49 protein-coding genes and 2 tRNA genes (2 of these 51 running past the window's edge) are annotated in these 57,671 nt (G+C 39.8%); 22 read left to right on the top strand and 29 right to left on the bottom strand.

Annotated features, from left to right (window positions below):
• On the bottom strand, positions 1-689 hold the 5' portion of the coding sequence (gene cfa, locus ACW6NC_RS06660) for a cyclopropane fatty acyl phospholipid synthase (protein ID WP_457864585.1). Its footprint begins 484 nt before the window's first position; 689 of the gene's 1,173 nt are visible here — the first part of the coding sequence; it begins with the start codon at positions 687-689; the stop codon falls past the left edge of the window.
• A 153-nt stretch (positions 690-842) separates the two neighbouring features.
• Between cfa and era the strand changes: the two genes are divergently transcribed.
• Both era and der read left to right on the top strand, forming a co-directional pair.
• Positions 843-1,724: a GTPase Era gene (era, locus tag ACW6NC_RS06655; RefSeq protein ID WP_457864584.1), complete on the top strand. Its 882-nt coding sequence runs from the start codon at positions 843-845 to the stop codon at positions 1,722-1,724.
• Between the two features lie 113 nt (positions 1,725-1,837).
• A complete protein-coding gene (gene der, locus ACW6NC_RS06650; RefSeq protein ID WP_457864582.1) occupies positions 1,838-3,145 on the top strand; it encodes a ribosome biogenesis GTPase Der in 1,308 nt (435 codons plus the stop codon).
• Between the two features lie 487 nt (positions 3,146-3,632).
• On the opposite strand, the gene ACW6NC_RS06645 is transcribed toward der, so the two are convergent.
• The 5 genes from ACW6NC_RS06645 to ACW6NC_RS06625 are packed head-to-tail and all read right to left on the bottom strand — an operon-like array spanning position 3,633 to position 6,777.
• Positions 3,633-4,427 (bottom strand): TPM domain-containing protein, encoded by a 795-nt coding sequence (locus ACW6NC_RS06645; protein WP_457864580.1) that lies wholly within the window; start codon positions 4,425-4,427, stop codon positions 3,633-3,635.
• On the bottom strand, positions 4,428-4,868 hold the full coding sequence (locus ACW6NC_RS06640) for a TPM domain-containing protein (protein ID WP_457864578.1): 441 nt from the start codon (positions 4,866-4,868) through the stop codon (positions 4,428-4,430).
• Positions 4,869-4,871: 3 nt separating this feature from the next.
• Positions 4,872-5,468, bottom strand: a complete 597-nt coding sequence (locus ACW6NC_RS06635) for a LemA family protein (RefSeq protein WP_457864576.1) — start codon at positions 5,466-5,468, stop codon at positions 4,872-4,874.
• Between the two features lie 2 nt (positions 5,469-5,470).
• Positions 5,471-5,800, bottom strand: coding sequence for a MerR family transcriptional regulator (locus ACW6NC_RS06630; protein WP_457864574.1), 330 nt, complete (start codon positions 5,798-5,800; stop codon positions 5,471-5,473).
• A complete protein-coding gene (locus tag ACW6NC_RS06625; RefSeq protein ID WP_457864572.1) occupies positions 5,800-6,777 on the bottom strand; it encodes a M23 family metallopeptidase in 978 nt (325 codons plus the stop codon). Before ACW6NC_RS06625 ends, ACW6NC_RS06630 begins: the two co-directional genes overlap by 1 nt.
• Positions 6,778-6,907: 130 nt before the next feature.
• On the opposite strand from ACW6NC_RS06625, the gene alaS reads away from it, so the two are divergent.
• The 3 genes from alaS (at position 6,908) to ACW6NC_RS06610 (ending at position 11,403) form a co-directional block, all read left to right on the top strand.
• On the top strand, positions 6,908-9,520 hold the full coding sequence (gene alaS / locus ACW6NC_RS06620; RefSeq protein WP_457864570.1) for an alanine--tRNA ligase: 2,613 nt from the start codon (positions 6,908-6,910) through the stop codon (positions 9,518-9,520).
• Positions 9,483-10,505, top strand: coding sequence for a GSCFA domain-containing protein (locus ACW6NC_RS06615; RefSeq protein WP_457864568.1), 1,023 nt, complete (start codon positions 9,483-9,485; stop codon positions 10,503-10,505). Before alaS ends, ACW6NC_RS06615 begins: the two co-directional genes overlap by 38 nt.
• 283 nt (positions 10,506-10,788) lie before the next feature.
• The gene (locus tag ACW6NC_RS06610) at positions 10,789-11,403 is read left to right on the top strand and encodes a DUF4230 domain-containing protein (protein ID WP_457864566.1); all 615 of its coding nucleotides are present in this window, start codon (positions 10,789-10,791) and stop codon (positions 11,401-11,403) included.
• A gap of 1 nt (position 11,404) precedes the next feature.
• Here ACW6NC_RS06610 and ACW6NC_RS06605 read toward each other — a convergent pair whose 3' ends face one another.
• The 4 genes from ACW6NC_RS06605 to ACW6NC_RS06590 all read right to left on the bottom strand — a co-directional run bounded on the left by ACW6NC_RS06605 (position 11,405) and on the right by ACW6NC_RS06590 (position 16,013).
• Positions 11,405-13,162, bottom strand: coding sequence for an aromatic amino acid hydroxylase (locus ACW6NC_RS06605; protein WP_457864564.1), 1,758 nt, complete (start codon positions 13,160-13,162; stop codon positions 11,405-11,407).
• Positions 13,163-13,288: 126 nt separating this feature from the next.
• On the bottom strand, positions 13,289-13,831 hold the full coding sequence (locus ACW6NC_RS06600; RefSeq protein ID WP_457864562.1) for a DUF4136 domain-containing protein: 543 nt from the start codon (positions 13,829-13,831) through the stop codon (positions 13,289-13,291).
• A 17-nt stretch (positions 13,832-13,848) separates the two neighbouring features.
• Positions 13,849-15,837: a urocanate hydratase gene (locus ACW6NC_RS06595; RefSeq protein ID WP_457864620.1), complete on the bottom strand. Its 1,989-nt coding sequence runs from the start codon at positions 15,835-15,837 to the stop codon at positions 13,849-13,851.
• Positions 15,838-15,845: 8 nt separating this feature from the next.
• Positions 15,846-16,013 (bottom strand): DUF5522 domain-containing protein, encoded by a 168-nt coding sequence (locus ACW6NC_RS06590; protein ID WP_457864560.1) that lies wholly within the window; start codon positions 16,011-16,013, stop codon positions 15,846-15,848.
• A gap of 32 nt (positions 16,014-16,045) precedes the next feature.
• On the opposite strand from ACW6NC_RS06590, the gene ACW6NC_RS06585 reads away from it, so the two are divergent.
• Genes ACW6NC_RS06585 through hemL form a run of 4 tightly spaced genes read left to right on the top strand, consistent with a single transcriptional unit; the run spans position 16,046 to position 19,472 of the window.
• A complete protein-coding gene (locus ACW6NC_RS06585; protein WP_457864558.1) occupies positions 16,046-16,372 on the top strand; it encodes a hypothetical protein in 327 nt (108 codons plus the stop codon).
• Between the two features lie 32 nt (positions 16,373-16,404).
• Positions 16,405-17,340, top strand: coding sequence for a 1-aminocyclopropane-1-carboxylate deaminase/D-cysteine desulfhydrase (locus ACW6NC_RS06580; RefSeq protein ID WP_457864556.1), 936 nt, complete (start codon positions 16,405-16,407; stop codon positions 17,338-17,340).
• Between the two features lie 4 nt (positions 17,341-17,344).
• Complete coding sequence (locus ACW6NC_RS06575; protein WP_457864554.1) at positions 17,345-18,175, top strand: glucosaminidase domain-containing protein; 831 nt, start codon at positions 17,345-17,347, stop codon at positions 18,173-18,175.
• Positions 18,176-18,179: 4 nt separating this feature from the next.
• Positions 18,180-19,472: a glutamate-1-semialdehyde 2,1-aminomutase gene (gene hemL, locus ACW6NC_RS06570; protein WP_457864552.1), complete on the top strand. Its 1,293-nt coding sequence runs from the start codon at positions 18,180-18,182 to the stop codon at positions 19,470-19,472.
• 79 nt (positions 19,473-19,551) lie between these two features.
• Here hemL and ACW6NC_RS06565 read toward each other — a convergent pair whose 3' ends face one another.
• Positions 19,552-21,069 (bottom strand): GH3 auxin-responsive promoter family protein, encoded by a 1,518-nt coding sequence (locus tag ACW6NC_RS06565; protein ID WP_457864551.1) that lies wholly within the window; start codon positions 21,067-21,069, stop codon positions 19,552-19,554.
• A 114-nt stretch (positions 21,070-21,183) separates the two neighbouring features.
• Here ACW6NC_RS06565 and ACW6NC_RS06560 point away from each other — a divergent pair, with 114 nt between their 5' ends.
• The gene (locus ACW6NC_RS06560) at positions 21,184-21,978 is read left to right on the top strand and encodes a DUF2797 domain-containing protein (RefSeq protein ID WP_457864549.1); all 795 of its coding nucleotides are present in this window, start codon (positions 21,184-21,186) and stop codon (positions 21,976-21,978) included.
• A gap of 81 nt (positions 21,979-22,059) precedes the next feature.
• Here the strand turns inward: ACW6NC_RS06560 and ACW6NC_RS06555 are convergent, their stop codons facing one another.
• Complete coding sequence (locus ACW6NC_RS06555) at positions 22,060-24,750, bottom strand: AsmA family protein (protein ID WP_457864547.1); 2,691 nt, start codon at positions 24,748-24,750, stop codon at positions 22,060-22,062.
• A 19-nt stretch (positions 24,751-24,769) separates the two neighbouring features.
• Entirely contained in the window at positions 24,770-25,474 is a 705-nt protein-coding gene (locus ACW6NC_RS06550; RefSeq protein WP_457864545.1) for a queuosine precursor transporter, read from the bottom strand.
• A gap of 107 nt (positions 25,475-25,581) precedes the next feature.
• On the opposite strand from ACW6NC_RS06550, the gene folK reads away from it, so the two are divergent.
• On the top strand, positions 25,582-26,709 hold the full coding sequence (gene folK, locus ACW6NC_RS06545) for a 2-amino-4-hydroxy-6-hydroxymethyldihydropteridine diphosphokinase (RefSeq protein WP_457864543.1): 1,128 nt from the start codon (positions 25,582-25,584) through the stop codon (positions 26,707-26,709).
• A 12-nt stretch (positions 26,710-26,721) separates the two neighbouring features.
• On the opposite strand, the gene ACW6NC_RS06540 is transcribed toward folK, so the two are convergent.
• Positions 26,722-27,264 (bottom strand): RNA methyltransferase, encoded by a 543-nt coding sequence (locus ACW6NC_RS06540; protein ID WP_457864541.1) that lies wholly within the window; start codon positions 27,262-27,264, stop codon positions 26,722-26,724.
• Positions 27,265-27,388: 124 nt separating this feature from the next.
• Here ACW6NC_RS06540 and ACW6NC_RS06535 point away from each other — a divergent pair, with 124 nt between their 5' ends.
• From ACW6NC_RS06535 to ACW6NC_RS06520, 4 genes are all read left to right on the top strand, one after another.
• Positions 27,389-27,535 (top strand): hypothetical protein, encoded by a 147-nt coding sequence (locus ACW6NC_RS06535; protein WP_457864539.1) that lies wholly within the window; start codon positions 27,389-27,391, stop codon positions 27,533-27,535.
• Between the two features lie 283 nt (positions 27,536-27,818).
• The gene (gene mutS / locus ACW6NC_RS06530) at positions 27,819-30,401 is read left to right on the top strand and encodes a DNA mismatch repair protein MutS (protein WP_457864537.1); all 2,583 of its coding nucleotides are present in this window, start codon (positions 27,819-27,821) and stop codon (positions 30,399-30,401) included.
• 162 nt (positions 30,402-30,563) lie between these two features.
• Positions 30,564-30,636: transfer RNA gene (locus ACW6NC_RS06525), tRNA-Gly, on the top strand.
• 52 nt (positions 30,637-30,688) lie between these two features.
• Positions 30,689-30,774 (top strand) — tRNA-Leu (locus tag ACW6NC_RS06520).
• Positions 30,775-30,921: 147 nt separating this feature from the next.
• Here the strand turns inward: ACW6NC_RS06520 and ACW6NC_RS06515 are convergent.
• Positions 30,922-31,839 (bottom strand): DMT family transporter, encoded by a 918-nt coding sequence (locus ACW6NC_RS06515; RefSeq protein ID WP_457864535.1) that lies wholly within the window; start codon positions 31,837-31,839, stop codon positions 30,922-30,924.
• A gap of 552 nt (positions 31,840-32,391) precedes the next feature.
• Here ACW6NC_RS06515 and ACW6NC_RS06510 point away from each other — a divergent pair.
• Positions 32,392-32,919 (top strand): sigma-70 family RNA polymerase sigma factor, encoded by a 528-nt coding sequence (locus tag ACW6NC_RS06510; protein WP_457864533.1) that lies wholly within the window; start codon positions 32,392-32,394, stop codon positions 32,917-32,919.
• A 184-nt stretch (positions 32,920-33,103) separates the two neighbouring features.
• Here ACW6NC_RS06510 and ACW6NC_RS06505 read toward each other — a convergent pair whose 3' ends face one another.
• Complete coding sequence (locus tag ACW6NC_RS06505; RefSeq protein WP_457864532.1) at positions 33,104-35,443, bottom strand: multicopper oxidase domain-containing protein; 2,340 nt, start codon at positions 35,441-35,443, stop codon at positions 33,104-33,106.
• Positions 35,444-36,179: 736 nt separating this feature from the next.
• On the opposite strand from ACW6NC_RS06505, the gene ACW6NC_RS06500 reads away from it, so the two are divergent.
• Both ACW6NC_RS06500 and ACW6NC_RS06495 read left to right on the top strand, forming a co-directional pair.
• Entirely contained in the window at positions 36,180-37,145 is a 966-nt protein-coding gene (locus ACW6NC_RS06500; protein ID WP_457864531.1) for an ion channel, read from the top strand.
• Between the two features lie 371 nt (positions 37,146-37,516).
• A complete protein-coding gene (locus tag ACW6NC_RS06495; RefSeq protein ID WP_457864530.1) occupies positions 37,517-38,263 on the top strand; it encodes a hypothetical protein in 747 nt (248 codons plus the stop codon).
• Between the two features lie 88 nt (positions 38,264-38,351).
• Here the strand turns inward: ACW6NC_RS06495 and ACW6NC_RS06490 are convergent, their stop codons facing one another.
• The 5 genes from ACW6NC_RS06490 to ACW6NC_RS06470 all read right to left on the bottom strand — a co-directional run bounded on the left by ACW6NC_RS06490 (position 38,352) and on the right by ACW6NC_RS06470 (position 42,743).
• Complete coding sequence (locus ACW6NC_RS06490) at positions 38,352-39,152, bottom strand: universal stress protein (protein WP_457864529.1); 801 nt, start codon at positions 39,150-39,152, stop codon at positions 38,352-38,354.
• Positions 39,153-39,460: 308 nt separating this feature from the next.
• A complete protein-coding gene (locus tag ACW6NC_RS06485) occupies positions 39,461-39,610 on the bottom strand; it encodes a hypothetical protein (protein WP_457864528.1) in 150 nt (49 codons plus the stop codon).
• Between the two features lie 86 nt (positions 39,611-39,696).
• Complete coding sequence (locus tag ACW6NC_RS06480; RefSeq protein WP_457864526.1) at positions 39,697-40,464, bottom strand: LytR/AlgR family response regulator transcription factor; 768 nt, start codon at positions 40,462-40,464, stop codon at positions 39,697-39,699.
• Positions 40,445-41,539 (bottom strand): sensor histidine kinase, encoded by a 1,095-nt coding sequence (locus ACW6NC_RS06475; RefSeq protein WP_457864525.1) that lies wholly within the window; start codon positions 41,537-41,539, stop codon positions 40,445-40,447. The genes ACW6NC_RS06480 and ACW6NC_RS06475 overlap by 20 nt, the downstream gene beginning before the upstream one ends.
• Before the next feature lies 1 nt (position 41,540).
• A complete protein-coding gene (locus ACW6NC_RS06470; protein ID WP_457864523.1) occupies positions 41,541-42,743 on the bottom strand; it encodes a sensor histidine kinase in 1,203 nt (400 codons plus the stop codon).
• Positions 42,744-42,939: 196 nt separating this feature from the next.
• Here ACW6NC_RS06470 and ACW6NC_RS06465 point away from each other — a divergent pair, with 196 nt between their 5' ends.
• The 4 genes from ACW6NC_RS06465 to ACW6NC_RS06450 all read left to right on the top strand — a co-directional run bounded on the left by ACW6NC_RS06465 (position 42,940) and on the right by ACW6NC_RS06450 (position 47,254).
• Positions 42,940-45,363 carry a TonB-dependent receptor domain-containing protein gene (locus ACW6NC_RS06465; protein ID WP_457864521.1) on the top strand — a complete coding sequence of 808 codons (2,424 nt, stop codon included), beginning with the start codon at positions 42,940-42,942 and terminating at the stop codon, positions 45,361-45,363.
• Between the two features lie 259 nt (positions 45,364-45,622).
• Positions 45,623-45,811, top strand: a complete 189-nt coding sequence (locus ACW6NC_RS06460; RefSeq protein ID WP_457864519.1) for a carboxypeptidase-like regulatory domain-containing protein — start codon at positions 45,623-45,625, stop codon at positions 45,809-45,811.
• A 357-nt stretch (positions 45,812-46,168) separates the two neighbouring features.
• On the top strand, positions 46,169-46,693 hold the full coding sequence (locus tag ACW6NC_RS06455; protein WP_457864517.1) for an HD domain-containing protein: 525 nt from the start codon (positions 46,169-46,171) through the stop codon (positions 46,691-46,693).
• A 72-nt stretch (positions 46,694-46,765) separates the two neighbouring features.
• Positions 46,766-47,254, top strand: coding sequence for a YqiA/YcfP family alpha/beta fold hydrolase (locus ACW6NC_RS06450; protein ID WP_457864515.1), 489 nt, complete (start codon positions 46,766-46,768; stop codon positions 47,252-47,254).
• A gap of 186 nt (positions 47,255-47,440) precedes the next feature.
• On the opposite strand, the gene ACW6NC_RS06445 is transcribed toward ACW6NC_RS06450, so the two are convergent.
• The 8 genes from ACW6NC_RS06445 to ACW6NC_RS06410 all read right to left on the bottom strand — a co-directional run.
• The gene (locus ACW6NC_RS06445) at positions 47,441-48,376 is read right to left on the bottom strand and encodes a c-type heme family protein (RefSeq protein ID WP_457864513.1); all 936 of its coding nucleotides are present in this window, start codon (positions 48,374-48,376) and stop codon (positions 47,441-47,443) included.
• A gap of 124 nt (positions 48,377-48,500) precedes the next feature.
• Positions 48,501-50,756 (bottom strand): catalase/peroxidase HPI, encoded by a 2,256-nt coding sequence (gene katG / locus ACW6NC_RS06440; RefSeq protein WP_457864511.1) that lies wholly within the window; start codon positions 50,754-50,756, stop codon positions 48,501-48,503.
• A gap of 273 nt (positions 50,757-51,029) precedes the next feature.
• Positions 51,030-51,275: an acyl carrier protein gene (locus ACW6NC_RS06435; protein ID WP_457864510.1), complete on the bottom strand. Its 246-nt coding sequence runs from the start codon at positions 51,273-51,275 to the stop codon at positions 51,030-51,032.
• Positions 51,272-52,498, bottom strand: coding sequence for a dihydrolipoamide acetyltransferase family protein (locus tag ACW6NC_RS06430; protein WP_457864509.1), 1,227 nt, complete (start codon positions 52,496-52,498; stop codon positions 51,272-51,274). The genes ACW6NC_RS06435 and ACW6NC_RS06430 overlap by 4 nt, the downstream gene beginning before the upstream one ends.
• Positions 52,495-53,481, bottom strand: coding sequence for an alpha-ketoacid dehydrogenase subunit beta (locus tag ACW6NC_RS06425; RefSeq protein ID WP_457864507.1), 987 nt, complete (start codon positions 53,479-53,481; stop codon positions 52,495-52,497). The genes ACW6NC_RS06430 and ACW6NC_RS06425 overlap by 4 nt, the downstream gene beginning before the upstream one ends.
• Positions 53,478-54,464 carry a pyruvate dehydrogenase (acetyl-transferring) E1 component subunit alpha gene (gene pdhA, locus ACW6NC_RS06420; protein ID WP_457864505.1) on the bottom strand — a complete coding sequence of 329 codons (987 nt, stop codon included), beginning with the start codon at positions 54,462-54,464 and terminating at the stop codon, positions 53,478-53,480. Before pdhA ends, ACW6NC_RS06425 begins: the two co-directional genes overlap by 4 nt.
• A gap of 2 nt (positions 54,465-54,466) precedes the next feature.
• Positions 54,467-56,200, bottom strand: coding sequence for an acetate--CoA ligase (gene acsA, locus ACW6NC_RS06415; protein ID WP_457864504.1), 1,734 nt, complete (start codon positions 56,198-56,200; stop codon positions 54,467-54,469).
• A 238-nt stretch (positions 56,201-56,438) separates the two neighbouring features.
• Positions 56,439-57,671 carry the 3' portion of a serine hydrolase gene (locus ACW6NC_RS06410; RefSeq protein WP_457864502.1) on the bottom strand. 336 nt of this gene lie beyond the right edge of the window, so 1,233 of the gene's 1,569 nt are visible here — the last part of the coding sequence; the start codon falls outside the window, past its right edge; it ends in the stop codon at positions 56,439-56,441.

The raw sequence follows: 57,671 nt of genomic DNA, 5'->3' as shown, positions 1-57,671 counted from the left end.
TGCTCCAGCATCCCGATCGAGACTATGCGATCGTATTTTTCATTGATATCCCTGTAATCCTGAAAAAGGATTTCAACGGGTAATCCCTTGCATCTCTGGGTAGCTAGTTTTTGCTGTTCTTTTGAAATGGTGATCCCGGTAACAGAAACCTTATAATTTTCTGCAGCAAATTTGGCAAAACCTCCCCAGCCACATCCTATATCAAGAACTTTTTGTCCTTTTTTTAATTTTAGTTTTCGGCAAATGAGTTCCAATTTATTTCGCTGGGCCTGGGCCAGATCTTTTGCATCTTGCCAATAACCGCAAGAATAGATCATCAGCGGATCCAGCATTTTACTATATAAACCATTTCCAATATTATAGTGAATTCCTATAGAGCTTTGAGCTCTGCTTTTGGTTTGTTGATTGAAGATCTTTGATTTTAACCATAGTAATTTTAGGCGGAAATTGGATTTGATCTTTTCCTCCAAATTAGCTTTAAAGAGACGATAAAACATCTTGTCCATCGCCTGGCACTCCCACCAGCCTTCCATATAGGATTCTCCAAAACCGAGAGAGCCACGGCTTAAGACACTTTGATAAAATTTTTCATTTTTTACCAGAATGTCCCAGGAATGACTACCGTTAATTTCTATTCCAGCTTCCTTTAATAAATTTTGTACAGCGATTTTGTAGTCTGTTTTTGCCATATGACGTTTGATTTTGGAGGTTTCGACCCTTAATTGCTGAGGTTCATTAACTTAAATTTAATCGATTTTGGGGATATTTTAAAATTAAAAGACATTTATAGTAAGGAGGTTGCTGTTTAACTTGTTATTTTTGCCAAAAGAAATTAAATTAAAATGGCACATAAAGCAGGATTTGTAAATATCATAGGAAACCCAAACGTGGGCAAATCTACACTGATGAATGCTTTTGTGGGCGAGAAACTCTCTATTATCACCTCCAAGGCTCAAACTACACGGCACCGTATCCTTGGTATTGTAAATGGAGAGGATTTTCAGATGATACTTAGCGATACTCCTGGAATTATAAAACCAGCTTATCAACTTCAGGAATCGATGATGAGTTTTGTGAAATCAGCCTTTGAAGATGCTGATGTGCTGATTTATATGGTTGAAATTGGTGAACAGGAACTAAAGGATGAAGCTTTTTTTAATAAGATTATCCAAGCCGACATTCCCGTGTTATTATTGCTCAATAAAATTGATAAATCTAATCAAACGGAACTTGAAACCCAAGTAGAATTATGGAAGGATAAAGTGCCAAACGCTGAGATATTTCCGGTTTCCGCTTTGGAAGGTTTTAATGTTGCTGAGGTTTTTAACCGCATTGTAGAATTGCTTCCTGAAGCACCTCCATTCTATCCTAAAGATACCCTTACTGATAAACCAGAGCGATTTTTCGTTAATGAAATAATTAGGGAGAAGATTCTAATGCATTATAAAAAGGAAATACCCTATTCTGTCGAGATTGATACTCAGGAATTCTTTGAGGAGGAAGATATTATCAGAATGCGCAGTGTTATAATGGTAGAACGAGACACCCAGAAAGGGATTATTATTGGTCATAAAGGTGCCGCTTTGAAGAGAGTGGGGGTGGAGGCTCGGAAAGACCTTGAAAAATTCTTTGGTAAGCAAGTTCATCTTGAACTGTATGTAAAGGTTAATAAGAACTGGCGTAGCGACCAGAGGCAGCTCAAACGTTTTGGTTATAATGAATAAACCGATCCAGGTTTATTTTATACGGTGTTTCGAAATTAAAGATATGCGGTTTAGACTTTTCAGTCAAACCCGATTTTTTACACTAATTTTGCATTTTAATAAAAGAATAAGCTATGGGCAATATTGTTGCTATCGTGGGTAGGCCAAATGTAGGAAAATCAACCTTTTTCAACCGACTCATTCAGCGTCGCGAAGCGATCGTTGATTCAGTAAGCGGGGTGACACGAGACCGTCATTACGGAAAATCCGACTGGAACGGAAGGAATTTTTCTCTTATCGATACCGGTGGATATGTTAAGGGCAGTGATGATATCTTTGAAGCTGAAATAGATAAGCAAGTCGAACTGGCCATAGATGAGGCGGATGCCATTATTTTTATGGTAGATGTTGAAAGTGGGGTTACTCCAATGGATGAGGAAGTAGCTAAATTACTCAGGAAAGTAGATAAACCTATATTCCTTGCTGTAAATAAAGTAGATAACAATAAGCGTCTTGAGAACGCTGTTGAATTTTATTCCCTGGGATTGGGGGAATATTTTCCAATTGCCAGTACCAATGGCAGTGGCACTGGAGACCTTTTGGATGCTTTAATAGAAGCGCTACCCGAACAGGAAGCTGATGAGGAGTCAGAACTCCCACGCTTTGCCGTGGTAGGGCGTCCCAATGCTGGAAAATCTTCATTTATAAATGCCCTTATTGGAGAAGAACGATATATCGTAACAGATGTCGCAGGTACCACTCGCGATGCAATGGACACAAAATACAATCGTTTTGGTTTTGAATTTAACTTAGTAGATACCGCTGGAATTCGACGGAAATCCAAGGTGAAGGAAAATCTTGAGTTTTACTCGGTAATGCGCTCTGTTCGTGCAATTGAAAACTGCGATGTTTGTTTGATCCTACTAGATGCGACTCGTGGATTTGACGGGCAGGTACAGAATATCTTCTGGTTGGCAGAAAGAAACCGTAAAGGAATCGTGATCCTTGTCAATAAATGGGACCTGATAGAAGACAAGGAAACAAATACGATGAAGGAATATGAGGCCAGGATCCGAAAAGAAATAGAGCCTTTTACCGACGTGCCGATCATATTTATGTCGGTCCTTACCAAACAGCGTATCTTTAAGGCTATAGAAACCGCGGTGAAGGTTTTTGAAAACCGAAACAAAAAAATAAAAACGCGTGAATTAAACGATGTGATGTTACCTATCTTGGAGCATACTCCGCCACCAGCCTATAAAGGTAAATATGTTAAGATTAAATTCTGTACACAATTGCCTACGCCTCAGCCTCAGTTTGCTTTTTTCTGTAATCTGCCTCAATATGTACGTGATCCTTATAAAAGGTTTGTGGAAAACAAATTGCGGCAAAACTTTGATTTTAATGGTGTTCCTGTTGCGGTTTATTTCAGAAAAAAATAGATAGCTATTAAAGCATGTAACAAATAGGAGGTCCAGAGCGCTAATTACAGTAAAAAAGAATACCTTGGAATTCAATGCAGCATCCTTCCCTACCAGGCCAGATGGAATATAAGCCTGGGATATCAGTTTTTTATAAAGATACTACCATAAAGGTGAAGGCATATGATACGCTGAATCAAAATATCGATACCAGGAAAATCCTTGGGAAGACTTTATTTAGGATGCAAGTAGTCGTCTTATCTTGCAGCGTTATATTATGCTTAGCTTCACTTCCAAGATCAGTAAACTTGGAGAGAAAGATCTCAACACCAATAAAAGAGGGTTTTAGAATTTAAACTTAAGGATAATTAAAAAATGATCTCTGGAATTGGCGGTTCATTTTTTTGAAAGCGGCAGCCTTATCTTAGAATACAATTTTTATTAAATCTGTCTTGCAAAAATCCCTGCCGTGAATTGCCTATGGACTTTTGGGAATTCATCGAAAAGATTACCAGCTACCACCAGCACCGCCGCCGCCAAAGCCACCGCCGCCAAAGCCACCACCGAAACCTCCGCCTCCGCCGAAGCCCCCACCTGAACTTCCGCCTCCAAAGGATCCACGCCCCATGGAGCTTAAAATAATTGCATCCAATAAAGTGCCTCCTGTACTTCTGCGTCCTCCATTGCGGCCACCTTTATTTTTGTTGCTCAGGGAGACAATGATAATGAGGAATATAATTCCCAGAATAAGTAATTGGATCGGTATCCCTTCACTGTTTTTTCCCGTCTGAGGAGTGCCCTGGAATGTGCCTTCCAATATCTGGAAAATCGCAGTGGTTCCTTTATCAAGACCTCCATAATAATCATTCTTTCGAAATTCAGGAAGAATGATCTGTTCAATCACTTGTTTGGTTCGTGCATCGGTTAAGTACTCCTCCAGGCCGTAACCGGTAGTAATCCAGATTTTCCTGTCATTCTCAGCCAATAGAATCAAAAGGCCATTGTCCTCCTTCGACTGGCCAATACCCCATTCCTCAGCCCAGTGGGCGGCATAGGTACCTTCATATTCGCCCTGTAATGATTCAATTGTCACGATAACAATCTGGGTAGTAGTGGTGTCAGAATAGTTTATTAATTTTTGTGTAAGACGTTTTTCTTCAGCGGTATTTAGGACATCGGCCTCATCATACACGCTGGTCTCTTGAGATGGTTTAGGAGGGATCTCCCGTTGGCTGTGCCCAGTTCCAGCCAGGACAAGTGAGAAAAAAACAGTGAAGATGAATTTGAAGTGGGCTTGTAGCATTTATTCCTTTGAAATTTTGTTGGAAAGTTCATTAGTGTTGTCAGGCGACCAGGGGAAATGTTCTTCCAATTGCTTTCCAGCTTTGAGGACCCCATCTATTAATCCCTGTTTGAATTTTCCTTCTTTAAACTGGTTTACGATAGCATCTTTGGTACTTTCCCAGAAATCAGGTGGCACCACGTCGTTGATACCACGATCTCCATAGATCACAAATTTATGATCATCTATGGCTACATAGATTAGCACTCCGTTTTCTTCTTTAGTATTGTCCATCTTCAATTGATGGAAAACCTCCATGGCCCGATCAAAGATATCCTTATTTCCACAGGATTTTTCAAGGTGTACCCTTATTTCACCCGAGGTGTGACCTTCGGCAATCCGAATAGCTTCAACTATTTCTTCTTCCTCCTTTTTGATTAAAAATTCCTCTACCTTGCTCATTGTCTAAAAATCAAATTCCACATCAGGAACGTTTTCTGCTCCTGCATCGGCCTGGAAGCGTTCCATTTTTTCAAAACCAAACATTCCAGCGAAAATATTGTTTGGGAATACTCTGATATAAGTATTGTAATCGGCCACGGCTTCATTATACCTGTCCCGGGCAACATTGATCCTATTCTCGGTGCCTTCTAACTGAGACTGTAACTGCAGGAAATTTTGATTAGCCTTGATGTCTGGATAACGCTCCACACTTACAAGTAACCTTGATAAGGCTGAACTCACTCCGCTTTGAGCTTGTTGAAATTGCTGAATCTGTGCTGCGCTGAGATTGTCAGCATCAACATTCACGGCAGTAGCACGGGAACGTGCTTCAATGACATCAGTAAGGGTTCCCCTTTCAAAATCGGCAGCACCCTGAACGGTTTGCACCAGGTTTCCAATAAGGTCATTTCGGCGTTGGTAAGAACTCTCTACATTAGCCCAGGCCATCTTGGCGTTTTCTTCTTTTTGTATGGCGGTATTATTTACCCCTGCGGTAAAACTATAAATAACAAAAATTACAATGGCAATAATTATTGCCGGTACAAGCCACTTTTTCATATTTACATTTGGTTTTTAAGGTCGGTTAGTTTTGCTTTTATACCTTCCAACTTACGGATTATTTCAAAATTGTTAAGGATTTTATGCCTTTCTTCCTTTAGGTGGGTTTTGGCTCCTTCCAGGGTAAAACCTCTTTCCTTGACAAGATGGTAAATAAGTTCCAGGTTCTTTATATCCTCAGGGGTAAACTTTCGGTTTCCCTTGGCATTTTTTTTCGGCTGGATGACATCGAATTCCTTTTCCCAAAAACGAATTAGCGAAGTATTTACCTTAAATGCGGAGGCTACTTCGCCAATACTGTAATATCTTTTTTCGGGTAGGTTCAGATGCATTAATCCAGAGATTGGTTTTCCTGTTGTGCCTTTTTAAGTACTTTGTCAAATTCTTCCGGAGACAGATGCCCATAGTAAAAATTAATGGGGTTTATTCTTCTGTCATCTTTAAAAATCTCATAATGCAGGTGTGGTGCCTGGGATCGACCTGTGCTACCAACATAGCCGATGATATCCCCACGTAATACGCGTTGACCCACTCGAACATTGTATTTGTGAAGATGAGCATATAGGCTGGTGTACCCATACCCGTGATCTATCCTTATGTGATTTCCGTAACCGGTTGATCGATTGTCTGCGCGCGTTATACGTCCGTTTCCAGTTGCGTATATGGGCGTCCCTCTTGGGGCGGTAAAATCCATTCCATAATGGAATTTTCTGACCTTGGTAAAGGGGTCTGTCCGCCAACCATAACCCGAAGCAATTCTACTGAGGTCTTCATTTTTTACAGGTTGGATTGCAGGTACGGCAGAAAGAAGTTCCTCTTTTTCTTTGGCAAGATTTGCGATTTCATCCAAAGATTTAGACTGAACCACAATTTGCTTGGTGAGGATATCCATTCTTTTGTTGGTCTCAATGATCAACTTTGAATTATCGAAGCCTTCCAGGTGGCGATAGCGGTTAATTCCTCCAAAGCCTGCTCGTCGTTGTTCTTCGGGAATTGGATTGGCCTCAAAATACATTCGATAGATATTGTTATCGCGATCCTCCACATTGGCTAGCACATCCTGGATCTGATCCATTTTCTTGTTTAGAAGACTATATTGCAATTGCATATTCTGAAGTTCCCTTTTTAAGGCTTTTTCCTTTGGGGTTTCAATCTGGGGAATATTTAGGTATAACACTAAAAGTAGAAAACCGGCGAGAAAAGAACCCAAAATACTAAGAAATATAATGCCTAAGCGCCGGCCTTTTCGGCGTTCGATTTTTTTATAGGAAAGCGTCTCGCTATCGTAATAATATTTAACCTTCGACATGAGTCAAATTTATGCTATTTTTGCCTTCACAATGAGCAATTACCGTGCAAACTGTAAAGGCTTAACGAGCAAATATAAAAATTGTTTCAACGCCGTCACAATTTAATAAACTTTAGATTAGAACGTTTTGATGAAATCTCAGGAAATACGCAACCAATTCTTACAATTTTTTAGGTCGAAATCTCACCAGATAGTGCCCTCGGCGCCCATGGTGATAAAAGACGACCCTACCCTTATGTTTACCAATGCTGGGATGAACCAGTTTAAGGAATACTTCCTAGGCAATACCGTCCCGAAACATACCCGGGTTACCGATACCCAAAAATGCCTTCGTGTAAGCGGAAAGCATAATGACCTGGAAGAGGTCGGGATGGATACTTACCACCATACTATGTTTGAAATGCTGGGAAACTGGAGTTTTGGTGATTATTTCAAGGAAGAGGCCATTAATTGGGCTTGGGAACTCCTAACTGAAGTATTCAGAATCAATAAGGATAACCTGTATATTTCGATTTTTGAAGGAAGTGAGAAGGACGGTCTGGGCCTTGATGTAGAAGCCCTGGAAATATGGAAGAAGATCGTTCCGGAAGAGCGAATTATCTACGGAGATAAAAAAGATAATTTCTGGGAGATGGGGGACCAGGGACCCTGCGGACCATGTTCAGAAATTCATATAGACATCCGATCTGATGCTGATAAAGCTAAGCAATCTGGCCGTGAACTGGTCAATGAAGATCATCCTCAGGTCGTAGAAATCTGGAACCTGGTTTTTATGCAGTATAACCGAAAGGCCGATGGCTCTCTTGAAGAACTGCCTGCAAAACATATTGATACCGGGATGGGTTTTGAACGACTTTCTATGGTGCTCCAGGGAAAACAATCGAACTATGATACCGATGTTTTTACTCCCCTTATCAGCGAGATAGAAAAAATAACCGATAGTTCGTATGGAATTTCTGAAGAATCTGATATCGCCATCCGTGTGATCTCCGATCACGTTAGGGCGGTCGCTTTTTCTATTGCAGATGGTCAGCTACCCTCGAATACAGGAGCCGGGTATGTAATACGCCGAATCTTAAGAAGAGCAATCCGTTACGGTTTCACCTTTCTTAAGACCAAAGAACCTTTTATTTTTAAATTAGTACCAACCCTAAGCAAACAGATGGGGGAGGCTTTTCCTGAGCTTATTTCGCAAAAGAATCTTATTGAAAATGTAATAAGGGAAGAGGAGCAGTCCTTCCTGCGAACTCTTGACCAGGGCTTGGTTCGCCTCGAAAATATAATTGCAGAAACCAAAGATAAAAATGTTTCAGGGAAAAAAGCTTTTGAACTCTATGATACCTTTGGGTTCCCTATAGACCTTACCGCACTTATTTTAAGAGAACGTGGTTATAATCTCGATGAAAAGGAATTTGAAGCTGAACTCCAGCAACAAAAGGATCGTTCCCGCGCAGCAGGGCAAATAACTGCTGGTGATTGGCAGGAATTAAAGCCTGTGGCCGAGGAAGCTTTTATTGGTTATGATACCCTTGAGGCCGATGTTCAGTTGGCCCGATACCGCAAAGTGAAAACAAAAAAACAGGGCGAGGTCTATCAGCTGGTATTAACACAAACACCATTCTATCCTGAAGGTGGAGGACAGGTTGGTGATAAAGGTTACCTGGAAGAAGCCGATGGAAATAGAATATCGATATTCGACACAAAGAAAGAAAATAATCTTATCGTTCATTTCACTAAAGAGCTGCCAAAAGACCTGTATGGAAGTTTAATAGGGGTAGTAAGTAAAACCCAGCGTGAGGCTACTGCTGCAAATCATTCTGCTACTCACCTGTTACATCAGGCCTTGCGCTATGTTTTGGGAAGTCATGTAGCACAGAAAGGATCTCTGGTCAAGAGCGATTATTTGCGCTTTGATTTTTCTCATTTCGGTAAGGTGAGTAAAGAGGAACTGGAGCAGGTGGAGGATTTTGTAAATACAAGGATCGCTGAAAGGATCGCAGTGAATGAGCAGCGAAATATTTCCTATCAGGAAGCATTGGACCAGGGTGCTATAGCACTTTTTGGAGAAAAATATGGTGATTCCGTTCGTGCAATAGGTTTTGGAGAGTCAATGGAACTCTGTGGTGGAACTCATGTTAAAAATACTGGAGAAATCTGGCATTTTAAGATCATATCTGAAGCCGCTGTGGCCAGTGGGATAAGAAGAATTGAAGCGATAACTGGCGATGCTGTACGCGAGTATTTTACAGCACAGACCCATCTCCTTGAGCAGGTAAAAAACGAGTTGAAGAATGCTACTGATCCAGTTAAAGCGGTAAAAGTATTACAGGAGGAGAATACGACCTTAAAAAGACAATTAGAGGCCTTGCTCAAGGATAAGGCTAAAAACCTCAAAACTGATTTAAAAACTGAAATCGAATTGATCAATGGGGTGAATTTCCTTGCCAAAATAGTGGACCTTGATGCCGGTGGGCTAAAAGATCTGGCCTTTCAGTTGGCAGAAGAGAATGATGATTTGTTCCTGTTATTTGGTTCCGAGCGCAATGGAAAAGCGCTTCTAAGCTGTTATATCTCTAAAAACCTAGTGAAGGAGAAGGGCCTGAATGCTGGAGAGATTGTTAGAGAGTTAGGAAGATATATCCAGGGAGGTGGTGGTGGCCAGCCGTTTTTTGCAACGGCCGGCGGTAAAAAGCCTTCCGGACTTAATGAAGCGCTTCAAAAGGCAAAATCCTACATCGAATAAACTTATTTCTGGAATTATAGAAATTCAGGAAGCCCTATGGAAAAAGACTATGGAATTTAGAACCCAAATCCAGATTAAGGGAGAACAGCCAAAGATCGACTACGATTCTAAAATAATGCTGTTGGGATCATGTTTTGTCGAAAATATAGGTGCAAAACTGGCGTACTACAAGATAAGGACACTGCAGAATCCCTTTGGGATCTTTTTCCATCCCCAGGCGATAGCAACTTTTCTTGAACGTGTGGATTCGGGCTATCAGTATTCCAGGAAGGATATTTTCTTCCATAATGAACGCTGGCATTGTTTTGAGGCGCACTCCTCACTGAGTTTTCCGGATAAGGAAGGAATTCTTGACGCTTTAAATTCTAAAATTCAGCAAACCCATGCATTTTTAAAGGAAGCAAGCCATGTGGTGATTACTCTCGGTTCCTCGTGGAATTACCTCCTTCGGGATACAGGGAAGGCCGTGGCCAATTGCCATAAATTTCCACAAAAGAACTTCCGAAAGGAATTATCACCCGTAGTCAGTGTCATTGAGAACCTGGAAAGGATTACTGGTTATATCGAGAAACTTAATTCCAAAGCAGAGATAATCCTTACCATCTCTCCGATCAGACATCTTCGGGATGGCTTTATTGGGAATCAGCGAAGCAAATCCAATCTTATTGCCGCTGTTCATGCTACTGAAAAAGGTGTTTATTTTCCCTCCTATGAAATCATGATGGATGATCTAAGAGATTACCGTTTTTACGGTGATGATATGTTACATCTATCTTCCCTGGCAGTTGATTATATCTGGAAAAAATTTACGGAAACCTGGTTTTCAAAGGAAGCGATGATAACCCTTACGGAGGTTGAAAAATTACAGAAAGGTTTAGCTCATCGGCCTTTTGATCCGGATTCCGAAGGTCATAAGGATTTTCTCAAAACTTTGAAGAGGCACAAAGAAAACCTTAGAAAGAAGCATCCTCATTTAAAATTTTAATAGTTTCTTGGCATTTTTTAAACTTTAAAATCATCTTAAAATCTTTTAGGTGTAAAATTATTTTGTACTTTTATATATGATTTTAAACTTCAGCACTTTAGACCAGTTTAGGTTTAAGGACTGGAAATTAAAATTCGTTTTCTAAAATTTGTTGGGGTAGATTTTAGAAGTTTTAACTTATGGACGGGTGGGGCCGTCCATAAGTATTTTATAAAACCACCTAAATTTTAAAACTTGTGCTTTCCTGCGAAAACAGTCCCTTTTTCCTTCTAATTTAGACTTTATGAGAAATTTTTTAATCGGTGCTGTCACCGTCCTCCTTGTCGTAATTGGAATGAGATATTGTGAAAATCGCGATGGTGAACTAGGCAGGCTCGAAGAAGAAAATAAATTGCTACAGGAGCAGATAAAAAACGTAGGTAAATTGGTGGTGACCGAAGGCACTTTTTCGCAGGTATATTCTTATAAGGATTCACGGAAATTCTATCTTGATATTTTTTCGGCAAGAAAAAAAGCTTTGATCGTAGTTAATGCCAGGGCCCAGGTGGCCTATGATCTTAGCCAATTAAAGACCGATATCGATAGGGAAAATAAGATCGTGCGAATCTTGGATATTCCGAAAGAGGAGGTCACCATACACCCAGAGATAAAGTATTACGACATTACACAGGATTATTTGAATCAGTTTAATGCGGAAGATCATAATAGGATCAGAAACAGGATAAAAGCCTCAATCCAGGAAAAAGTGGACAGTTCCACCCTGAAATCCAATGCACAGAACCGATTGATCAGTGAGCTTCAAAAGATTTACATTCTAACCAGTTCTTTGGGTTGGACCCTGGAATATAAAAACCAGCGCTTTTCCAACTCTGAAGACCTGGAAGAATTGAAAATATGACTTAGCTGGAAATTTGGTTTTGATCGATAAGTTCAAGGCCTCCATCAATAAGGTGGCTTATATCAGGACGTCTTATTTTAACTTTCTCCAGGTTTTGTAAAGTTTCTTTGGCCATATTCTCGTCTTTCCCGGCTACAAGTTCAAAAATTTCCACACTGAGTAACCAGTCGTTTGGATGGTGTTCAATCAATAAATCCAGAACAGCCTGCAGCGAGAATTTTGCGTTTTTTCCTTCCCGGATGTTCCTGACCGAGTCATAAAGTTCTTCTAGTTCCTGGCGTTCTGGAGTTTTGTTGCTCTTTATTGTAGTGCTTGAGGGAGAATGGGTAATTAAATCAAAGGATTCCGGATCGGCTGGGCCGGCAAAGGCTGAGACTATTTCTTTTCCTACTGCCATATCAAATTTTCCCCACTCCGGTTTGAACAGTATTTCTTCTTCATTTGTGACCGTGCAATCTCTAAAACTGATAAGGATGATCTTTCCCTGAAGATTACGAGTTCCAGTGATGATTTCGCCAGAAACTTTAATTCCTCCCTCGAACTCGAGCTCTATTTTCTTTCCTTCGTAAATATCATAAGCTCTAAGATCTCTGGGGCTCATATCTTCAATGGCCAAGTTGATTCCTTTAAGGCTGCCAATGGGGGAGCCAAAACCATCGGAGTGATTGCTTGTGCCGTGGCCCACTAATTCTTTTTCTCTATGCGAGAGGGCGGTTTGCCCTGTTGTCTGAATGTATACAGGTTTGCCTTCAAATTCGATGACCCGTGAGAAATCCCCGGAAATCTGAAGCCCAGTACTGAGTTCTACAGTGCCCAGGTTTTTGGATTCAATTAATTTCTGTACTCCTGAAAGGCCCCCACTTCTCAGAGCCATTTTATTAGCAAACTCTTCAAGGACCGAACTTAAATGTGCAAAATCGGGTGTAACATATAGTTGTGGCTGAGGTTTGGTGATATCGAAATCCTGTTTGCTGGCCTCAATAGTGTAAGGGATCTTTTTGACCTTATCGGTCATACACCAGGTGCTCTCTCCTATAGAGGATAGCAATCCAGCTCCATAGATCTTGGGGTTTTCAGGAGTTCCTATTAGCCCGTATTCTACGGTCCACCAATGCAGATTTCTTATCTGTGCCATTTCACTGGGCTTCCCCATATTATTCTGAAGTCTATCAACTTTATTTTCGGCTTCCTCAATTTCTTCCGCCGGAGTATTTTCAGCTTCTTTGATTATAGATAAATGTCGAATTGCCTCATACATCTCATAATCTTTTGCACTTGATATAGCTTTGCAACCAATTTCCCCGAAGCGTCTAAGGTACTCTGCATATTCTGGATTGGCTATTATAGGGGCGTGCCCAGCACCCTCGTGAATAATATCTGGTGCAGGTGTATATTCTATATGCTCTAACTGTCGAATGTCGCTGGCAATGACCAGTACATTGTATGCCTGAAATTCCATAAATGCAGCTGGTGGAATAAATCCGTCTACGGCTACCGCGGCCCAGCCTATTTCCTTTAATATCCGGTTCATCCCGTACATATTAGGAATGCTGTCGATTGAAATTCCAGTTTGGCGAAGGCCCTCCAGGTAAGATTCGTGGGCAACTTTACTCAGATAGTCTACGTTTTTCCGCATAACATAACGCCAAACCGCCTGATTAATAGGAGTGTAATCCTCATAATTCTGGGGTTTGATATATTGCTGAAGATGGGCTGGGAGCCTGTCCAGAATTTCATTGGATTCAATTCGATCTAACATAATTGCAAGCCTTTATTTTGATCTAAATATAAAGAATTATGCCTGAAATTTAGAATAAGTCAATGAAAACCCCTTTAAATTAAAAATGCCTCTACTAAGAGGCATTAATGGATTATTTCGGGTTCTTTAGCGGTCTGAGCCCGGAGGATATTTTTCCAGGATCTTCTGTACGATCTCATTTATCCTTTCTTGTTTTTTATTGACTTCACGAGCAAGCGCAGCAGTACCCATTCCCTGCCAAACTAGTTCTTTGTTTTCAGCATCAATTAGGTCTATATAAAGTGTGCCTTCACTGGTGCGATTTACAGTGTTGTATCCTGATCCCCAGTACCATGGATGCCATCCCCAGCCGTATCCCCAGCCCATCATATTGTTCTGGTAGATGTTAATGTTTTCGTTGGTTTTGGTGAAAATGCTTACAAGCATATCAGGATTATCAGATTTGGTAAACCCTTTCGCTTGCATTTCTGATTCAATTGCTCTTAAAATACGTTTTTTGTCTAGGTCTGAAATTTCAGCTTTATCGATTCCGGGTTTAAAAAAGGCATAGGTTTGGTAAGAATTGAAATCGACTTCACGATCGTAATCTGAAGCAACCCTTACGCTGCTACAAGAGGTAAGAAAAACTGCAAGTAGCAGAATAACCGGAGTAATTTTTAAGAATCTCATAGGTGTAGTTTTTTAAGTTAGTCTAATAAGCGTGAGTCTACCATATTCGGGATGCTGAGTTTTAACCGGGAATCCCTTTCCATGGCGCGTTTTGCAGTAAAAACCGCGCCTTCATTTCTGGCCCAGCTTCGTCGTGCAATTCCGTTATTCACATCCCAGAAAAGCATAGATTTTAAACGCTCCTCCGACGCATTATTACCTTCAAGAATCATACCAAACCCTCCATTAATAACCTCGCCCCAACCAACACCACCTCCATTATGAATGCTCACCCAGGTGGCGCCCCTAAAGCTATCTCCAATCACATTTTGTATGGCCATATCGGCCGTAAATTGGGAGCCGTCATAAATATTGGAGGTTTCTCGGTAAGGTGAGTCCGTTCCCGACACATCGTGATGGTCTCGTCCTAGAATTACAGGTCCTATTTCCCCACGGGCTATCGCATCGTTAAAGGCTTTAGCTATTTGTATTCTCCCTTCGGCATCGGCATACAAGATCCTTGCCTGAGAACCCACCACTAATTTGTTAGCCCTGGCTCCTTTAATCCATTTTATATTATCGGCCATCTGCTGTTGAATCTCTCTGGGAGATTTTTCTTTTAATTCCTCCAGCACTTTTGCGGCTATGGCATCTGTTTTTTCCAGATCCTTGAAATTCCCGCTAGCACATACCCATCGAAAGGGGCCGAAGCCGAAATCGAAACACATGGGTCCCATGATGTCCTGTACATAACTGGGATATTTAAAGTCCTTGCCGTTTTCAGCAAAAATATCAGCTCCGGCACGTCCTGCCTCAAGTAGAAAAGCATTGCCATAATCGAAAAAATAGGTGCCTTTTCCGGTGTGAGCATTGATGGCCTTAACTTGTCTTCGCAGGCTTTCCTGAACCTTAAGCTTAAAATTCTCGGGTTCCTCCGCCATCATTTTATTAGCTTCTTCAAGGCTCAGGCCTGCCGGGTAATAACCTCCAGCCCAGGGATTGTGCAAAGAAGTTTGGTCACTTCCCAGATCAATATGAATATTTTTTTTGTCAAAATGTTCCCAAACCTCCACAATATTACCCTGATAGGCAATAGAAACGATTTCTTTGTCTTTTTTTGCCCTCTCTACCCTTTTGGAAAGTTCCTCAATATCATGAATCACTTCATCTACCCAACCTTGACTATACCTGACTTGCGTTGCCTTGGGGTTTATTTCTGCGCAGACCGTTATACAACCAGCTATGTTTCCCGCCTTGGGTTGCGCCCCACTCATCCCTCCAAGTCCCGAGGTGACAAATAACTTCCCATCAAGGCCTTCCTTTTCTTTGGCTATTTTCCGGCCTGCATTCAAAACTGTGATGGTGGTACCATGAACTATACCCTGGGGCCCTATATACATATAACTTCCCGCAGTCATCTGTCCGTATTGGGTAACGCCTAGTGCATTGAATTTTTCCCAATCATCCGGTTTGGAATAGTTGGGAATCATCATACCATTGGTAACGATGACTCTCGGCGCTTTTTTATGGGAAGGGAATAGCCCCATCGGATGACCGCTGTACATGGCCAAAGTCTGTTCTTCATCCATCTGAGCAAGGTACTGCATGGTTAGCAGGTATTGGGCCCAATTCTGAAAAACAGCTCCGTTTCCGCCGTAAGTGATTAGTTCATCCGGGTGTTGAGCTACTTTGGGATCTAAATTGTTTTGAATCATTAACATGATGCCTTGGGCTTGAGGAGTTTTACCGGGATATTCCTCAATAGGACGAGCGTAAATTTCATAATCCGGTTTAAACCGGTACATATATATACGCCCGAATTCTTCCAGTTCATTCTTAAATTCGGGTAACAACTCTTTATGGTGTCTGGGTTTAAAATACCGGAGCGCATTTTTAAGAGCTAGCTTCTTTTCCTCCTCAGTAAGGATCTCCTTGCGTCTTGGCGCATGGTTGACCTTTTTATTATAGGGTTTTTTTGCGGGTAGGGATTCTGGTATACCCCGTAATATTTGCTCTTTGAAATTCAGTGTTGCCATTATTGGGTGTTGGTTTTTTTATTATACCCATAAGGACAATGGCGACAACCACTTTCACAACAATAACCACGTTTAAGATGATATTGTTCTGTAAAACAACGGTAACCTTCAGGGGTAAGATAGTAATCGCCTTCCTCCAGGGGAATTCTTTTCTTTAAAAAACTCATGACACAAAAATACAATTTCTTATCTTGAATGCGTGATTTTGATCGTCAACAAATATCTGCTCGCCAAGCATTTTAAAGGGGTAAGTATCTGGCCTTTCGTGATCCTTAAAAACAGGGATCTTAAAGATGATAATTATTTTATTAATCACGAAAAGATCCACCTCAGGCAACAAATTGAACTACTGGTTTTACCTTTTTATATATGGTATTTCGTTGAATATTTATTCAGGCTTTTGCAATATAGAGATGCTTTCCTGGCTTATAAAAATTTAAGTTTTGAGCGTGAGGCCTATAGCCAGGAGATGAAACAAGACTATCTTTCTGAACGGAAATTTTGGGCATTTTTACAGTTTTTATAGCCTGGCTAAATTAGATTTGAGATATTTGCAAAATGCCGGAATTTTTAAATTTTTCTAGGGAATATTATGCTGAAAATCAATTTCTTGGTGAGTTCTATAATGGAATTAAGGTGTTTTTGAAACGAGAGGATCTAATTCATCCTGAGGTTTCAGGAAACAAATTTAGAAAAATAAAATATAATATTGAGGAGGCTTTTCGGCAGGATAAAAGAACCATTCTCACTTTCGGTGGAGCCTATTCAAATCATATTACAGCAACAGCGGCTGCTGGGGAAATTGCCGGAATTAAAACTATTGGGGTTATTCGCGGAGAGGAGCTTGGTGTAAATCTGGTTAAAACTTTGCACGAGAACCCAAGCCTTAATTTTGCGTATTCTCGTGGGATGCAGCTCCATTTTGTAAACCGGCAGCAATATCGTGAGAAGACGACAGAAGGTTTTCTGAAAGAAATAGAAGAAAAGTTTGGTGATTTTTATTTGCTACCTGAAGGAGGAACAAATGAACTTGCGGTTAAAGGCTGTAAGGAAATTCTAGGTACCGGCGACCAAGCATTCAACTATATCTGTTGTTCAGTTGGCACGGGGGGGACGATTGCTGGTATAATCAATGCTTCTGGGAAAGATCAGCGGATTTTAGGTTTCCCGGCCCTAAAGGGTGATTTTCTTTCTGACCAAATACGAAAATACAGCAATAAAAACAATTGGGAACTGATACTAAATTATCATTTTGGTGGTTATGCTAAGGTGAATTCGGATTTGATAAATTTTATTAATAAATTCAAAAAAAAATATCAAATTCCACTTGATCCTATATACACAGGAAAATTAGTTTTTGGTATTTTTGACCGCATAAAAAGGGGTGAATTCCCTTCAGGGTCTAGAATTCTGATAATTCATACAGGCGGACTCCAGGGGATTGACGGTATTAATAATGTCTTAAGAAAAAAGAATCTGCCTTTAATCAACTAAGGATATGAGGATAAAGTACATACTTTTACTGATTTTTGCAACGGGTTTTGCTGTCTCCTGCGGGAGCAAGAAAAAAGTGGTAACTAGAAAGAAAAACGACACGGGACCCCAAATAGAGCTTCCGGCGCCTCGCGAAAATACAAATAGAGAATTTCCTGATCAAAAGATTGAAACTCTGGAGCCCTCACCTCGTCGTTATAGTGTAGAAGATTATATTAAGGATTTTTCGGAACTGGCCCAGGAGGAAATGCGATTGTATAATATACCTGCCAGTATAACTTTAGCTCAGGGAATTTTAGAATCCGGAGCAGGGCAGGGCGATCTCTCACGTAGAGCTAATAATCACTTTGGAATAAAATGTCATGACTGGGATGGCCCCAGGGTTTATCACGATGATGATGCACGCGGGGAGTGTTTCAGAAAGTATAAGGATCCAAAATACTCTTATCGGGACCACTCTCTATTTTTAACCGAGAGAGCACGTTATGCACCACTTTTTGATTTAAGTGCCGATGATTATAAAGCCTGGGCTCGTGGTCTAAGAAAAGCCGGATATGCTACCGACAGGAAATATCCTGAAAAACTTATCGGTATTATAGAGCGCTACGAACTTTATCGTTACGATGCAGATGTTCTAAAGAGACCATCTCCCAGTTACACCCATAATCCTGAACCATCAGAATTAACCTACCGTGTGGAAAAGGGAGACACCCTTTATGGTATTGCAAAAAGATACAATGTTTCAGTACAAGACCTGCAGCGCTATAACGATCTTAAAGACGCTAACCTAGCCGTTGGTCAAATCCTTTATATAATTTCACCTTCAGAATTTTAAAAATATGAATTATAGAAGAAGCAGCGAACTCTTTGTCGCGGCCCAAAAAGTAATCCCCGGTGGAGTTAACTCCCCTGTACGTGCTTTTAAAGCAGTAGGGGGAAATCCTATTTTCGTAAAAAAAGCAGAAGGAGCTTATCTCTTTGATGAAGACGGAAATAAACTTATTGATTATATTAATTCCTGGGGGCCACTAATTCTTGGTCACGCTTTTCAACCGGTGGTAGATGCTGTGACTGAAAAAGCTCAAAATGGAACTTCCTTTGGGACCCCTACTGAACTTGAAACCAAAATTGCAGAACTTGCTGTAAAAATGGTTCCCAATATTGATAAGATCAGGTTTGTGAATTCCGGCACCGAAGCAACTATGAGTGCTGTACGATTAGCCCGAGGTTATACCGGAAAGGAAAAGATTATCAAATTTGCCGGTTGTTATCATGGTCACAGTGACTCTTTTCTTATTCAGGCTGGCAGTGGTGCAGTAACTTTTGGAACCCCTAATAGTCCTGGGGTGACCCAGGGTACCGCCAAGGATACCTTACTAGCCAGATATAATGATCTGGAAAATGTCAAGGAGGTGATCGAAGCCAATAAGGATGAAATTGCTTGCCTTATCATTGAACCGGTTCCCGGTAACATGGGATGTATACCTCCAAAAAAAGGATTTTTGGAAGGATTAAGAAATTTATGTAATGCCAACGATATTTTACTGATCTTCGATGAAGTGATGAGTGGATTTCGGTTAGCAGCTGGTGGAGTGCAAGAACGACTTGGTGTGAATGCGGATATCCTTTGTTTTGGAAAAGTGATTGGTGGAGGACTGCCCGTAGGTGCTTTTGCTGCCCGGGATGAAATTATGAATTATCTGGCTCCCATAGGTCCTGTGTACCAGGCGGGAACTTTAAGTGGTAACCCTCTTGCTATGGCTGCAGGTCTTGCCATGCTTACCGAACTCGATCAAAAACCTGAAATTTTTCAAAGTATAGATAAGAAAACTGAATACCTGCATGAAGGAATGGAAAAAGTACTTCAGGCCAACCGGGTTGCTCATACTATTAACCGTGTAGGATCTATGATCTCAGTTCATTTTGGAGATGAACCTGTCTATGATTTTGAGTCAGCATCGAGGGCAGCATCAAACGGAGTCTTTAATAAATTTTTTCACGGCCTTCTTGAAAATGGAATATATATTGCCCCCAGTGCTTTTGAAACCTGGTTTATATGTGATGCTTTGACTTATGAAGATCTTGATAAGACCATAGAGGCAGTGGATAAGGTTTCCAAAAATTTAAAATAGGAAACAGAGATAGTTTTAAGGAATTTAAAACGCCCCTAGAAAGAAAGTTATTTTTGGGGGCATATTTTTGTTAAAACTTTTAATCGCTATTCATTTGTAATAATTCTTCTACATAATCCCTGGAGTTGGAGAGTCTGGGTATTTTATGCTGACCGCCAAGTTTGTCATTTTTCTTGAGCCAGTCATAAAAAAGTTTTTTACGAGCTTTGTGAATTCTTGGCATATTAAGAGTCATATTATTGTAACGCTTTGCTTCATAATCACTGTTAACGGTTTGCAGGGCCATATCGAGTTCTCGTTTAAATTGTTCAAAATCCCTAGGTTGGTTTTTGAATTCAATGATCCATTCATGAGCACCTTTTTCCCTGCCTTCCATAAAGATAGGAGCTACAGTGTAATCGACAATCTCACAATTGGTAACCAAAGACACTTTTTTTAAAGCTTCTTCGGCATTTTCGATGATCAGTTCTTCGCCGAAGACATTTATATGATGTTTGGTCCTGCCCGAAACTTTAATTCGATAAGGTCTTAACGAAGTAAAACGTACGGTATCTCCAATTTTATAACGCCATAGCCCGGCATTGGTAGTAATTAATACGGCATAGTTCTTTCCGGTTTCTACATCAGAAAGAGGGATTATTTTTTCGCTTTCGCTTCCATAGGTGTCCATGCTAATAAATTCAAAGAAAATACCGTAATCCAGCATTAGCAACAGTTCTTTGGAATCGTTGCGGTCCTGACAGGCGAAAAATCCTTCAGAAGCATTATAGATTTCATAGTACCTGAAATCCTCTCGGGGAAGAATCTTATTGTATTGAGGCCCGTAGGGTTCAAAACTAACGCCTCCATGGAAGTATACTTCCAGACTAGGCCATACTTCAAATAGGTTTTCTTTACCAGTAGCCTCCATAACATTATTGAGTAGAACAAGCATCCAGCTAGGTACTCCTGCAAGGCTGGTAACCCTTTCTTTTTTGGTTTCGTTTACTATGGCAGGCATCTTGACCTCCCAGTCATGTAGCAGAGATACATCGTTACTCGGGGTGCTACTGTATTCTGCCCAAAAGGGCATATTATCTATCAAGATAGCCGAAAGATCGCCATAAGAGGTACCGTTACTACGATAGATTTCCTTACTACCTCCAAGCCTTAGGCTTTTCCCGGTAAATAACTGGGATTCAGGATTATTGTTGAGGTATATGCAAAGCAGGTCCTTACCAGCATTATAATGGCAGAGTTCCAGGGAATCTTCACTTACTGGGATGAACTTGCTCTTGGCATTGGTTGTACCGCTGGATTTTGCAAACCATTTGATTGGGGTGGGCCAGAAGATATTATTTTCTCCCTTCCGGCTGCGCTCTATACAATCCTGATAATCTTCATACTGCTGAATAGGTACTCGGTTGGCAAATTCGGCATAGGTTTTTATACTATTGAAATCGTACTTTTTGCCAATCTCGGTGTTCTTAGCTTTTGAAATCAGGTTCCTAAGGAGTTCCTGCTGAACCTCGTTGGGGTATTTTATGAATAACTCCATTTGGTGTATTCGCTTCTTTAGAAACCAGGATGCAACGGAGTTTACTAATGGGATTGGCATTATTTCTTTATATCTTTATACGCTGAACAATGCATCAGCGGGAGTTGGCCGGTTAAAATTAGTTTAAACTTGGAAGCCTGCAAATCAACTTCGGTTAAAAATACAGAAAAATATATGAGATACGAAGGTGTGCTTACGAAAATGAGAACTGAGATTACAGATAAGGTGCAGTATTACCTCATTTTTGAAGACGATTTTATAAATATGAATCAGCTCCTTGGCAAATCTTTAGCCATTAATTTTCTTAGATACAAATGTCTTCATTGTGGGCTTGAAAAAAAGATCTTTCGACAGGGCTATTGTTATGATTGTTTTAAATCAATTCCCCAGGCAGGCGATTGGGTAATCAGCCCTGAACTTTCCAGGGCCCACCTCGATGAGGAGGATCGTGATCTGGATTTTGAGAAGGGCGTGCAATTGCAACCTCACGTAGTTTACCTGGCAAATTCAAGTGATGTGAAAGTAGGTGTGACCCGTAAGTCTCAAATTCCTACGCGATGGATCGACCAGGGCGCACATGAGGCCATTGAAATCGTTGAAGTTCCCAACAGGTATCTGGCCGGAATCACTGAGGTGGCGCTTAAAAGTCATGTTTCCGATAAAACCAACTGGCGAAAGATGCTAACTAATGACATTCTTGATCTTGATCTGGCAGAAATTCGTGAAAACCTGAAACAATATATCCCGGAAGAAGCAAAGGATTATTATCTGTCCAATAATAAGGAAACCGAAATAGAATTTCCAGTGTTGGAATTTCCTAAGAAAATTAAAACGCTGAACCTTGGTAAGATCCCGTTTTATGAAGGGGTGCTCAAAGGTATCAAAGGCCAGTATCTTCTTTTTGAGGATGGCACCGTTTTTAATATTCGAAGCCATGAAAGTTTTGTCATAGAGTTACAAGTAAAATAACTCAAAGAGTCCTGGCGTTGAACCAATAGGGTAGCTATAGAGGCTGCCCTGATTGATACCTTTTCTCTTATGTGTTTTCGGTTACTGCTGATCCTCTGTGGTATCCTTTTTCTTTTCGCTTTTCTTTAGAATCCCTCCAAGAATATTTCTTGCAGCTTCCTTCATTTTCTCCTCCTGCCTTACCGTGGTGTCCCTGGTTCTGGGGGGCTGAGTGGGAGTTGCTGTAGTATCTCCGGTAGCCGTGGTATCGGATGGTGGTTCCTCTCCGGTTTTACCACTAATTATGTCCCGTATTGCCTGTTCTCCACGCTCTCTGAGATTTTCCTTTTGCTTTTCAATTATGCGTTGGGTCAACTGACTAACGGCCTGTTCCATATTGATGTTGATCTGCGGATCCTGGAAAGTCCCCTGGAGTCCGATTGGCAGCGCTACCACCATATCGCGAAGTTCTTCTCCGCTTAAACTGCTGAGACTTTGGCTTATCTGTTTTCCAAGCAGGCGGGCGGGTATATCAAGATTGAGATTATAATTCATACGCATATCAAAACCGTGACTTCCATCAACCCGAACATTTATCCCTTTGATATCAAAATCGAACGGTTGTATTTCTACCATACCTTCCTTGAAGGTGAGGTATGTTTTCAGTTTACTCAGGTCGATATTGTCAAGGTCGATGAATTCCAGTTGTTGGTCTAGACTGGAGAGCAGCGGTAATTTTTCAGGATTAATGTCTGCGGTTAAAATCTCTGCTAGGGCATTCCCAGCAATAGTTTGTAACTGGGGGGTGAGATCATCATAAAGGTTTCCACTGAGTTTCAAGTTTGTCTGCAATTTACCTTCTAAGGCCTTGGCTACCGGAGCCAGGGCTTGTAACATTTCCAAACTGGAAAAAGATTGAGCAATATTCAGGGCATTCAAATCAAGTTCCATCTCGAAGGTTGGAGTAGTCTCACGGGTAGACACATTTCCGTTGAGGTTAATGGTTCCATCAAAGATTTCTGTGGATATATTCTTTAAAGTGGCTGTTTCATTCCTTAAGACAATATTTCCTTTAGCATTTTTCAGCTCAAGATCATCATAAATAAGAGTAGCAACATTAAAGTCAAGTTCTGTATCCAAAAAGGATGGGATCTTTACGGCTTCTCTGCCTGTCTTGATCCTCTGTGTTTTTTTGCCTGTGGTTCCCGGCTCTTCGGTTTGCACCTCTTCTGTTTCTGCCACTACGAAATCGTTGATCGCAAAAGTGTTGGAATTTACCCTGAAATTACCTTTAAGATTCTGATCGGTAAAGAGAAAGCCCATAAGATTCTTTATTTCTCCTGAGGCCGTGAGATCTGTTCGCCCTGTTGTAAGCTTAAGTTCAGGTACATTTACATTCCCCTGGTTGAAGTTCATACTGGCATTGGCGATCTTTAGCTCGTTAGGGATTTCAGGGGATTTATAACTAAAATCTTTAATACTAGCCGTACCCTGACTGCGTACATTCTGATATTGTTCCTTTTCAATGGAGCTCATATCGAACTGAGTACTCAAGTCTGCCGTGAGAATCCCGTTGAGATCCTGATCCAGATCAAGCGGATATGCCTGTTCCACACTAGCTAAGTTAATCGTTCCTTCTAAGGTCATATCTATCTGCATATTACCCATTAGGTTTTGGATGCTTCCATTGGTTTGGAACCTGTCTTGATCTATTCTAAAGGTTACATCATCGAAGGTGAGATAAGTATCATCAATCAGGCCCGTTTCATTGATTACCTTCAGATCTATGTTAATATCGTCCACGCTTTTTGGTAGATCAGGATATTTAAAGCGTGCATTACTGGATTGAGCCCGTATGTCTATTTTAGGAATATAAGTATCATTCGTGATTCCATGGATCCTACCGTTGACTATAAAATCTCCTGAGGTCTCGACTTCTTCGATATTCTTTGCATAGGTTTCAGGAATGACAGCCAGAAAGTTTTTAAAATCTGAAGATGGTGTTTGGAAACTGATATCCATTTCATTGTTGTCTTGGTTTACCTGGACCCAGCCTTCGAAGCTTAGGGGCAACTGATTCACGGTGGCTTCATTTTCCAGAAAAGTATATCGCATATTCTCCAGGTCCATCTGAATCACAGCATCCAGAGCTACCCTGTTTCGGTATAAATAATTTACTCCGTCATAATCAAGGGAAACCATGGCAACAGATTTGGTCTCCAACTCGCTTTCGGTAAGCGAAAAATCTCCGGTACCTTCATGGTTTAAGTCTTCGATGTCCAGGAGGAGATCCTGACCCTCATCCCAGAATTTGATATGACTGTCATTGATTTCGTAATGTTGTAGTTCAAAACTGAAACCAGCGGTGGAGTCTGAAGTACTGGCACTATCTTTTATAGCTATATCATAATTGTTATTGCCTAGAGAATCTGTCAGGATATTAATATAGGCGCTATTGAGTTTAAGCTGATCCAGTCTCTTAGCTTCTTGGTTGCTCTTGAACAATTCTTTAATGGACATTTCAAGTAGCAATTCCTCTCCTAAAGCAAGGGTGTCGCCTTCAAAAGGTGCCTTATTGATTACTTTGAAATCTTCGACCACTACCGTTGCCTGAGGGAAATTCCGCAAAAGGCTTAGGTTAATATCGGCAAACTCAACCTTAGCATTAACATTCTGGTTTATAGTTTTTCTTACATAATCTTTAATCTGGGCCTCAAATATTAGAGGTGCTCCAACAAGGATAATTAGAAGAACCAAAAGGATAATTCCGAATATTTTGAATACTTTTCTCATGGTTAAATATTTTTCTGAACTAAAACTCTAATTTCTTAAATTCCTCTCCCCACTTCATCTTGAATCGTTTTCTAAGTAAATATACTGAAGCATAGAGTAATGGAGTGTCTAGCAGGGCTATAATTACCTTAAATAGAAATCCGCTAAGGAGTAGGGTGTCAAATAGTTCCCATTCGATCTTTCCAAAGCTGCAAAGCAAAAATAGGACCGAAAACGTATCTACAAATTGAGATAGGAAGGTCGAAAAATTATTGCGGAGCCATAAATGTTTTCCCTTGGTCAGACGCTTCCAGAAATGGAAGAGTTGAATGTCGATATACTGGGCCAGCAAATAGGCAACCATGGAGGCCAGAACCGCAATAGCAGTAGCACCAAAAACCTTGGTGAAAAGAGCGTCATCAATAGGCGACCATTCTGTTGCCGGAACTAAATTAGCCAGATAGACTATCAATAATGAAAAGAACGAGGCGAAAATACCTGTAGTGACTACCCGGTTGGCCCTTGTCTTTCCGTAAACCTCACTGATAATGTCAGTGATTAAGAAAGTAATGGGATAAGGAAGAATTCCTACAGATATCTCAAAAGAGTACAACCCGAAAAAGTTCCAAGAAAAAAATTTCTGGAAGATCAAGTTGGAAACTACCAGGGATGCGATAAACAACCCCCCTAAAATCAAATAAATATGCTGTGCCGCAATCCTGTCTTTCGGGTATAACTCCGCCAAATTTTTTTGTTAAGTCTTCAAACAAATTTAAGGGTATGTGGTTTTGTTTTGCTTAATTTGCTGTGAAATTTGCACCTAAACCCTTATTAAATTTTTCTTAATTCAGTTTGATACCCCCTAAGTTAGTATATATAGCACTTGGAAGCAATCTAGGCGATCGTTTTGCCCTGCTTCAAATGGCAGTTAATAGAATCTATGAGGAGGTTGGTGAAATTATTCAAGTTTCAAAAGTGTACCAGACCCCTTCCTGGGGTTTTGAAGGGGATGCCTTTTTAAATGCTTGTATAGTTGTTTCTAGCCGTTTTTCCGCTAGAATGATCCTGAAAAAACTACTAAAGATTGAATCTGAAGCTGGTCGTTTGCGAAACGATTCCAAAAATTTTCAAAGTCGTAGCTTAGACTTGGATATCCTCATGATGGAAAAGGAAGTCATTACTTCTAAAGAGCTTATTCTTCCACATCCTCATATGCAAGATCGTCGTTTCGTTTTACAACCTTTGTCCGATATTGCTTCCAAAGTGGTACATCCGGTATTGGGAATTTCTATTGAAAAGATGCTGATTCAGCTCAAGGATAATGACCGTGTTTATCCAGTGCCAGAGCAAATTGAAATTCCAAATAGAAAATTTGACTTAAGCAATTGTAATTATATTGCTGTGGAAGGAAATATCGGAGCAGGAAAGACCAGTTTTTCAACAATGGTTTCCCAGGATTTCAATGCCAAACTCATTCTTGAACGATTTAGGGATAATCCTTTTCTTCCAAAATTTTATGAGAATAAAGAGCGGTATGCTTTTCCCCTGGAAATGTCCTTTTTAGCTGACCGCTACCAGCAATTAGCAGATGATCTCGCGCAATATGATCTTTTTAAGGATTTTGTGATCTCCGATTATGATGTTTTCAAATCCCTGATTTTTGCCAAGATTACTTTGCCAGAAGATGAATATTCACTCTACCATAAGTTGTTCCACCTTATGTATAAAGAACTTGTTAAACCAGACCTTTATATCTATCTCTACCAGAATACTGATCGACTTTTGGAGAACATCAAAACCCGTGGCAGGGATTATGAGCAGAATATTCAAGCCGATTATTTGGTTGAGATCAATAAATCCTACCTGAGTTTTATAAAATCTCAAACCAAGCTTAAAGTGCAGATCATTGATATTTCGGAGAAGGATTTCGTAAATAACAGGAAAGATTATCTCGACCTTCTAAGTAAAATTCAAGCTTAGGGAAAATCTTTCTTATTTCATGACTTTTAGTTTTGAGAATAAGTCCCAAAGAACCACTCCCACACTCACGGCTATATTTAGAGAATGCTTACTACCTAGTTGCGGAATTTCTATTATTCCATCGCTGGCCGAAACCACTTTCTGCTGTACGCCTTTTACTTCATTGCCGAATACTACTGCCAATTCTTTATCTATTTCAGGTCTAAAGTTGTGAAGCATTTCTGCGCCTTCAGCCTGTTCTATGGCAAATACTTTTACATTGTTCTGCTGAAGTTTGGTCACAATTTCAAGGACATCCTCAGCATATTCCCAACTTACGGTCTCTGTCGCGCCTAGGGCAGTTTTTTGTATATCCTTATGTGGAGGTTGAGCAGTAATACCACAGAGGTAGATCTTTTCGATTAAAAAAGCATCGGAAGTTCTGAAAACCGACCCGATATTATTTAAACTCCTGATGTTATCCAGAATAACAATTATTGGCGTTTTGGAAGCTTTCTTGAATTCCGCTACAGATTTTCGTTCAAGTTCACTGTTCTTTAATTTTCGGTTTTGCATGGCAGTAAAATTAAGGAATTAACTGGCAATATGGAAAAACCATTCGAAGATGACGAAGAACTTTTTAGCTCATTTTTCAGAAAAGTTCTATTTTAGAAAACTGGACCAATTTTTATTATATTAAATGAGTAAACAAAGAGATCATAAGGTGTTATCCTTGCTGGGAGGTATTGCTATTTTATTTGCAACCTTTATTTTAATCAACTGGGACGAGGTGAAAGATGGTTATGAAGCAGGAATGAAAGCTGCTTGCGAGGATCGCTGCGATTAAACCACTTCCCCTTCCCTTTACTGTTGGTATGAACTTCAATGTTTTACAAATAACCTTCATTAAATTTATATAATTTCCTCAGGTTTGGCATCCCTTATATTATTCAGGTTGATTTCAAACTCGTTATGTCTATACGAATTCATGTGACCATTGGAGAGGTGTCAATAAGTTGAGAGAAAAGTCCTCACTTAAATTTTTGATAAAAAACAGGAATAAGTACTTTAGCAGCTACCTAAAACTCAACGTAGTGTCAGCAAATAAATCCTCTAAAGTCACCCCTTTAATGAAGCAGTACAACGCTATTAAAGTGAAGTATCCAGATGCTTTATTGCTTTTCAGGGTCGGAGATTTCTATGAAACCTTTGGGGAGGACGCGGTAAAAACGGCACGCATTCTCAATATCGTTTGCACCAATCGGAATAATGGTAGTGAACGAACTGAGTTGGCTGGATTTCCACATCATTCATTAAATACCTATCTCCCCAAATTAGTGAAAGCTGGGGAGCGTGTGGCTATCTGTGATCAATTGGAAGACCCGAAGATGACCAAAAAAATTGTCAAACGTGGAGTTACCGAGCTTGTAACACCTGGTGTAGCAATGAACGATGAGGTATTACAAAGTAAATCGAATAACTTTCTCTGTGCGGTTCACTTCGGGAAAAAGATCCTGGGTATTTCCTTTTTAGATGTTTCCACGGGTGAATTTCTCACGACTCAAGGTAATACTGAATATATTGATAAATTACTTCAGAATTTCATGCCGAGTGAGGTTCTTATTCAGAAGAAATTTAAGAAGAATTTTACTGTTTCTTTTGGTGAAGGTTTTCACTGTTTTTATCTAGATGACTGGGTTTTTAAACCCGACTTCGCTCATGAACATTTAAACCAGCATTTTCAAACTCAATCACTTAAGGGCTTTGGCGTAGCCCATTTGGAAGAAGGAGTTGTCGCTGCAGGGGCAGTCTTGCATTACCTGGCCCAAACTCGTCATGATAAGCTTGAACATATTAACTCTATCAATCGTATTGCTGAAGAGGAATATGTCTGGATGGACCGATTTACCATACGAAACCTTGAATTATATCATTCCACTTCTGTCAATGCGGTGACTCTCTTGGATGTAATTGATAAGACTATTTCTCCTATGGGAGGAAGGTTACTGAAGCGGTGGCTTGCCCTACCTTTAAAAAATAGGGAAAAGATAAGGCAACGACATCAGGTTGTGGGATTTCTTTTGGAAAACCCGGAGGTTTTGAAAAAAATCCAGCAGCATATAAAACAGATAAGTGATCTTGAGAGGCTTATCTCCAAGGTTGCTACTACAAGAATCTCACCACGGGAAATGAATCAACTCAAAAGCTCTCTGGATGCTGTAGCTCCTATTAAAGCTCTGGCTTTGAAATCGGAAAATGAGGCAATTCAAATTCTTGGAGAGCAGCTTAATGATTGTGATCGGCTGCGGGAAAAAATAGGTCAGTGCCTGAATGAAGAGGCTCCCGTTAATATATTGAAAGGGAACTGTATAAAGGAAGGTTTTTCCGAAGAACTCGATGGGTTGCGTAGGATTGCCTTTTCAGGTAAAGATTATTTGGATAATATGTTAGAGCGGGAGAGTCGCTCTACGGGGATTTCATCTTTGAAAATTGGTAACAACAATGTGTATGGCTATTATATCGAGGTGCGGAACACGCATAAAGATAAGGTGCCAGATGAATGGGTTAGAAAGCAAACCCTTGTCAATGCTGAGCGTTATATAACTGAAGAGCTCAAAGAATATGAAACTAAGATTTTGGGCGCTGAAGAAAAAATATTACAGCTGGAACAGCAACTATTCGCACAATTGGTGCAGGGGATGAGTGAATATATCCAACCTGTGCAACAGAATGCTCAGCTTATTGCCCGGTTGGATTGTCTTGCATCTTTTGCTCTGCAGGCCAAGACAGAGAATTACTGCAAACCAGAAATTTTGGATGGTTTTGAGTTAGCGATTGGGCAGGGCAGGCATCCGGTGATCGAGAAGCAACTTCCCATTGGGGAGAATTATATCACCAATGATCTTCACCTGGATAGGGAAAACCAGCAGGTGATTATGATCACCGGACCTAATATGAGTGGTAAGAGCGCTATATTAAGACAAACCGCCCTTATCGTACTCATGGCACAGATGGGTAGTTTTGTGCCTGCTGAATCTGCTGAGATTGGAGTCGTAGATAAGATCTTTACCAGGGTGGGAGCCAGTGATAATATCTCGATGGGGGAATCTACTTTTATGGTGGAAATGAATGAAACTGCCAGTATATTGAATAATATTTCAGATCGCAGTCTGGTGTTACTTGATGAGATAGGAAGAGGTACCAGTACTTATGATGGAATTTCTATTGCCTGGGCCATAAGTGAATACCTACACGAACATCCTGCCAGGCCAAAAACGCTTTTTGCCACCCATTACCATGAGTTAAACGAGATGTGCGAATCTTTTGAGCGGATCAAAAATTTCAATGTTTCGGTAAAAGAATTGAAGGATAATGTGCTTTTTCTTCGGAAGTTGGTTCCAGGAGGAAGTGAACACAGCTTCGGGATACATGTGGCCAGGATGGCTGGGATGCCCCAGCAGGTACTTCACCGAGCTAACAAGATATTAAAAAAGCTCGAGGAATCTCATTCTATGGAAGACTCGGGAGCAATCCTGAAAAATTCAGCTGAAGACGAACTGCAATTGAGCTTCTTTAATCTTGACGATCCCTTGCTTGAAGAATTAAAGGAAGAGTTACTTCAGATTGATATTGATACCCTGACACCAGTAGAGGCTCTAATGAAGCTAAATGAAATCAAGAGAATGCTGGGAGCAAAGATGCGAAAGGTGTAAAATTAGAGCCATAAGGATTGAAGTTTAAGCGCTTAGTTTTTGATGAAGTAAAAACCCTTTCTTTTTTTCTGAAAAGCCTTTGACATTATAAGATTTATATTAAATTTGCATCCGCAATAGCAGTTGCGGCCACGATTAAAAACGTGAATGTTCTTTCTAAACGCGAAAATAGCTCAGTTGGTAGAGCGCCACCTTGCCAAGGTGGAGGTCGCGGGTTCGAATCCCGTTTTTCGCTCTGAAATTAAAACCAAAGACCCCGGTTTTTCGGGGTTTTTAGTTTGATTTACGCTCGGATGGTGGAATTGGTAGACACGTTGGACTTAAAATCCAATGACCAGCAACGGTCGTGCGGGTTCAAGTCCCGCTCCGAGTACTTTAAAAACCCGTAATTGTATTGTTTTCTCAATATATGTTACGGGTTTTTTTATGCCTTGTTGACAAATATTTGACTAGGAAAATAGTTTAAGTGAAAAGGAAAATTAAAAAGCACGATTATGTCTTATACTAACAAATTCATATTCTATACATGCTGAGACTTTTTGATTTGAAAAAAATTAGATTTTCCAAACGCCATTACCAATAATCCAAGAATAGTTAAGATTCCTCCTAGAATAGCGATAGTTTCAGGAAATTTTCCGAAGTATAAATAAGCCCCAAATAAAACAAAAAGGCCTTTGGTGCTATTAATAATAGCTTTTTGGGATAATGGGATATACTGTAAGGCCAGATATCCCGCAATAACTGTTAAAAATGGTCCTAGAGAAGCACCAATGAAAATATTCACCAAGGGTTTAACACCTATTATTAAGGCTTCCTCATTATATACCAACCCAATGATTGAAAATACCAGTAAGAATAAACTCCGGTTGGTGGTCAGTATTATTGGATTGATTTTCTGAATATTCTTTTTAATAATTACGGCGCTAAAAGCTGTAAATATACTAGCAAAAATCACATACTGGGTGCCATTTATAAACATGTCACTTAATCCGGAGTTACCTTTGTAACTTATTATAAATGCCCCAATTATAGCGAGTATCATACCTATTAACTCCTGGATGCTGAATCGTTCTTTTAAAACAAAAAAACTTAGAGAGATAACAAAGGCAGGAGCAACATTACCTATAAAGGAAGTGATTGCTGGATTGGCTATGGTATGTATCGCTTTAAAGAAAAAAAATGTTCCTAAAACTTCTATAAGACCCAGCCCTAAAAGAATACTCAGGTTTTTTCTGGCAAATGCCGTTAATGATCTAAAAGTTCTTTGGGTACAACCATAGAAGAATATCCAGGATAAACCGATTGCGAACCAGTATACTCCAAATTGCGCCAGGCTAACTTCCATTAGAGCAGCTTTACTGAATATATAAACATTAGATACCGCGATAACAGAAACAAAAGCAAGTAAAACACCTTTTATTTTATCAGATAATTTCACGGTATTAATTTACCATCTTTCCTATTGGCCAACTGCAACAATTGTTGCTAAGGGTTTGGTGACTCATTTGTTTTATAATCAATCTAATAGGAGCAAATGGTAACATGGTGTACCCGCCGGGTAAACTTCACTTTGAGCCAGATAGCCACCGGTTACGACAACAGGCTGAAAATTTAATTTTAAAACGACAGTTAATCACCAATGTGTCACATACTATTAAACTTATTTCATATTTCATTCACCCAATTAATCTTTTATGTGATACCTTCAAATTGTTGATTTACAATAAAATGAATGGTCATAACGAGTAACCCCGATGAAAAAAATGATATTAAATGTATCTTTTTCGGAGTTTAAGGGTCTACTTAAAGAACCATAAAAACATTAATATTATGAATAATTGTAAATGCACTAATTGTGATTGTAAAAAATGTAATTGTATAAACTGTCTGGATAGCAACTGTCCATGTACCACATGCGAGTGTGATAAATGTAGTTGTTGTTAAACCCTATAAAGGTTAGCCGGTAGGTTAACCTTTATTATATTTATATATGGAGACTAAAGAAATCTGGGATAATTTCGGAAACGAATTATATTTTTTCATTCTTAAAAGAGTGAAAGATAAAAACGCCACGAATGATATTTTTCAGAATACTTTCATGAAGATTCATGACAACCTTTCTAATCTTAGAAAAGGAGAGAAAATTAAAGGATGGATTTTTCAAATTGCAAGAAATGAAATAGCGAATCACTTCAATAAAGAATCCATTTATGTGGATAAAATTACTGTAAATAAAGAGGTTCCCTCTTCAAAATATAAGAATATATGCTGCTTTGATAAATTTATAAATGACTTGCCTGAAATTTACAGAGAAGTAATTGAACTGGTATATATTAAAGGCTGTAAGCAGAATGATGCGGCAAATCAATTAGAAATAAGCCTGGAGAATGTAAAGGCAAGGATTAGAAGAGCAAAAAATATCCTAAAGAAAAAATTCAATGAATGTTGTAAATATGAAATTGATGAAAATGGTAAATTAACTGGAGATTCTGATTGCTCGATATGTAATACAATTTAAAGAAGATTCTTCCACCCTGAATGATTTCAGATCGGACCAGGTAAAATTATTACTGGATTAGTTCTTTGTTTTATCTATGGAAAAAACTCATTGGCATTCACTTACTTTGAAGGAGTTGATAGAGGGAAAACTAGGTAATAAAATTTTAGAAATTTCGCAATTGAAATAGCTGGCTAGGGTAATGCTAAAATAGCCAGGATAAACCAGCTCCGGCACCAAAACGGTTATCGTAACTTGCGATGATCCTTATATTTTTTCCAGCCACATATTCCAAGCCTGCTTGCCAGGTTTCTTCGCTTTCAAAATTTGAATTATCAGGAAGCGTAGTATTCCATCCAAAATCCATTTGATATTCATATTCTCCAAAAATTCCTATTCTGGGAAAAACCATTAACCCTCCACTAAGTGCAATTTGGGGCCTGAGCTTATTGTCAATACGTAATTCAGAATCAATCAACATTGGTAAGAAGTATCGAATTCCTCCAATAGCTGTTGTTTCTAGCTCATCGAGCTTATCCTCCGTTTCGTTTTCAAGGTTTACTCCACCGAATAAACGGAAGTAATCATTTAAATAACGCTCATAGGTGAGGCTGGCTTCCAAGTTCTCATTCCATCCATATTCTCCTCTCAATATAAACTGGTTTCGAATATTGGAAGCTGTTGCAAATAGTTCTGTCATATGACTTCCCACCAAAACCTCACCCCAAGTAAATACTTCATTGGCTTCAGTGGTTAAGTTAGCTAAAGGAAAATTATTTAAGCGTTCATCACGCGGGGTATCATAGCTAAAAACCCTTGCCATACCGCTATTCATATGATAAAGAACATGACAATGGAAGAACCAGTCCCCATATTCATTAGCATCAAATTCTATAACCGTTTTCTGCATGGGTGCAACATTGACTGTGTGTTTTAAAGGGGAGTATTCCCCATGCTTATTTATTACCCTAAAAAAGTGACCATGCAGGTGCATAGGATGGTGCATCATAGTTAAGTTGTTAAGGGTTATCCTTACCTTTTGTCCCTGTTCAATTTTTATTTTGTCGGTTTCCGAAAGTGGAACCCCATTGATACTCCATACATACCGGTTCATATTTCCGGTTAAGTTGAACAACATTTCTTTAAGGGGCTTATCATCAGCGATCGTGGTTTTTTTTGACGATTTTAAATAATCATAATTAAACTGAGGATTACCTGCGGTCTTCATTTTGTCACCTATAACAACTTCAGCAGGCAAGGGTTTTTTATCCATCTCCATACCCTTCTCAGCTGATTTTTCATGAACCATTTTTCCGTCCATATCCTCATTGGCCTCCTCTCCCATATTGTCATTAGTATGTTTCATATCCATACTTTTACCGCTCATATCCATTTCCATTGAATATTTTTTCATGACCCTGATTGAATCCTCCTGCCCAGGTCTGAATTTAGAAGCGGGGGCACCCATTCTCATATCCATAGACATCATTTGCTTCATCGTTTCAATAAGGTCTGGCCTTGGAACTTCCGGAGCATCTATAACTGGACCTTTGCCGAGATAAGTGACTGATTCTCCTGATCCATCCTGAGAAGTAGCCCTGATACCTAATTTTCCATCTTCGGGTATTGTCACAATGAAATCATAGGTTTCAGCCACTGCAATTAAGGTTTTATTTTTTTTTATAGGTACTATATCTAGTCCATCTGCGGAAATAAGAGTAGGCGTTTGGCCTCCGAAAGTCAACCAAAAGTAAGTTGCTGCAGAGGCGTTCACAAATCTTACCCTAACCTTTTCTCCTGCTTTGAATTGGGGATATTCTTGTTTAGGTTTACCATTAACCAGGAATAGATCATGATAATTATCTGATATTGCGATATCTGGCATTCGTTGCCAGCTCATTTTTAATTTTGCTCCCAGTGCTTTCTTTTTTAATACTTTATTTAAACTTTGTATTTGCCCTTTTTTAATAAGGTACCATTCATTTCCTCTTTTCAGGTTTTTTAGTTGTTGATGAGGTTTTTCATCCATCCAGTCTGATAGGGTCAGAACCAGGTCATGATCATATTCAAATTCAGGTTTTTTTGGGTTTATCTGTATCGCACCGTATACACCTCTTTGTTCCTGTAGTCTAGTATGAGAGTGATACCAATAGGTCCCGGATTGTTTTAGCGCAAATTCGTAAGTAAAAGTTTCTCCTGGACGAATGGGAGGAGTGGTCAGGTAAGGTACCCCGTCATGAAAATTTGGAAGTAAAAGTCCATGCCAATGAATTGAGGTTTCCTCATCCATTTTATTAGTCACATTTATTTTAGCGTACTGACCTTCCGTGAATTCCAATACTGGACCAGGAATCCCCCCGTTAATAGTCATTGCTTTCACGGTGTCACCAGTCAGGTTTACCTTTTGCTCATCTATAGTAATGTTGTATTCATGTACAGGCCAGTTATCTACATTGCCTTCAACTGAAGCATTGCGTTCCTGCTGAGCAGAAATAAAAGCGACTTTACAAAAAAAGATTAAACTCCAAAGGCCCAAACTTCTCATAGCATTTTAAATTTTTAATTTTATAATAATTTCTTCCTCTCAACTTGGTTTAATTTATTTCAGGGAAAAAGAAGTTTTTTAAGAGGAGTGTCCAACCATTTCTAAATGATGATCTATTGTTTTTCTTAATTCCTGAGTCGATAAATTATTTTCTTATTGGAGCGGTCTCTCTTTCTTGAGCTTCAATAATTTCTATAGCAAGTTATTTTGTTTTGGGTTCTCCTACATCTGCCCTGAAATTGTCAATATTCCTAATAAACTAAGCAGCGCTGGTTTTCCCATTCATCAGCATATAAGAACATGCTGCCATAGATTATTTTGTTTTGGGTTGTTATTTTTTCTATTTCTTCTTCGTAATATCATTTTTTTATTGTTCTTGATATCCAGCATACCACCTTACAGACCATTGATTTTTTTGAGGCAATTGAAGTATAGTTAAATTCAAAGAGAATATCGATCATAACATTAGGGTCGGCAATCACTGGAATTTTTTCTTTGGTATCTATCGGATCACTCTGCTCTTGTTTAATTAATAAAAACAAAATAATAGCAGGAGAGACATTTAAAATTATATTTTATTAAATGAATTTTTTTTAATGTTTTCATAAAACCTTTTGTAGATTGTTTGGAGCGATAGCATTGAAGTGGTGAAACCGAATAAAATTGGAAAAATAAGACCGAAGTGCAAAAGGTGATAAGCTATCAGGATTTTTATAATTTAGAGAAAAATTAATAGATGTCTGGAATTTTATTAATTATTGGGATCACATTATTGCTAGTAGCAATTCATGATTTTTTTTATACTACACTTTCAGGGAGTGGTAACGCCTTTATTTCTAAGAATGTTTCAGTCCTTGCGGATAACCTGATCCAATTAGTTGTAAAGGTCCTTGGGAGAAAGGCTTACAATTACAACGGGTTATTCGTAAACCTGATGATTCTGTTTTTCTGGCTTCTTTTAATTTGGGGCGGACTTTTCCTGTTATATACCTCCAATCCCGAAGCCATTACAAATAGCAGTGGCAGGATCGCTAATCACTGGGAACGGCTTTACTTTGCTAGCTATACCCTTTCCACCTTAGGAATGGGAAATTTCAAACCGACCACTCCTGTATTTGAATTAATAACAGCTACCTTCTCTTTTTTTGGGTTTATTTTCTTTACAAGCGCAATGACCTACTTTCTTTCGGTTTCTTCAGCCCTTGTCAATAAGAGAACCTTCTCTAAGAGTATATATAATTTAGGGCAGAGTCCCCGGGAATTGGCCAAGGGTATTTTGGATCTTGATCCCTCCTTTGCCTACCAACAAATCTTAGAGTTACAGAAAATGATAGATGCACATTCTGTAAATCATCACGCATATCCTGTTATTCATTACTATAGACAATATAAAAAAAAGGATAGTTTCAGTCTGAATATAGCACGATTAGATGAAGCAGTAACCTTCCTAATTCATTCTAAAGAAGCAGGGGAATTTCATAGGGAATTAAATTTGCTGCGCTCTTCTTTATCTGGATTTCTGGAAGATATTAAAAACAATTACGCTTCAAGGGTGTCAGAGAAAGGAAGAATAGATTCATTCGATTTTCCACCCTTGAGATCAGAAATAAACACAAAGGAGCTACATAAGCGGAGACGTATTTTGGAGGCATTATTAAAAAGCGAGAATAATACGTGGAATGATGTTTTTTCAAAAACCTAAGGATTTGTATAATATCAATGTGGATACCAATCAAGGATTATTTTGGAAAACAGATCCTAATTTTTAGGATGCCGTAAACAATAGGTCCCGAAAGAATCAGAATAAGACATTAAGAGTGAACCTGGCCTATTCATAAAAATAGCCTCTCTAGTTTTATTTGCAAATATCTTTTGTCTGGAAATGTGATTAAGGAGCTAGGAGTGGTAATAGAGTTGATAGCCAGTAAGATTACTATTAATTTAAATTTTCGGAAATTACACGGAAATAAATTCGGTCTGGTTATCAAAGGCAATTAGGTCAGAGGGCGTTATTCTACTTGGAGTCCCATATTGAATAAATAAATTAACTTTACTTGAATAAAACCTCCATGTATGCTCCAAAAAAGAACACTAAAGAAGCTAATCTTAATGTCATTTCTTTTTCTTTCTATCTCTTGTGATGAGGATAATATAGAACAAATAACCCATCTGGAAGGAAATCTGGTAATTGAATCCATGGAAGATATGGAAGATTCTGATATTGGGGTTTATAAATCTATAAACGGGAATTTGATAATTCGGGATACCTATGAAGTTTTGGATTTGAGTAAGCTGAAGAATTTAGAGAAGGTAAGTGGAGTGATTATCATGAATAACAGTAATCTTAAGTCCTTAAGTGGGTTAGAGAAAATAGAGAGTTTAGATTTTCTGGAAATTAAAAATAATCCCCAGCTCATGACATTAAATGGTATTGAGTATTTGATAAATATTTCAAATATTCTAAGAATTGAGAATAATGATAAACTCGAGACTTTAACTGCTTTACAGGGATTGGAAAGAATAGGGGAACAATTTTTTTTAAGTGATAATATTCTCTTGAGCGATTTAAACGGGTTGGAGAATTTAAAAGAGGTGCACCAACTCTTACTCCTTAATAATATTAATTTAATTAATATAAATGGGCTTGAAGGGATTTCTAATTCATCTGATATGAGAATTTATTCCAATGATTCTTTAAAAGATTTTTGCGGTTTGGCAACCTTTGTGAGCGAAAACAAAGACTCGATCTCCTTTATTACCCGGTCCAATGGCTATAATCCCAGTATTGAGGATATGGTAAATAATAATTGTTCAAATTAAGATCCTTTGATAGTAGAATTTTAAAGTTACTTTTTGTTGGTAAATTTATTAAGGCATGAAATAATACCATTCCGGCAGCGCGATCCTTTTAATCGTGTAAAATAAAGATAGGTAATCTGTTAGGGGCGGTTATATAAAAACCATGCTTAGAATGCATGATATGCCTGCAAATTTTAATATTTTTTGCCAGCAGGCAGATAACATCAAATTTTTTCTGAAGTTCATTCCAGGTATTCTGGTCATAACTCTCTACATCGTTTAGCTTAAAAAAGTCTACCTGCATTTGTTCTAGACTTTCGAAAGTGGAAGTTTTCTGGGTTCTCTGCTCAGGGTCGATAGTATCCCCTAATTCCCATACATTGAGTCGGGTATTATCCAAAAAAACACTGTTTTTCAAAAATTTCAGGTTTCTTGCAGACAGGGTAACCGAATAATCAATTGGCATAAGGATATCTTTGATCTCCCTGAACTGAACATTTTCTGGAACAGCTAATAGATTACACTTGATTTTGGAAATGATCTCGAAAGTGTGGTCGCCAAGAATCGTAGAATATCGCATGTTTTTTCCGACAGCTCCCATTACCAGAAGATCAATATTGTTTTTATTTAAGAAGTTCCGTGTGGTATTTACCAGATTATCTTCTTCATAATGTCCGAATACCCGATGGGGTCTTTCAACGGAACGTTCTCTAAGCTTATCAACTCTTTCCTGTAATTTTGCTTTAGTTGCTGCTCTCTTTATCTCCCGTTCTGTTTCAGATGCATTAGGATCTGGTACGTAGATGTTCAATAGTGTAAAATTGACTTTTTCTTCTCTTAAAAGGTCCATAGCATAATGGGTGGCATTAATCGCAACCTCGGAAAAGTCTGAAAGTAATAAAACGTTCATCTTAATGGTTTGAAAACAAACATACTATAATCATTGGTACAAGAATATGATTATGATCAGGTCGAGATTTACTAATTGTTTTACGAAACCTCCGCAGTAAAGAGAATGCTTTAGAATGAGTCAATTAAATATGCCGGTATACTGGCGGCTTTTTTGGAAATTATAGACCTGGTCGTCTGGGCAGTAGATTTTTTAAAAAAACTTTTAAAAGAAAAAACAAAAAATCTACCCCGGAAGGATAGCTGCATCCGGGTATAGATTAAGGGTGAGTCCTACCTGTAACTTACCAGGTTTAAATTTAAATGATGCTATCGCACATTTAAAAATACGGTCACAAAGATGATCACAAAAACCACAATGCCTATGGCAGTAAGTTCTTTGTAATGTCTTTTGATCCAGTTAAGTGGTGTAAAGTTCTGATCCATATCGTCTGTTATATTTACAGCAGATCGGTTCATGAATTTTGGGGAGTGAATAAATTAATAGAATTACCTTTGAAATAAAATAGGGGAAAACCCCCAGTTTGTGTAATTTTTAATGCGCGTTACATTTCTAACCATTGTCTGAAAGCGGATGCTTTATTGCTGCTTATTACCTGATCCCCAGCAGTTTCGGGTTTTGTGCGTAGGAGTAATCTTCCTTTAAAATAACTTTCAGCTTTTTCTACTGCGCTTATGCTTACGATAAGCTGCCTATTTGCCCTAAAGAATCTATGTGTATCCAATTGTTCTTCCAATTGGTCCAGACTATTATTCACCGCAAATCGTTTTCCTTCGAAATTCACTAATAGCACAATGCCGTCTTCGGCTATAAAATAGGCTATTTCTTCGGTAGGAATCACTTGTATACTTTGGCCGCTTTTCACCATGAATCGGGACCTCTTTTTCGGTGAAGCAGGTTCTTGTACATCCTGCAACATGTTTTTTAAATTGTTTATCTGTATATTAAAACTTCTGTTAGTTAGGCTTTCATATTTTGCTATTGCCTTGGATAGTTCCTCTTTTTTTATTGGTTTTAACAAATAATCGATACTGTTTACCTTAAAGGCGTCAATGGCATATTCATTAAAGGCTGTAGTGAAGATTATGGGGCATTCAAGCTTAACCTCTTTGAAAATATCAAAACTGTTACCATCAGAAAGGTGGATATCACAAAAAATCAGGTCCGGTTGAGAATTGACTCCAAACCATGCTACGGCTTCTTCAATGCTTGGGAGTACTTCTAAAATTTGCGTTTCAGGTCTTAACTCCAGGATCATTGTTTCCAAAGCTTTCGCGGCAAAACTTTCGTCCTCAATAATTACTACTTTCATTATTTTCAATCTTTAATAAAGGTAACTGGATAATAACCTGGTTTTCAATGGAGAAAATTTCAGGCTTTTTATTGGTAAAGATGGAATACCGGTTGCTGATCTGCTCAATTTCCACAGGGTGAGATGAATCTTTTTTGCATGATCTGCCGCAACTTATCTTTAGGATATCCCCTTCAGTTGTAAATTCCATTTTTAATTTAGTACTGGGTACTTTCATTTTTATCAATTGGTTGGACAAAGAGAATAAAATTCCCGCCGGTAGAGATAAACTATTGCCAAGTTTGGTAATGTTCAGTTTAACTTCGATAGCATCAGAAAATTGTGTCCTTAAGAGGGAAATATAGGCTTCTAGTGTTTGTAGTTCTTCTTGAAGGGAAACCAGCTCTTTTTCATCTGAGGCTAAAAAAGAGCGGTATACTTCAGAAAGATTTTCTACGAATTTAACACTTTCCTCCTTATCTTTTTTGATAAGGGGAGCGAGTACTTCCAGGTTGTCGAATAAAAAATGAGGGTTCACCTGTTCCTTAAGTTTCTGTAATTCAGCATGAAATTTTCCCCTTTCCAGGCGAGCAGCATTCAGTCGTTCCTGCTGAAGTTGTTTCCTTATCCTGTTTCGCTCTACAAAATAATAGAAGAAAAGGCCTGAAATTGCATGAATAACAAAACCTCTCCTGACAGCATCAGGATACCATTCTACTTCTTCAACCCATACCACTATTACCCATAAAAAAGGCAATTTAATGGCCACCGTTAAAAATACTGTAGCTAAAACAACAATAAAACCCTCCACAAAGTTGGTAAATAGTCTGTTAAGGCTTTGAAAAGGATTGGAATGAATGAGTCTTGAAATTTTAGGGTATAACCAGAAAAGAAGTAGAAAATAACAGATGCTTAAAATTAATTCAATCCAAACGGTGTAATCAAGAGGTATAAATACAGTTCCATGTGAAATGTATATGGAGACTAAGTATAATACTAAGGTAACCAGAGTGGCTACAATAATATTTTTCACCCAAACCCCGTATTTATTTTGAGGTAAGGTATTTAAATGACCATATTTTTTAGGGAGGTTCACTCTAAGGATTTTGTTTTTTTTCGGTTATTGCATCTTTGGATTCTAATTTTAATAGAGGAATTTCTGCAATAAAATATCCCTTGGTCTTTTGAAAAGACGTTTTCTTTTCGGTGAGAAATTTATACCGGTTGATGAGATTTTTTAATCCTGTTTGAGTGGATAAAGCTGCTGATTTTCGGGGTTTTATTTTATTGGTAACAACTAAACCATCATTTTTAGTGAAAACCTTAATAACCAGCGGGTCTTTCCTAGTAGAACCATTATGTTTAACCGCATTTTCGATGAGCGTTTGCAAGCTCCCAGGGGGCAAGAACAGTTCTTTTTTTTCTTTGGGAATTTCAATTTTAAAAGCAATAGCATCCCCAAACCTGGTTTTGAGGAGATAATTATAAGCCTTAACCACGTTTAATTCCTGGTGTAAACTTATCAGTTCCTTTTCACTGTTTTGTAGGAAGGCCCGGTATACCTCTGAGAGTTTCTGAACAAATTTTACCGCCCGGTCTTGATCTATTCGAATTAAAGTAGCCAAAACATTCAGGCTATTGAATAGAAAATGAGGATTCATTTGTTTGCGAAGATACTGTAATTGTGCTTCAAAACTCTCTTTTTGCAATTTTGCATTACGTAATAACTCTTTCTGCAAACGTCGTTTACTCTGTTCTCTCTCTACAAAATAATAAAAGAAGAGGGCAAGGGTAGCCATAAAAATATAATTAAGTCTAAGCTTTTTATCTATGACCTCAATTTCAGGAAATACCAAATAAAAGGGAATTAAAACCGTAATAAACAAAAGAAATATTGCACTTAAAATTACCAGTACTGCTTCTACGCTGCTCTTCAGTGCGGTATGCGTATTACTCATCTTAAGGTTCAAAAATGAAGATATGCCGCGATGAACCAAAAAAACCGAAAGAAGAAAAACAAAAGTGGCAGTCAACTCAAAAAACATTACCCTATTAAAAACCGATGTACCATCTTTATAAAAAAACAGGGTTCCATGATGAAGAAAGACAATAATGAAAAATACCAGTATACTAGTTATTAGTGCCTTAAGTATTAGTTTCCTCAGCCAGCCTTTAGAATTTTCTTTTTGCAGACTTTCTTCGTAAACAAAATTCTTATGTAGTCCTTCGGTGGTAATTGGTGCCTTTATTAATTGTTTTAGGTAAATGTAAAGAATTAATAGCTTTTTCAGCGACTTCATGCTTTCTCAATATTGAAGGTTCAACTCTTAGAATGCAATTTCAGGTAATTTCAAGAAATTTCTTTCCATTTCAACGATCCCAAATCCCGTTTCAAGCAATTGATTTCCCGCTTCAACAGAATCTACTTTATTAAGGACGGGTTAGACTGCATCTTTGAGGCATCAAATGAGTATTAACCCATTAAAGATCAAAGTGATGAAGTTGTATCGAAATTTATTTTTTAGTATTTGTTTATTAGTTAGCCAGTTTGCGTTAGCACAGGAGGGAATCTCCGGCAGACTTGAAGATCAAAAAGAGGAGACTGTACCTTTTGCTACGGTCTCTGTAATTAAACTGCCGGACTCCACCCTGGTAACTGGAACTACCTCTGATATAGAAGGTAATTTTACATTAAAACCTTCTGAAGGTGGTAAATATGTATTGAAATTTTCGGCCATTGGTTATGCCGATAATTTTTCTGATGAGCTCCAGGTCTCAGGACCTGATTTTAATTACGATTTAGGAGTAATATTGCTTAGAGAAGAAACTACCATGCTGGATGAGGTGATGCTTAAAAGCTGGAAACCCAGGATGAAGGTTGAGAACGGAAATGTAACTATGGAGGTGGAAGGAACTACCCTTGCCGCCGGAAATAATGCCTACGAAATGCTGGTGAGGGCACCCGGAGTCTCTGCCGATCAAAATGGAAATTTTAAGCTTAACGGAAGAGGTGGCGTTTCGGTCATGCTTGATGGCCGCCTTACCTATCTGAGTGAGGAAGACTTGAAAAATCTTCTTGAATCTATGCCTGCCGAAAACATAAAAAGCATCGAGGTGATGAACAATCCGCCTTCAAAGTACGATGCAGAGGGGAGTGCCGGGATTTTAAATATCAACCTCAAAAAGAATAGTAAGGACGGCTTTAATGGAAGTGTTTATTCCGGATATACAAATGGTAAACCAAATCGGTATAACGGTGGTATCACTCTCAATTTAAATAAAGGTGATTGGGTAGGGTTTCTAAATTTTGACCTTTCGGAACGAGGCACCATTCGCGATGCTGAAATGGAACGTATCTATCCCGAAGGAGGTACAATTGCCAGAACAAATCAAATGGGACGTCAAGAACATAAAAAGCTGGTGCCTTCGCTGATGGCTGGAGGTGATGTGGATTTAAACCAGTCCCATAGCCTGGGCGTGATGGCACAATTCAGTTACTCTAAGGCAGATGATGAGTGGCTCACCGACTCTGAGTTGTTTGATTCCAGCGCTAAAAAACTGGCCGATATTAGTTCAGAAAATTATGAAACTGAGGATGTGTACAACGGCAGAATCAATTTTCATTACCAAATGGACCTCGATACTCTGGGAACTAGTCTATCCACTAATCTGGATTATGCATTTCTGGAAAAGGATATTTTTTCCGAATTCTATAATGACTATTTCTATCCTGATTCCGATTCTAAAAATGAGATCCTATTCAATGAATCCTTCTCTCATTATGATATATTTTCCGGGAAGATTGATTTTAATATGCCTCTTGGCAATGGAGGAAATCTTGAAGCTGGGTTAAAGGCAAGTAAGGTAACCTCTAAGTCAAATCTGGATTTCTACCTAAGAGAAGATGGGGCACGAGTGTTTCTGCCTGAAAATAGCGATAGTTTCCATTATGAAGAAGAGATTTACGCCGCCTATACAAGTTATTCCAAACAATTTAACGAAACCTGGAGTCTTAATGCCGGGTTAAGATTGGAGCAAACTAACGGCCTGGGAATTTCAGCTTCTATGGAAGAAGACAATAAAAGGGACTACCTTGAGCTATTCCCTAACCTGCAGCTTAACCAACAAGTAAGTGAAAATTATAATATTACTTATTCCTATAATCGCAGAATCAAACGCCCAGCTTACGATAGGTTAAATCCCTTTATGTTCTTTGTTGATCCTTATAATATTGTGGTAGGAAACCCTGATCTAAAGCCACAGTTTTCAAATTCATTTAGCATAAACCAGAATTTCTTCGGAAAGTATAATTTGAACCTGCAGTATGAAAGCATTGATGATTACCATACCGAAATCTTTTATCTGGACCAGGAAACAGGTATTACCAGAATTACCGGTGGTAATATAGATAATTATACCGCTTATATGGCCAGCATTCTGGCCCCGGTAGAAATAGCATCCTTTTGGAATACCAATAACACCCTGGTAATGAACTATCAGGATAATAATACCAAAATTGATGGAACTAATGTGGTAAATGAATCCTTTTTCTACCTGTTGCAATCTAATCACCAGATCAATCTGCCTGCAGAACTTAAACTGGAACTCAATGCTAGCCTTCAAGGTCCACTATCTATAGGGATTTATGCTGTTGAACCTATGCAGTGGTTAGACGCAGGAATTAAACGAAGTTTTATGGATGATAATCTGGACGTGACCTTGAGATTTACCGATGTCTTCAGAAGTAGGGACCTGAAGATCACCTCTCAAATCGGGCAAAGCCAGTTCAATGTAAATCAATATTTCAACGATCAAGCTGTAAGCTTAAACCTTCGTTACAAGTTCAACAAAGGGAATACTAAAAAGAAAGCCCGCTCTACAGATACCCTGGAAGAAATGGATAGAGCAGGGGTCAATTAAACCTTTCTTCCGGATACAACTATCATCCCGATCCCGGAGTAAAATCCGGGATCTTTTTAAAAAGACTTTGACGCAACATTTTAAATATGGGAAAGTCATTATTATGAAGAGGGCAACCCTGGAAATCAGTCTGTCTTTTCTAAACTCAAAATTATTTTCAAGGTCTTACTCCCCATCCATCATCAGTTTCCGGAAGGGACCAGAACATGAAAAATTTATCGAGTAAGATTCAATTACATCAATCAAAAAATGATCAGTGATGAAATCCTTTCAATTATTGGTATTAATCTTTTTAGCTCAGAATCTATTGGGGCAAAACGCTATTCACGGACTCCTTGTAGATCAAAACCAGGAATCGGTGCCATCTGCTACGGTATCGGTAGTGCGATTACCAGATTCTACCCTGGTAAGCGGTGTAACCACCAATCCTGACGGTGAATTCAGGTAGGGCCTTCAGAGGTTTCCAGTATAACGAATTACAACTCTTAAACGGGGAGGTCAACCAGTCAACCTGAACTTTCAAAAAGAAAGATGGAATACATTTTTTAACCTGGACCTCGGGGTTATGCAAAGGGTTAACATCAATACGGAATCTTTGCCGGCGAAGAAAAATCTTTTCTCGATCAGCTGGTAGAAGAAATAAGTGAAAGTTTGGAGCCTTCGCTAAGACTGGGAACTGATCTGAAGCTTAATGGAGCGCACAGTCTGGGGCTCATGGCTAGCCTTGGGTTGAAGCACGAGATTCTTGGTTTTTGTCTTGATCCTTGCGATTTTTTCTGAAAAACTTTTATCTTGAAAAGAAAAAATGGAAAAACAGGTCTTGGAATTCGCTCGGAAAGCACACGGAGATCAACAGCGAAAATATTCCGAAGAAGCCTATATAGAACACCCCATCCGTGTGGCAGAACTGGTGAGAAGTGTGCCTCATACCACAGAAATGATTTGCGCGGCCTACCTCCACGATGTGGTAGAAGATACTCCGGTCTCCCTTCAGGATATAGAACGAAGATTCGGCCGAAGGATAGCATTACTTGTAGAAGAGCTAACAGATGAATATGAAAAAAAGCAATATCCTCATCTTAACCGAAGGCAACGTAAACAAAAAGAGGTGGTGCGACAAGGGCAGATTAGCACAGAGGCCAAGACTATTAAGCTTGCTGATGTGATAGACAATACCCGCGATATCCTTAATAACGATCCGGGTTTTGCTCGTAAATATATCCGTGAAATGGAGGCCCTTATCGAAGCTTTGCAAGGTGGAGATTTTAAATTACTTATGAGGGCCTGTTATGAAGTACAACGCGGAATCATTCAGCTAAGAGAGCACTGATTTTTTTTATCACTAACTGTCGGTATTAAAGCTTAAATTTAGAGTTGCTTGAAAAAATTAAAATCCTGAGAAATGAAAATTCTATACTTGCACGGACTCGAAAGTAAACTCAATGAAGCTAAACGGGTACGACTTCAGAAATACGGAAAGGTCTTTGCTCCCAATATCGATTATTATAATATTCCAAATTCCATAGAATGGGTACTAGGGAAATATGCCGATATCCAATTTGGGGCTGTAATAGGTAGTAGTATGGGGGGATTTGCCGGTTATTATATTTCTCAAAAATTGAATGTACCAGCCCTTTTGTTTAATCCGGCTTTAAAAAACCGATCTACTTTTCAGGAGGTACCCGAAAATATCGAAATTTCTCCACGCCTGAAACAATTGGTTATTGGGCAGCAGGATCCAGTAGTGAAACCTTCCGATACCTTAAATTTCCTGGGAGAACATTTGAACCGGGGAGCAGATTTGTATTTACACCTGCGACCTGAAATGGAGCACAGGGTATCATTGGATTGCTTTGAAGAAGAGCTGAAAAGCTTTTTTAAAAAAATATGAATTATCGTGGTATTTAGATTCGTTGCTTTGACTTGTTTTCACCATTTCTTGGTCTTTATTTCTCCCTTCATTTTCTTTCTGGACGCTATACCTTATTGTCAAAACATAGCCCTGAGGACAACCTTATAATAGCCTCTTTCAGGTGGCATTTAGCTGCTTTTGCAATAAGGAGGACCAAGTTAGAAATCACTTTAAATCAATGCTCCAGATCCCCCGCACTTCATTTTCTGAATACCCCAGTGCCTTATCATCTGGATAAAGTTCCTTGATTTTTTTCAACACCTCTGGTTTCATTTGTTCTGGCTTCCCGTGACATTGCAAACACATTTGATTGGTCACTATAGGATAGTAGAACTTATTCTTCCCGTTTTTAGGAATCACTACCGGTGCCGGTTCTTTACCTTCTTTAAGATTCTGTTTGAAATGATTAATATAGTATTCTTCTTCCTTATTGGCGGCATTACCTGGATTCCTATTTTTGTCTGATACTCTTTTAATATCCGCATTGTGCAACTTCTCCATTTTGGCAGTAATTGGAATAGCTTCTGCATTGCAGAAATTTAGCGCATGGACCGGGCCTCCATCATTTAGGGCTTTCATTAGGTTTTTTCCCAGCTGCTGCTGGGTGGCCTGGGCGATATCCATGCCTGTTTTGGCAAGGGTGTTAGCCTGGATGTTTTTTCCCATCCCTCTCCCTAAACCCTCACCGCGGTGGCCAGGGGCTTGAGGTAGTTCCGCTTTATAGAGGTATTGGGCGATCTGTTTTATGGCCGAATCCGGAAATTCCTGGTATGGCATAAGTCCAAAGTTTCGGACAGCACCGTACATTTTTGCCTTTTCTCTTGTAGGCTCCTGCACAAAATTCATCATATTGGCAATAAAATCTTCCTGCGTAATACCTTCTTCTAAATAATATTTCTGTACCATACTCATCGGTGGTGCTAAACGGTTCTGGCTATCCGGATTATGACATGCGTAACAATATTGCTCCATCAATGCCTTTCCAGGATGCTCCTGAGATTCGGCTTCCGCTAAAATTTCGGATTGCAGGTAGGTGTCTTTTTTGTCCTTGCAGGAACTAACTAAAAATACTAAACCCAGTAATAATATTATTCTTTTCATCTTTTGATTGATTTCTTATCTAAAGATACTAAAGAATAATGTTTAAAAGGAGCTGAAGTTTTCTGGAATCAATAAAAGGTGGCCATAAAATCCGGCCACCTTTTTTAAAGACTGGAGATTGGAATCATTTTAGGTCAAAGCGGTCCAGGTTCATCACCTTATTCCAAGCTTTAATGAAGTCTTTGATAAATTTCTCCTGGGAATCTCTGCAACCGTAAACTTCTGCCAGAGCTCTAAGTTCTGAGTTTGATCCAAAAATGAGGTCAACTCTGGTCCCCGTCCATTTCTTCTCTCCGGTAGCTCTGTCACTGCCTTCAAACAGGTCTTGCTTATCGGAGGATGATTTCCAGGTTGTACGCATATCCAGCAGATTAACAAAATAATCATTGGTGAGTTGGCCCGGACGTTTTGTGAAGACTCCATGTTTAGACCCATCAAAGTTCGTATCCAATACGCGCATTCCGCCTATTAAAACCGTCATCTCTGGCGGGGTAAGCGTCAGTAGCTGAGCTTTGTCTATAAGCATCTCTTCTGCAGAAGTGGATATATTTTCCTTATGCTTGATGTAATTTCTAAAACCATCGGCCCGAGGCTCAAGAGGCTCAAAGGCTTCAGCGTCGGTTTGTTCTTCTAACGCATCGCCGCGACCGCCAGTGAAAGGTATCTCGATATCATGTCCCGCTTCCTTTGCTGCCTTTTCAATGGCGGCATTTCCTGCAAGAACGATAAGGTCGGCCAGGGAAATTCTTTTGTTATTGGATTGTGCCTCATTGAATTCCTTTTGAATTTCTTCAAGTTTTAGAATGACCTTTTGCAGTTGCGGAGGGTTGTTCGCTTCCCAGTGTCGTTGCGGAGCAAAACGAATTCTGGCACCATTGGCACCACCACGTTTATCAGAGCCGCGGAAGGTTGAAGCCGAAGCCCAGGCCGTTCTTACAAGATCTGAGACTGAGATACCTGAACTCAGGATTTTTTTCTTCAGTCCTGCAATGTCATTATCATTGGCCAGCTCATAATCGATTTTTGGAATTGGATCCTGCCAGATAAGTTCTTCAGAAGGTACTTCAGGTCCCAGGTAACGAGAAATTGGACCCATATCCCTGTGGGTTAATTTATACCAGGCCTTAGAAAAAGCCTGTGCAAACTCCTTTGGATTCTCGTGGAAATGTTTTGATATCTTCCTATACTCCGGATCGTCTCTTAGGGAAAGGTCAGTGGTCAGCATAAAAGGAGCATGTTTAACCGAAGGCTCATGAGCGTCGGGCACAGTGTCTGCACCGGCATTGTCCTTTGGTTTCCATTGCCAGGCTCCTCCTGGTCCTCTGTGGCACTCCCATTCAAAGCCAAAAAGATTATCTAAAAAGAGGTTTGTCCACTGAGTAGGTTTTTGCGTCCATGCTCCTTCAATTCCACTGGTGATGGTGGCCTGGGCATTTCCTTTGCCGAAGCTGTTTTTCCAGCCAAGGCCCATTTCTTCAATTCCTGCTCCGGCAGGTTCTGCTCCAACATATTTTTCAGCATCAGCAGCTCCATGGGTTTTTCCAAAGGTATGTCCACCGGCGATCAGTGCTACGGTTTCATAATCATTCATTGCCATTCTTCCGAAGGTCTCCCTGATATCCTTTGCAGCAGCAATAGGGTCAGGATTGCCATTAGGACCCTCCGGGTTGACGTAAATAAGTCCCATGTGGGAAGCTCCCAATGGATCTTCCAGATTTTCTTTTTGATAGCGTTCTTTATTGCCGAGCCATTCTCCTTCAGAGCCCCAATAAATGTCATCTTCAGGTTCCCAGATGTCTTGACGACCTCCTGCAAATCCAAAGGTTTCCAACCCCATGGATTCCAAGGCTACGTTTCCTGCGAGAATCATAAGGTCAGCCCAGGATAACTTCCTTCCGTATTTTTGTTTAATTGGCCACAAGAGTAATCGTGCTTTATCCAGGTTGGCATTATCCGGCCAAGAATTGAGGGGTGCAAAACGCTGAGACCCGGAGCTCGCGCCTCCACGACCATCACCGATCCGGTAGGTTCCTGCGCTATGCCAGGCCATTCTAATAAAAAATGGTCCGTAATGTCCGTAATCGGCCGGCCACCAATCCTGGCTATCCGTCATGAGCTCATTAAGGTCCTTCTTAACGGCAGCAAGATCCAAACTTTTAAATTCCTCGGCATAATTGAAATCTTCTCCCATGGGATTAGACAAATTGGAATGTTGCCTTAAAATATGAAGGTTTAACATATCAGGCCACCAGTCGCGATTACTTGTTCCTGTTCCGGCCGTCTTTTCGACAGCTCCTCCCATAAAGGGGCAGCGGCTCGATTCATTGACTTCCCATACTTTGTGGCTGTCAGGGTTGTTGGAATGATTGTTTCTATCCATTTTTTAAAGTTTTAGCGGTTTATAATCTAAAAATACTATAATTTTTCCTTATTGATTTTGTGTTTTTATATTTAATAACTATGGTGTTTAGATAAAAACTATGGCTGCTCTTAATATTTTAGGAGATTAAGGAAATATAAAAAATGAGGAATTCAATGTTGTGAACCTTTGGTTATCATAATCTTTAATATCCTTTGCTTTTTTGGCTCATCTGGGGAAATACTCATTACCCTGAGCATGACAGGAAACAAGCAAATTGAATTTTTTTAATAGTTACGCTGATCTTTTCATTAGGTAATCAATCAGTGAACCAAGCGTAACAGTCTTCCCGTAATCTTCTTCGGGAATATCAATCCCGAGTTTATCATTCAGAGCTACAAGGAATTGCAAGGCATCGAAAGAATCAATATTGAGTGCTTCCCTGATATTATCATCGGGTTGGAGGTTGGCAGGGTCTGTATCAGGTGCTATCTTTTTAAGCAATTCTAGGATGTTTGATTTTATTTCTTGGCGCGTCATAATAAATCGGGATTTTGTAAATGAATATTCAGAGCTTCCAGGAATCGGCTGCCGGTAAGACCATCTGTGGCTCTGTGATCTCCAGCCAGAGTTGCATGAATTACAGGTCGGAGGGCCAGCATGTCATCACGAATCAGTGGTTCTTTCAATATACTTCCGAAGCCAATAATTGCGACCTGGGGTGGATAGATCACTCCAAAGACTTTATCCGCACCCTTTTCTCCTAGGCTTGTAATGGTAATGCTGGAATCACTAATTTCCGAGCTGCGCAGTTTCAGGGCACGGGCTCGCGGAATGATATCATTTAGGGCTACCCTAATCTCTTCCAGGCTTTTGCAATCGGCATTGCGTATGGTCGGCACCAATAAACCACCAGCTCGTAGGGAGATCACAAAACCTATGTTTATCTCATTCTTAAGCTTCAGGCCATCATCCCAAACTGCGTTGAGTTCAGGGGTGGTGTCCAGTGCTTTTGCTACTGCTTTGACCAACAGTACGACTGTTAATAATCTTTCTGAGATTTCTCGTTGCCGGTTGGTTTCCTTTAACCAGTTCATTGCCTCGAACATATCTATCTTCTTTTCTAAATAATAATGCGGAATTTCCCGGTTGGACCGGCTCATGGTTGAGGCCACTGCAGCTCGAATACTTTCTTGGGAAGAAGTTTTCATAGTTGATGATACATCACTTATTTTTTTTGTTTTGAATATTTCTCCTTTCTCCTTTTTTACCGTTAAGGCTTTTTCTATATCTGCCTTTATGATAGCCCCCCCTTCGCCGCTTCCGGATATCATTGAGAGATCTATATCATTTTTTTCGGCAATACTTCTGGCCAGGGGAGAAACTTTAATTCTTGAGCTTTGTTCTGAAGTTATTTCTTCTGTAGGCGTTTTTCTAGAAATACTTGTGGTAGAAATAGTCGATGTGCTTTTTTTGGCTTGTGCTTCTTCCTCTATGGGGTGTGTGCCGGAGCTCTTTTCAGAAGCACCTTCAGATCTGAGTTTTGCCATGGGTGTGCCTACGGGTACTTTCTCTCCCTCTTCGATAAGATATGCTTCAAGGATCCCCGTCTCAAAGACTTCTATTTCAATTAGACCTTTTTGAGTTTCCACCTCAGCGATGATATCTCCTGGTTTGAGTTGATCACCCGGTTTCTTTTTCCATTCTACCAGTATTCCTGCTTCCATATCGGCCCCAAGGCTGGGCATTAAAAATGCTGTCATGGTCTGAGTATTTTAATTACTGCTTTTTCAATATCTTCGACCTGCGGAACCGAAGCATTTTCCAAGTGTAGGGGATAAGGGATAGGTACTTCGACCCCACCTAATCTTTTTACGGGAGCATCCAATTCATAGAAAGCTTTTTCCATAAGACGGGCACTGACTTCCGAAGAAATATTGATGGTGCTCCAGGCTTCTTCTACCAGTAATGCCCGGTGAGTTTTGGTAACCGACTTTATGAAGCAATCTTCATCTAATGGTCGAAGAACCCTTAGGTCGATGACTTCAGCATCAATATCTTTTTTCGAGAGCCGTTTTGCGGCCTCGAGAGCTTTGTAAACTCCTATTCCATAAGTGATAATAGAAATATCCTTACCCTCCTTACGTACTTTTGCCTGGGAAATATTTTTAGCACTGGCATCGGCGGATATTTCAGCTTCCAAATTCAGCATGGAAGTATATTCAAAAATGAGTACGGGATCAGGGCTTTTCAGGGCTGTTGATAGCATACCTCTCGCATCTTCATGAGTTCCCACCGAAACAACAATCAAACCGGGAATATGAGCGAATAAAGGCTCCCAACTGTGTGAATGCTGTGCAGCAAGCTGTTTTCCTACCCCCGCGCTCATCCTAATAACCAGAGGTACATTTAACTGTCCTCCAGTCATATGTAATAAAGTGGCGGCATTATTGGCTATCTGATCCATTGGCAGTAACGCGAAATTTACGGTCATTATTTCTATTATAGGTTTTACCCCTGCCAGAGAGGCTCCGATTCCCGCACCTAAAAAACCGGCTTCAGATAGCGGGACATCCATAATACGATCTTCGCCGAATTCCTGAAGTAAACCTTTGCTCACGGCAAAGGCTCCTCCATAGCGGCCAACATCTTCACCCATGAGAAATACACGTTCGTCATTGAGTAGGGCTTCCCTGATCCCTGCTTTCAGGGCTTCACGGTATGTTAATTTATTCAGTTCACTCATGATGCAGGGTTTTCCGAATAGACAAATCTTGTAAGTTCTTCAATAGGTTCCCAGGTTCCTGCTTCGGCAAAGTCGACTGCCTTCTGAATTTCAGCCTTGAGCCTTTCTTCTATTTTCTGAAGTTGTGTTTCGGTTATTAATTTTTCCTTCAGTAAATATTTCCTAAACTTCGGAATGGGATCTCGTTTTTTCCATTCTTCCACTTCCGATTTTTCTCGGTACAACTCCGCATCAAACATGGAATGCGCTCTAAAACGATAGGTGTTACACACCAGCAAATAGGGATTACCTGATTTTCTGACCAGTTCCACGGCTCTATTGGCCGCAGTCATTACCTTGAGCAAGTCCATTCCGTCTATTGCCTTAGATTCTATTCCATAGGCCTGTCCCTTTTTTTCTATTTCCTGGACTGAATGAGAATAACGAAGGGCCGTACCCATAGCATAGAGGTTGTTCTCGCAAACAAAAAGTACTGGAATTTTCCATAGAGCAGCCAGGTTAAGGGCTTCATGAAATATGCCTTCCGCTGCTGCCCCTTCCCCGAAGAAGCATACGGTGATATTGTCTTTTTTTAATTTTTTGGAGGCAAGGGCCATTCCAGTAGCCAGAGGGAGATGGCCACCCACGATGGCACTCCCGCCAAAAAAGTTTCTCTCTTTATCAAAAATGTGCATGGAACCGCCGCGACCCCTGCTACATCCTTCTTGTTTCCCATACATCTCAGCCATAATGGCTCCGGCTTCAACATCCCGGGCAAGGGCATGGGCATGTTCGCGATAAGTGCCCAGCACGTAATCCTCAGGCTGAAGGGCCTGAATGACCCCTGTGGCCACTGCTTCTTCTCCTATATAAAGATGGAGAAAGCCTCTTATTTTTTCCCTTGTGTAAAGCTCGGCACTTTTCTCCTCAAATCTTCTGATCAGAAGAAGTTGATAGAGAAGTTTCTGTGCTTTTTTGGTGCTTAATTGGTCTTTAGTTCTCATGCTCAGTTATGTTCAAGAGTTGAGGTGTCCCCTTCCGGCAAGCCCAGCTCACGTGATTTTAATAAGCGGCGAAGAATTTTTCCGCTGCGCGTCTTGGGGATGCTCTCGGTAAATTCTATTTCTTTGGGAGCAACAGCTGGACCTAGATGTTTGCGTGCAAAACCAGTGATCTCCAATTTCATTTCTTCATTGGCCATTTTCCCTTGTTTAAGAACAATAAATGCCTTCACTAGCTCTCCAATAGAGGCTTCCGGCTTTCCTATTACAGCGGCTTCTGCGATGGCGGGATGTCTCATTAAAGTGCTTTCCACCTCGAAAGGCCCTACCATATGACCAGAGGTCTTTATAATATCATCTACCCTACCAATGAACCAGAAATATCCTTCAGAATCTTTTCTGGCAAGGTCACCGGTAAGATACCAGTCGCCTGAGAAACATTTCTTATAGCGTTCTTCTTCATTTAGGTAGGCTCGGAACAAAGAAGGAAAGCCTTGTTTCAACACCAGGTGACCTTGTAGCCCTGGTGTCTCGATGAGCCTAAACCCTTCTTGGGTTACTTCTGCTATTTCGGCGTCAATTCCGGGAAGGGGTTTGCCCATAGAGCCCGGTTTTACTTCGAGAGAGGGATAATTGGCGATCATGATTCCACCAGTTTCGGTTTGCCACCAGTTGTCCAGAATGGGGATTCCGAAGTTGCGTTTCCCCCAGAGGACAGCTTCGGCGCTTAGAGGTTCTCCCACACTTAGAATAACGCGTAGGGCACTCAGATCAAATTTTTCACCCGGTTGTATGTCCATCCGCATCAATCTTCTGATGGCCGTTGGAGCGGTATACCAGATATTTATTTTTTGTTCTTCTAGAATCTCATACCAGCGCATGGCATCAAATTCTTCCTGGTCTATAATTGAAGTAACTCCATTGACCAAGGGTGCAATGATTCCGTAAGAAGTTCCGGTAACCCATCCGGGATCGGCTGTACACCAGAATAAATCACCAGGATGAAAGTCTAATACATATTTTCCTGTGATATAATGGGTGAGTACCGCCTTATGAACATGCAAAGCCCCTTTAGGCATGCCGGTGGTACCGCTTGTGAAATGGAGCAAGGCAGGATCTTCAGCAGATGTTTCCGGGATTCTGAATTCTACAGAAGCCTCTTTCATTAGCTTGCTCCAGGAAAGCACTTTTTCAGATTGGTGTTGGTCAAGATCGCTAAGTATAATATATCGTAGGGTAGGGAGCCTTTCTTCCAGATTTTTAACTGTCCTATTATATAAAGCTAAAGTGGTAACCAATATTATTGCTTTTCCTTTGTGAAGCCTCTGAAAAACAGGTTCGGGCCCGAAAACTGAAAATAGCGGACAAAATACTGCTGTAGTTTTCAATGTTCCCAGCGCAGTGATGTATAAAGGGGGAATCCTGCCGGTCAGTGAAAAGACGGTTTCTCCTTTTTGAATTCCCAAAGTGCTAAGGACATTTGCGAATCTTGATGTTTCTTCTTTTAAGCGTGTATAGCTGTAGTCCTGATGCCTTCTGTCTTTTTGAATAAACCGTAAAGCCACATTTTCTTTTAAAGATCCGGTGGCATGACGATCAACTGTCAGATACCCAATATTATTTTTTCCGGTTTCTTTTTCCTGTAATAATTCCCTTTCAGTATTGTTCCAGGAAAAGGAAGCTCGTTCCCGCGCATAATTGACGAGGTTGAAGGCCGTTTTGTCTGCGAATGAGCCCATAGATTAAAAAGTTTAAGACTATTAATTTAGCCTCCAGGACTTTGTAAAACAATGATATTTGTCAGGGGGGTTCTGCAGATTAGGTCGTAATAAGGAGTTATGAACCGATAAATTTTGGAACAGCTTTGATATACTAAAAACAGCCATTGTTTATGTGGCTGTTTTCTTTCCTGAGAATGCCGTATGTGACTTTTATTTACACCTAATTGGACCAGGTTGTATTTGATCTTGAAAAATCCTAATTCACCTTGGAAAAATCCAGATCCTGAAAGTCATAACTAAAGTCGGTAAGTGGTGAAACAGGCTCCATTGTGAAACCCTGAGCTTTTCCTTCTCTATCAAGGATAAATACGACAAAAGCATCGGCATTAAGCGTGCGATCATCCCATTTTACCACAAAGCTATTCCCTTTGTAATAGCTCATCTCACCCTGCAGATCAGAAACGTTCTCGGCTTTAAACCGAAGTTTATTCTCTTTGATAAATACCTCTACTTTTCCGAACCATGGGTCTTTATAAATACCTGTGTATCTTCCCAGTAGGTCTGTGTTCATTTGGTTGTTTTTTTGAGCTTCATCAACACTCTGCCAAACTTCAGCTACAATCGAATCGGCCTTTTTTTCAGCTTTTAACCTCCTGTCATTGTATTGTTTGATCCTGTCTTTTTCATCCATTCCGAAGTATGCATCCTTAATGGAGTTGGTAATAGCTCTAAAGGCCGCTCCCGACTGTTGATTGGTAAAGACGATGATGCCCAAATCGAGTTCGGGGATCATGGTTACCTGACTTACGATTCCCAGGAGTCCGCCCGTATGAGTAACCTCAAGGTAACCGTTTACATCACTTAAAAACCATCCAAGACCATAGGCTTTAAAATGGGTATTATAATCGCCTTTACCCGTTCCTGTGAGTGTTTGAGGCGTCCACATTTCACGATGAGCTTTGGTGCTGAAGAGGCTGTCCTGTAGATTTACACCATATTTCCCATCATTAAGTTGAGCCTGTACCCATTTGCTCCAATCTTTTACCGAAGAATAGATCCCCGCGGCAGGATTTCCCACCTTGGTAAAGCTTAGCCCTGTTATTTCCAATTCACCATCAACAGGAGCATGACCATCAATGACATTAGAGTAATCCTCAATTCTGTGCCAGGACATTGCAGTTTGATGCATTCCTAATGGCCCCAGAAGATTCTCCTTTACATAGGTTTCATATTCCGTGCCCGAAACTCTTTCTATAACTTCCCCCGCAACAATGTACAGTAGGTTGTCATAATCATATTGGGAGCGAAAGGAAGAAACTGGTTTGAGAAATCTGAGGTTATAGATGAGCTGATCCTTATCGGTCACATTGGAAGCTGGAAAAACCATGAGGTCTCCTGCCCCAAGGCCCAGGCCACTTCGGTGCGTTAGTAGGTCTCTTATAGTAAATTCACTGGTGACATAGGGGTTGTATAATTTAAATTCAGGGAT

The organism is Salegentibacter profundi (genome assembly GCF_054121475.1).
The sequence above is the reverse complement of the archived record's forward strand: the minus strand, read 5'-3'. Positions and strand labels throughout refer to the sequence as shown.

Bases quoted from the DNA above. Each gene is read 5' to 3' on its own strand.
- ACW6NC_RS06485 (WP_457864528.1), bottom strand. From the start codon at position 39,610: ATGAACCGATCTGCTGTAAATATAACAGACGATATGGATCAGAACTTT.
- ACW6NC_RS06635 (WP_457864576.1), bottom strand. From the start codon at position 5,468: ATGAAAAAGTGGCTTGTACCGGCAATAATTATTGCCATTGTAATTTTT.
- ACW6NC_RS06425 (WP_457864507.1), bottom strand. From the start codon at position 53,481: ATGAGTGAACTGAATAAATTAACATACCGTGAAGCCCTGAAAGCAGGG.
- ACW6NC_RS06495 (WP_457864530.1), top strand. From the start codon at position 37,517: ATGCTCCAAAAAAGAACACTAAAGAAGCTAATCTTAATGTCATTTCTT.
- ACW6NC_RS06560 (WP_457864549.1), top strand. From the start codon at position 21,184: ATGAGATACGAAGGTGTGCTTACGAAAATGAGAACTGAGATTACAGAT.
- pdhA (WP_457864505.1), bottom strand. From the start codon at position 54,464: ATGAGAACTAAAGACCAATTAAGCACCAAAAAAGCACAGAAACTTCTC.
- ACW6NC_RS06600 (WP_457864562.1), bottom strand. From the start codon at position 13,831: ATGAGATTCTTAAAAATTACTCCGGTTATTCTGCTACTTGCAGTTTTT.
- katG (WP_457864511.1), bottom strand. From the start codon at position 50,756: ATGGATAGAAACAATCATTCCAACAACCCTGACAGCCACAAAGTATGG.
- mutS (WP_457864537.1), top strand. From the start codon at position 27,819: ATGAAGCAGTACAACGCTATTAAAGTGAAGTATCCAGATGCTTTATTG.
- alaS (WP_457864570.1), top strand. From the start codon at position 6,908: ATGAAATCTCAGGAAATACGCAACCAATTCTTACAATTTTTTAGGTCG.
- ACW6NC_RS06640 (WP_457864578.1), bottom strand. From the start codon at position 4,868: ATGAGCAAGGTAGAGGAATTTTTAATCAAAAAGGAGGAAGAAGAAATA.
- ACW6NC_RS06455 (WP_457864517.1), top strand. From the start codon at position 46,169: ATGGAAAAACAGGTCTTGGAATTCGCTCGGAAAGCACACGGAGATCAA.
- ACW6NC_RS06460 (WP_457864519.1), top strand. From the start codon at position 45,623: ATGAAATCCTTTCAATTATTGGTATTAATCTTTTTAGCTCAGAATCTA.
- ACW6NC_RS06630 (WP_457864574.1), bottom strand. From the start codon at position 5,800: ATGCATCTGAACCTACCCGAAAAAAGATATTACAGTATTGGCGAAGTA.
- ACW6NC_RS06510 (WP_457864533.1), top strand. From the start codon at position 32,392: ATGGAGACTAAAGAAATCTGGGATAATTTCGGAAACGAATTATATTTT.
- der (WP_457864582.1), top strand. From the start codon at position 1,838: ATGGGCAATATTGTTGCTATCGTGGGTAGGCCAAATGTAGGAAAATCA.
- ACW6NC_RS06465 (WP_457864521.1), top strand. From the start codon at position 42,940: ATGAAGTTGTATCGAAATTTATTTTTTAGTATTTGTTTATTAGTTAGC.
- ACW6NC_RS06645 (WP_457864580.1), bottom strand. From the start codon at position 4,427: ATGCTACAAGCCCACTTCAAATTCATCTTCACTGTTTTTTTCTCACTT.
- ACW6NC_RS06500 (WP_457864531.1), top strand. From the start codon at position 36,180: ATGTCTGGAATTTTATTAATTATTGGGATCACATTATTGCTAGTAGCA.
- ACW6NC_RS06470 (WP_457864523.1), bottom strand. From the start codon at position 42,743: ATGAAGTCGCTGAAAAAGCTATTAATTCTTTACATTTACCTAAAACAA.
- ACW6NC_RS06605 (WP_457864564.1), bottom strand. From the start codon at position 13,162: ATGTTAGATCGAATTGAATCCAATGAAATTCTGGACAGGCTCCCAGCC.
- era (WP_457864584.1), top strand. From the start codon at position 843: ATGGCACATAAAGCAGGATTTGTAAATATCATAGGAAACCCAAACGTG.
- ACW6NC_RS06490 (WP_457864529.1), bottom strand. From the start codon at position 39,152: ATGAACGTTTTATTACTTTCAGACTTTTCCGAGGTTGCGATTAATGCC.
- ACW6NC_RS06480 (WP_457864526.1), bottom strand. From the start codon at position 40,464: ATGAAAGTAGTAATTATTGAGGACGAAAGTTTTGCCGCGAAAGCTTTG.
- ACW6NC_RS06435 (WP_457864510.1), bottom strand. From the start codon at position 51,275: ATGACGCGCCAAGAAATAAAATCAAACATCCTAGAATTGCTTAAAAAG.
- ACW6NC_RS06610 (WP_457864566.1), top strand. From the start codon at position 10,789: ATGAGAAATTTTTTAATCGGTGCTGTCACCGTCCTCCTTGTCGTAATT.
- ACW6NC_RS06565 (WP_457864551.1), bottom strand. From the start codon at position 21,069: ATGCCAATCCCATTAGTAAACTCCGTTGCATCCTGGTTTCTAAAGAAG.
- ACW6NC_RS06445 (WP_457864513.1), bottom strand. From the start codon at position 48,376: ATGAAAAGAATAATATTATTACTGGGTTTAGTATTTTTAGTTAGTTCC.
- ACW6NC_RS06580 (WP_457864556.1), top strand. From the start codon at position 16,405: ATGCCGGAATTTTTAAATTTTTCTAGGGAATATTATGCTGAAAATCAA.
- ACW6NC_RS06535 (WP_457864539.1), top strand. From the start codon at position 27,389: ATGAGTAAACAAAGAGATCATAAGGTGTTATCCTTGCTGGGAGGTATT.
- hemL (WP_457864552.1), top strand. From the start codon at position 18,180: ATGAATTATAGAAGAAGCAGCGAACTCTTTGTCGCGGCCCAAAAAGTA.
- ACW6NC_RS06540 (WP_457864541.1), bottom strand. From the start codon at position 27,264: ATGCAAAACCGAAAATTAAAGAACAGTGAACTTGAACGAAAATCTGTA.
- acsA (WP_457864504.1), bottom strand. From the start codon at position 56,200: ATGGGCTCATTCGCAGACAAAACGGCCTTCAACCTCGTCAATTATGCG.
- ACW6NC_RS06575 (WP_457864554.1), top strand. From the start codon at position 17,345: ATGAGGATAAAGTACATACTTTTACTGATTTTTGCAACGGGTTTTGCT.
- ACW6NC_RS06590 (WP_457864560.1), bottom strand. From the start codon at position 16,013: ATGAGTTTTTTAAAGAAAAGAATTCCCCTGGAGGAAGGCGATTACTAT.
- ACW6NC_RS06450 (WP_457864515.1), top strand. From the start codon at position 46,766: ATGAAAATTCTATACTTGCACGGACTCGAAAGTAAACTCAATGAAGCT.
- ACW6NC_RS06505 (WP_457864532.1), bottom strand. From the start codon at position 35,443: ATGAGAAGTTTGGGCCTTTGGAGTTTAATCTTTTTTTGTAAAGTCGCT.
- ACW6NC_RS06430 (WP_457864509.1), bottom strand. From the start codon at position 52,498: ATGACAGCATTTTTAATGCCCAGCCTTGGGGCCGATATGGAAGCAGGA.
- ACW6NC_RS06625 (WP_457864572.1), bottom strand. From the start codon at position 6,777: ATGTCGAAGGTTAAATATTATTACGATAGCGAGACGCTTTCCTATAAA.
- ACW6NC_RS06555 (WP_457864547.1), bottom strand. From the start codon at position 24,750: ATGAGAAAAGTATTCAAAATATTCGGAATTATCCTTTTGGTTCTTCTA.
- ACW6NC_RS06615 (WP_457864568.1), top strand. From the start codon at position 9,483: ATGAAGCGCTTCAAAAGGCAAAATCCTACATCGAATAAACTTATTTCT.